Raw genomic sequence first — 55,865 nt, 5'->3', positions numbered from 1 at the left:
CAGGACCAGTACCCCGGGGTGCCCCCCGGGTCGGGGGAGGGGGCAGCGATGAAGTACCTCGTGCTGCTCATGGCCGACGGGGAGCTACCCGCCTGGTCGACGATGAGCCAGGCGGACCAGGAGGCGATGATGGAGCAGTTCGGGGCCTTCGACGCGGCCTGCCGTGACCGCGACGGCGTGGAGATCCTGGCCGGCGAGGCGCTGGGTGAGGCCGACACCGCGACGGTCGTCCGCACCCGCGGCGGCCGGCGCACGGTCACCGACGGCCCCTACGCGGAGGCGGTCGAGCAGCTCGGCGGCTTCTACCTGCTGCAGGCCCCCGACCTCGACGTCGTGCTCGACCTGCTCACCGTCCTGCCGCCCTACGACATCCAGGTCAGCCCGGTGGTCGACCCCTACTGACGTCCATGCCCACCGAGCTCGACCGGGTCGTGCGCGAGGAGTGGGGCCGCCTGGTCGCTCCTCGCGCGCTTCCGGCGCCTCGACCTCGTCGAGGACGCCCTGGGTGACGCCGTAGAGGCCGCGGCCCGGCAGTGGCCGCGGGAGGGTGCCCCGGCGAACCCGGCCGCATGGCTGCGGACGGTGGCCCGGCGCCGCGTCGTCGACCGGCTGCGGGCCGAGGCGATGGCCGGCCGGCGGCACGCGCTGCTGGCGACCGACCTCGACCGCCGCCCCCCGCGGGCCATGGCCGACCCCGGCCACCTCGTCGAGGACGACCTGCTGCGGCTCGTGCTCATGTGCACCCACCCGGCCCTGGCCCCGGAGGCCGCGAGCGCGCTCGCCCTGCGGCTCGTGCTGGGGGTCAGCACCCACGACGTCGCCGCGCTCTTCCTCGTGCCCGAGCCCACCATGGCCGCCCGCCTGACCCGGTCGAAGAAGAAGATCGTCACGGCCGGCATCCCCTTCGCCGTCCCCGACCTCGCCGCCCTGCCCGGGCGTCTCGAGACCGTCGCGCAGACGGCCTACCTCGCGTTCACCGCCGGGTACGCCCCGGCCAGCGGTCCCGACCTGCTGCGCCCCGACCTCGCGGGGGAGGCGGTGCGCCTGGTCCGCACGGTGCGCGACCTGAGACCCGAGGACCCCACGCTGACCGCGCTGCTGGCCCTCGTGCTGCTGCAGCACTCCCGCCGGGACGCCCGGGTGGACGACGAGGGCCGGCTGGTGCTGCTGGGCGACCAGGACCGGGGTCGGTGGCACCGTGACGAGATCGAGGAGGCGCGGCGGCTGCTCGCCTCGCCCGTGCTCGTGGGGACCCCGCTGCCGGAGCTGGCAGGGAGCTACCTGCTGCAGGCGCTCGTCGCCGCCGAGCACGCCGCCGCGCCCAGCAGCGCGCGGACGCGGTGGGACCGCGTCGTCGCGCTCTACGACCAGCTGCTCGCGCTCTCCCCGTCGCCCCCCGCGCGCCTGGCCCGGACGGTCGCGGTCGCGGAGGCGGACGGTCCGCGTGCCGGGCTGGCCGCCCTCGACGGCGTCGAGATCCCCGGCAGCCACCGGGTCGCCGCGGTCCGCGCCGAGCTGCTGGCCCGCGCGGGGGACCGGACCGCGGCGCTCGCGCAGCTCGACGCCGCCCTGGCCGCCTGCGACAACGACAGCGAGCGCGCGCACCTGCAGCGGCGCCGCGCCGAGATCTCCGGCGCCGAGACCGTCCACCCCGGAGGCTGATGCCGGCGCTACCCTCGAGGGGTGCGATCGCGCGCCAGCCTGACGTCATCTCCGGACGGGTCCTCGACGTGGCCCTGAGCGTCCTCGACCTGTTCACCGTGGGGATCGGGCCGTCCTCGTCCCACACCGTCGGCCCGATGCGCGCCGCCCGGATCTTCGCCGAGGGCCTGGACACCGACGGCGTGCTGCCCGGCGTGGCGCGGGTGCGCGCCGAGCTCTTCGGCTCCCTGGGGGCCACCGGCCACGGGCACGGCTCGGACCGCGCCGTCGTCCTGGGGCTCGAGGGCGAGGACCCGGAGACCGTCGACACCGCGACGGTCGCCCAGCGCGTCGCCGACGTCCGGGAGCGCGGCCGGGTCAGCCTGCTGGGGCGGGTCGAGGTGGGCCTCGCCGAGGACGACCTGGTGCTGCACCGCCGGCTCACCCTGCCCGGCCACCCCAACGGTATGACGTTCCGCGCCTGCGCGGCGGACGGCACCGTGCTCCGTGAGCGCACGTACTACAGCGTGGGCGGCGGCTTCGTCGTGGACGAGGCCGCCCTGGGCGCCGACCGGGTCGTCCCGGACGACACCCCGCTGCCGCACCCCTTCGGCACCGGCGCCGAGCTGCTGGCCCGCTGCCGGGAGCAGGGCGTGGACGTCGCCGGACTGGTGCGGCGCAACGAGGAGGCCTTCCGGCCGTGGGAGCAGACCCGCACCCAGCTGCTGCACCTCTGGTCGGTGAAGCAGGAGTGCGTGGCGGCCGGGCTGGCGCACGAGGGGACCCTCCCCGGCGGGCTGAGGGTGCGGCGGCGGGCGCCGCTGCTGCACACCCGGCTGCAGGAGCAGGGGCTGCCCGACGACCCGTGGCGGGCGATGGACTGGATCGACCTGTGGGCCATGGCGGTCAACGAGGAGAACGCCTCCGGCGGACGTGTCGTCACCGCCCCCACCAACGGCGCGGCCGGCAGCATCCCCGCCGTCCTGCACTACTACCGCCGTCTCGTCCCCGGCGCCGACGACGACGGTGTCGTCGACTTCCTGCTGGCGGCCGGGGCGATCGGGATCATCATCAAGGAGAACGCCTCCATCTCCGGGGCCGAGGTCGGCTGCCAGGGGGAGGTCGGCTCCGCGAGCGCGATGGCCGCGGCCGGCCTCACCCAGGTGCTGGGGGGCACGCCGGAGCAGGTGGAGGCCGCCGCCGAGATCGGTGTCGAGCACCACCTGGGTCTCACCTGCGACCCCGTCGGGGGTCTGGTGCAGATCCCCTGCATCGAGCGCAACGCGGTGGGCGCGATGAAGGCGGTGCACGCGGCGCGCCTGGCGCGCCACGGCGACGGCACGCACACGGTCTCCCTCGACCAGGCGGTCCGGACCATGCGGCAGACCGGCCGGGACATGAAACGGAAGTACAAGGAGACCTCGCGCGGCGGGCTGGCCGTCAACGTCGTCGAGTGCTGAGGCCTACGCCACGGCGCCGTCAAGGTCTCACTTCGGCAAAGGTTTGTCACAGGACCTTTCCCCGCGAGCCCGGGGGCCGTACCGTCAGCAGTGTGAGAGCAGTTGTCTCTTCCCCGGCGCACGACGCGGCGACGCGTCGGTGCGCCATCCGGTGACCGACGTGGAGACCACAGCACAGGCGGTCACCGACAGGTCCATGGAGCTGGCGGACACGGAGTCCGGCGGTCCATCCTGCACGCAGGAGTGGTGCCACCCGGACGCGTGAGCTCGTGAACCAGGGACTGAGCCGGTCTGCAGCGCTGCTGCAGGTCGGCTCAGTCGTCGCCGCCAGGACCGGCCGCCGCGTCGTCCCGGAGGACCTCGCCGTGGCGCAGGACGAGACGCACCTCCAGGTCGCGGTCCAGACCCACGACGTCCGCCCGGTGCCCGGGGGCCAGCTGGCCGGCGTCCAGCCCGAGGGTGCGGGCCGGGCCCCAGGTCGCCGACAGCAGGGCCGCGCACCGGGCCACCCCGGCCGCGACGCCGGTGCGCACCGCCCGGTCCAGGGTGAGGGTGCTGCCCGCGATGCTCCCGTTGTCCAGGGTCCGTGCCACCCCGTCGACCACCTCGACGTCCATGGGGCCGAGGCGGTAGCGGCCGTCCGCCGCCGCCGCGCCGGCCATGGCATCGCTGACCAGCACGATCCGCGACAGGGTGCTGCGCACGGTGAGCTCCACGACGTCGGGGTGGACGTGCACGCCGTCGACGATGAGCTCGACCGCGAGCCGGGGGTCGGCGAGGGCGGCGACCACGGGGCCGGGGTCGCGGTGGTGCAGGGGGCGCATGGCGTTGAAGAGGTGGGTGACGACGGTGGCCCCCGCGTCGACCGCCTCGCGCAGCTGGTCGGCGTCGGCGTCGGTGTGCCCCACGGCGACGACCACGCCCGCCGCGACGAACCGGCGGACCGCCTCCATCCCGCCCGGCAGCTCGGGCGCCAGCGTCACCATGCAGATGGTGCCGGCGCCCGCCTCCAGCAGCGCGTCGATCTCCGCCGGGTCCGGGTGGCGCAGGTCCTCCAGCCGGTGCGCACCGCGGTGCAGCGGGCTCAGCCAGGGACCCTCCAGGTGGATGCCGGCGATCATGGTGCCGCGCACCAGCGGCGCCAGCGCGCGGACCTGCTCCAGGAGCGTCTGCGGGTCGGCCGAGACCAGCGAGGCGACGACCGTCGTCGTGCCCGCCGCGTGGTGGGTCGCGGCGGCGGCGTGGACCTCCTCGGGGTCCGTCGTGGCGAAGGTATGCCCTCCGCCGCCGTGGCAGTGCATGTCGACGAAGCCTGGGGCCAGGAACGGGGTGTGCCGGTCGGCGGGGTAGAGGGGGGCGCCCCGCCCGACCTGGGTGATCCGGTCGCCCTCGACGGCGACCCAGCCCCCGGCGAGGGTGCCGTCGGGCCACAGGACCTGCTCGCCGGAGAGCACCATCCGTTCCCTCATCGGGCCCCCCGCAGGACGTCCGCGGCGGCGGCCGCGCTCGCGGCGCCCCCGCCGTGGGTCCGCACCACGCAGGCCGGGGCGACCGCTCCCGGCAGGTCCCGGATCCCCGTGTGCACGAGCACGTCGCACCGGGCTAGCAGGCTGCGGGTGAGGTCGGCGTCGTCGCGGAGGTCGGTGTGGTCGTCGCTCACGAGGACCAGTCCACCACGGTCGGTGGTGTCGGCGACAGCCCTGGACGGCTCGACGACCCGGCCTCCCAGCTCCCGGGCCAGGACCTGGGTGAGGACCTCCTGGCGTGCGCCGCTGGCGATGTTGGCGCCACCCCCCAGGGCGGCCACGTCCGGGCCCTGCAACCGGGGGACCTGCCCGACCACCCGGACGGCATGCGCGGCGGCGGCCCTCCCCGCCCGGGCCGCCGCCGCGTCGTCGGTGTCGTCCCCGCCGGGCGTGCCGGCGCCGGGCTCACCCTCGGCCACCACCGGGGCATTGCCTGCCGGCGCCGCCCGCCGCTGCGCCTGCTGCGACCCCAGCTCGGCCACCCGCCGGGCCGCCTCGAGGAGTCGCTCGCGGGGCAGGTCCCCGCGACGCACGGCGTCGACGACCGCGTCGGCGAGCGCGAGGGTGTCCTCGTGCGCGTCGTAGTCCCCCGGGTGGACGGGGTTGCCGATGCACAGCAGGTCGGCGCCGGCGGCGAGGGCCAGCACGGCCGCCCCCGCCCGGCCCCAGCCCTGGGCCACCGCGGCCATGTCGAGGGCGTCGGTGCAGATGACGCCCGCGAAACCCAGGTCCTCCCGCAGCAGGCGCAGCACGGAGGGGTTGAGCGTGGCCGGCAGGTCGCCGTGCCCGGGCACGACGAGGTGGCCGGTCATGACCAGGGGCACACCCGCGCCGACCGCGGCGGCGAAGGGCACGAGCTCGCGCTGCCTCAGGACGTCGTCGTCGACGTCCAGCACCGGCAGGTCCAGGTGGGAGTCGACGCGCGTGGAGCCGTGGCCGGGGAAGTGCTTGGCGCAGGCGAGGACGCCCGCCTCGCCCAGTCCCTCCACGGCCGCCGCGACGTGCCCGGCGACCCGCTCGGCGTCCGGGCCGAAGGAGCGCACCCCGATGACCGGGTTGGCCGGCTCGGTGTTGACGTCCGCGTCGGGTGCGGCGGTGACGTCGATGCCGACCGCGCGCAGCTGACGGCCCAGACCGGCCATGACGTCCCGGGTGAGCGCGACGTCGTCGGCCACCCCGAGCGCCCAGGCCCCCGGCCACGGTGAGCCCTCGCGGTGGTGCAGCCGGGTGACCGTGCCACCCTCCTCGTCCGCGGCCACCAGGGCCTCCGGACGTCGCGCGTGCACCTGCGCGGTGAGCGCCCGCACCTGCTCGTCGTCCTCGACGTTGTGCCCGAAGAGCCAGACGCCGGCCATACCCTCCTCGAGCAGCTCGCCCAGCCAGCCCGGCAGGGTCGTCCCCACGAAGCCGGGGACGAGCACGCCGAGCGTCGCCCGGCGCAGCAGCTGGTCGTCGGGTGCGTCGGTCCTGGTCATCCCTTGGTCGCTCCTGACATGAGTCCGCTGGAGAGCCGCGACTGGACGGCGACGAAGAAGATCATGACCGGGACGGTGATGATCGAGCTGGCCGCCATGACCGCACCCCAGTCGGTGCCGCCGCGGGTGAAGAAGGTCCGCAGGCCGACGGCGGCGGTGTACATGTCGTCGTCGGCCATGAAGGTGAGCGCGAAGATGAACTCGTTCCACGCCAGGATGAAGCTGAAGACGCTGACCGCGACCAGCCCGGGGGCGACGAGCGGGAAGAGCACCTTCCAGAACATCTGCCACCAGCTCGCCCCGTCCAGGTAGGCCGCCTCCTCCAGCTCGACCGGCACCGCCGCCACGAAGCCGCGCAGCGTCCAGATCGCGAAGGACAGGCTGAAGGCGATGTAGACCACCGACAGCCCCAGCAGGCTGTTGAGCAGACCGAGGGTCTTGGCCTGCAGGAACAGCGGGATGACCAGCGCCTCCATCGGCACCATCTGCACGATGAGGATCATCATGAGGATCTTGGTGCGCCCGGAGAAGCGGAAGCGGGCCACCGCCACGGCGGCGAAGAGCGCCAGCAGGCCGCTGGCCACGACGGTGACGACGGCGACGATGAGCGAGTTGAGCAGGTAGTCCGGGAACCGGGTCTCGGACAGCACCCGCCCGAAGTGCTCGAAGGAGATGCCGGAGGGGATGACGCCCCGCCCGCCCGCGTTGGCGGCGGGGTCGAGCGCGGTGCCGACCATGACGAACACCGGGAAGATGCTGAACACCACGACGACGACGCTGGCCACGACCAGCCCGCCGCGCCCGAGCAGCCGCCTCACAGCTCCTCCTCCTTGAACAACGTCCGCAGGTAGGCCGCGGTGATGACCAGGAGCAGGACCGTGAGCAGCACGGCGATCGCCGCGCCGAGGCCGAACTGGTTCTGCGACATGGCGGTGATGTAGCTCCACGTGCCCAGGTTCAGCACCTCACGGTTGGAGCCGTCGCCGCCGGGCATGAGGTAGATCTGGGTGAACACCTTGAAATCCCAGATGGTGGACAGGATGGTGACGATCGCGAAGACCGGCTTGAGCATGGGCAGGGTGACGTGCCGGAACCGTTGCCAGGCGTTGGCGCCGTCGATCATCGCTGCCTCGGGCAGCTCGGAGGGGATCGTCACGAGCCCGGCGAGCACGGTCACCGCCACGAAGGGGAAGCCGTGGTGGACGACGTTGAGGGTGGCGATCGCGTAGAACCAGCCCCGCTCGGTGAAGAGGTTCTGGGTGGCGACGTCGACGAGGCCCAGCTGGCCGAGGACGCCGGTGAGGAAGCCGGCGCGGGCGTCGAAGAGGTAGACCCAGACGTAGGTGCCGGTCACGGCCGGGACCGCCCAGGCGGCCATGACCGCCATCATCACCACCGTCCGCCAGCCGGGGGAGAGGCGGTGCAGCAGCAGCGCCACGAGGGTGCCGACGACCACGGTCAGGGCCACGCAGACCAGGGCGAAGACGACGGTGTTGGGCAGCGCCACCCGCCAGAGCCGCTCGTCGGTGAGGATGTCGCGGTAGTTCTGCAGGCCGACCAGCTCGGCCCCGCCGCGGACCAGCTCGCGCAGGCCGAAGTCCTGGAAGGACAGGACGACGACCCGCACCATGGGCCACAGCAGCAGGATGCCGATGACGGCCAGGGTCGGCGCGAGCAGCAGCCACGGCCGCCGCGCCGACCCCAGGGCGGGCGAGCTCACGAGCCGAAGATCTCGTTCATCTCGTCCGCGGCGGTGGTGGCGGCCTCCTGCGCGTCGGCCCCACCCCCGAGGATGGACTCCATCATCGCGGGGATGGTCTGGGCGCCCTCGACCTGGCCCCACAGCGGCGTGACCGGCAGCGTGGCGCTGCCGTCCTTCATCTGCAGCGCGAACGGCGCCACCAGCGGGTCCTCGGCCTCCTCGAGCTGGGTCAGCAGGTCGTCCGTCGCGGGGAAGAAGCCGGTCTGCTCGCCCCACATCTCGGCATACTCGCCGGTCGTCATCATCTCGACGAAGGTCCAGGCGAGCTCCTGGTTCTCGGCCGTCTCGAAGACGGACAGGTGCGAGCCGCCGGCGAAGGAGGGCGACATGCCGCCGTCCGGGCCGGGGATCGGCACGACGCCCAGCTTGCCCTCCATGTCGGCGTTGGCCTCGACGATGGACTTCGGGGTCCAGGAGCCGCTGATGATCATGCCGGCCTCGCCACGCGCGAAGGCGTCGCGGGTGTCGGCCTCGTTCCACGTGCTCGCGGCCGGGGTGGACAGCTCGTGCTCCTCGACCAGGGACTCCAGGTAGGCCAGGCCCTCGACCGCCTCGGGGGAGTCCAGGCCGGAGGCCCAGGTGTCGCCCTCCTGCACGGCGATCTCACCGCCGGCACCCCAGATGAACGGGGTGGTGGTGTGCGTCGAGTTGGGGATCGGGAAGGGGATGAGGTCCGGGTCGGCCTCCTTGAGGGCGTCACCGGCCTCCGCCAGCTCATCCCAGGTGGTGGGCGGCTCGATGCCGTTCTCCTCGAAGAGGTCGGCGCGGTAGATGATCGAGCGGACGCCGGCATACCACGGGGCGCCGTAGACGGCGCCGTCGTAGGTGCCGGACTCCAGCACGCTGTCCACGTAGGCGTCGCCCAGGCCGGACTCCTCGATCTGCGGGCCGAGGTCCATCAGCGCGCCGGCGTCCCCGAACTCGGGGGTCCAGGTGGTGCCCACCTCCGCGACGTCCGGGCCGGTGCCGCCGGCGATCGAGTTGACGAACTGGTCGTGCGCCGAGGCCCAGGGGATGAACTGGATGTCGAGGGTGGCGCCGGTCTCCTCCTCGAAGGCCGTGCTCACCTCCTCGAAGAAGGGCGTGGCATCGGGGTTCGTGCCCTCCATGATCCAGACGCTCAGGGTCTCACCTGAGGCATCCATGGCGTCTCCGGATCCGTCGTCGCCGCTGGAACCGGTGTCCTCACCGCCCCCGCCGCAGGCGGTGAGCGTGAGGGTGGTGGCGGTCGCCAGCGCGAGCAGGCGGGTGGTGCGCTTCATGATGGTGTCCTTCCGGTGGTGGTGGCGGGTCTGCCGGTATGCCGTGGTCAGGGTCGTCCGCCGGAGGCGGCGGGGAAGAGGTCGACGAGGATGCGGTAGCGGTCGCCGCGGTAGACCGAGCGGACGAACTCCGCGACCTGACCGTCGGCGACCCGGGAGGTGCGCTCGAAGAGGAAGGCGGGCGAGCCCGCCGTGGTGTGCAGCTGCTCGGCCTCGTCCGCGGTGACGAGGTGCGGCTCGATGGTCTGGGTGCCGGCGCTGATGGTGAGCCCGTAGCGCGCCTCGAGCAGCTGGTAGAACGAGGCGTCCTCGAGGTCGGCGCCGGTCAGCCCGGGGACGAGGTCGGCCGGGACGTGCAGGTCCTCCAGCGCCATCGGCTCGCCGTCGGCGGTGCGGACGCGGCGGACGTGGATGACGGCGGAGGTGGGGTCGACGCCCAGCACCGAGGCGAGCATCATCCCGGCCGGCTGCTGGCGGGCCCAGACCGTGTGGGCGCCCGGGGTCATGCCGCGCGAGCGCATGTCGGTGGAGAACGACGTGGCGGACAGCTGCTGGTCGACCCGCTCGGGGGCGACGAACGTGCCGGCGCCCGGTCGGCGGATGAGCCGGTGGTCGGCCACGAGGGACTCCACTACGCGGCGCAGCGTCATGCGCGCCACCCCGAGGTGGGCCGCGAGGTCGCGCTCGGCGGGCAGCGGCTCGCCGGGGCGCATGGGGGCGATGAGGTCCTCCAGCCGCTGGCGCACCAGCTCGGCCTTGGCGCCCCGGGAGCCGTGCGCGGGCACCGGCTCGCGCGCCGGGTCCCGCCCGGGTCCCCCCGCCGGTTCGGCGGTCATCGTCCGCGGACCGGCCGGGACGCGGTGGACTGGGTGTTGTCGGCCGAGAGCGCGGTGACGACGTAGACGTCGTGCTTGTCGCCCTCGGGGTCGACCCAGTCGGTGTCGCCGGTGCCCAGCACGGCGACGAGGTTGTCCGCGTCCAGGTCGTCGCAGTCGACGCGGCCCGGGCCGCGGGCGTCGTCCACGCGGTAGACGGCGAACCCGGCGTCGTCGCCCGCGTGCCTCCACGACAGCGCGGTGCCCTCGGCCGTGCGCCGGGTACGGACCGTCGTCGGGGCGTCCACCTCGGGCGTGGTGCCGGGGTTGAGCGCGGGCGGCAGGGCCGGGCTGTCGTAGTGCTCGCTCTGCAGGAGCGACCAGTGGTCGAGCCGGTCGGCCCGCACGTCCTTGGCGGAGAAGTAGACGTCGCCGGTGACCTGGGGGTACTGCTCGTTGAGGTCGAGGTGGCGCACCATCTCCGCGGGGTCCGACCACTCCGGCGACTGGGTCGAGGTGCCGACCTTGTAGGTCGCCTGCCCGATCCACAGCGCCACGTCGGTGCCCTCCACCTGCTCGCTCCACCACGGGACGAGCACGTCGTAGGCGGCCGGCTCGAAGCCGATGGCCCAGTAGACCTGGGGCAGGACGTAGTCCATCCACTCCTCGCGCACCCACCGGCGGGTGTCGGCGTAGAGGTCGTCGTAGGTCTGGGCGCCGGCCGTGGTGTCCGAGCCCTCGGGGTCGGTGCCCGCGTTGCGCCACACGGCGAACGGGCTGACCCCGAAGGCGACGTGCGGCTTGGCGGCCTCGATCTGCTCGTGCAGGCCCTCGATGAGCCGGTCGACGTTGTCGCGCCGCCAGTCGCCGCGGTCCTCGAAGCCCGCGCCGTAGGCGGCGTAGCTGGCGTCGTCGGGGAACTCCTCGCCGGCCACCGGGTAGGGGTAGAAGTAGTCGTCGAAGTGGACGCCGTCGATGTCGTAGCGCTCGACCGCCTCCATGATGACGGCGGTGGTGTGCTCACGGACGGCCGGGACGCCCGGGTCGTAGTAGAGCTTGCCGCCGTAGGCGACCGTCCAGTCGGGGTAGACCCGGGCCGGGTGGTCCTCGGCGAGCACGGAGGGGTCGGTGCCGGTGAGGGTGACGCGGTAGGGGTTGAACCAGGCGTGGAAGTCCAGGCCGCGCGCGTGGGCCTCCTCGACGGCGAAGGCCATGGGGTCCCAGCCGCCGAAGTCGGCGCCCTGCTCCCCGGTGAGCCACGCGCTGCTCGGCTCCAGCTCGGAGGGCCAGAAGGTGTCGGCCGTGGGACGGACCTGCACGACGACGCTGTTGAGACCGGAGGCCAGCGCCTCGTCGTACCACGCCTCCAGCTCGGCCTGCGCCTCCTGCGGGCTCAGCCCGGGCCGGGAGGGCCAGTCGATGTTGGCGACGCTGGCGATCCACACCCCGCGCATCTCGTGCAGCGGCGCCTCGGGAGCCGGGCTGCAGGTCGTCCACGGTGCTCCCGCCGGTGCGGGGGTCGCCTGCGAGGTCGCGGCACCCCCGAGGGCGAGCGCGGCCCCGAGGGGGACGACGGCGCCGGCGAGGAGGGCGCGGCGGTGGCGAGGGTGCGGTGCGGGCATCTGCTCTCACGTCCTTGTCAGAGTCATCTAGACCAACGGTGCTAGACCAATGGTCCAGAGATTGGCATACTGCCTCCCGTGATGTCAACGACGAACGAGCACGACGGCGTGGCGGTCGACCTCCTGGCGGTGGACCTCGGCAAGACGGGGGCCCGGGGCCGCCGGCGCCACGGCGAGCAGGTGCGCGAGGCCGACGGCCCGGGGGTCGTGGGCCTGGCCGCCGCCGACGGGGTGGAGCAGGTCGTGGGGGCGGTGCGGTCGCTGACCGGCGCGCTGGGGCTCGCCGGGGCGCGGGTCGACGTCCTGGCCGTCGGGCTCGTCGGCTACCACGCGGCCAGCGCCCGACGGGACGACCTGGCCGCGGCCCTGTTGGACGAGGTCGCCGACACCGTGGTGCTCACCGGGGACGTGACGACCACCTACGTCGGGGCGGTCGGGGACCGGCCCGGGGTCGTGGTCGCGGCCGGCACCGGCGCCGTCGCCCTCGCGGCCGGCGGGGCCGGGCGCACCGCGGTCCGCGACGGGTGGGGCTTCCTCCTCGGTGACGACGGCAGCGGGTATGCCGTGGGTCGCGCCGGCCTGCGCGCCGCCCTCGAGCACCGGGACGGCAGGGGTGGCTCGGCCGCTCTGGAGCAGGCGGCGACGCGGCGCTTCGGCGACCTCACCGGTCTGCCGTCGGCGGTCCACTCGGCCGAGCACCCCTCCCGGCTCGTCGCCTCCTTCGCCCGGGACGTCGCCGAGGCCGCCCGCGCCGGTGACCCCGTCGCCGTCCGGATCTGGGCCGAGGCCGGCGCGGCGCTGGCCCGCACGGCCGTGGCGGCCCGCGACGCGGTCGACCCCGCCCTGCCGGTCTGCCTGGCCGGTGGCCTGGCCGAGGTGGGGCCGCTGCTCACCGAGCCCTTCGCGGCCGCGGTCGAGGGTGAGGCGTTGCCCGCGGCCGGGACGTCGCTGGACGGCGCCGAGACCCTCGCCCGCCAGGCGTGGGCGGGTGACCTGGGCCCGGTCCTCGCCGACCAGGTCACCGTCACCTCCCGCACCGGACGCGTGGCCGGGACACTCCGAACCACCCCGGAGCCCGCGGACGACATCCCTTCCCGCACAGGACGCGCGGTCGGGACACTCCGAACCACCCCGGAGCCCGCGGACGACACCCCCGTCGAGGTCATCGGCGCCCTCGCGACCGAGGGGGTGCGCGACGACCTGCTCGACCTCGACGAGCGCGACACCGGCTCGGTGCTGCGCGAGCTCTGGGAGGCCGAGGCCACGGTCGCGCCCGCCCTACTGCAGGTCGTCCCCACCGTCGCGGCCGCCGTGGACGACATCGCCGACCGGTTGCGCGGCGGCGGCCGGATGTTCTACCTCGGCGCCGGGACGCCGGGACGGCTCGCCTTCGTCGACGCCTCGGAGCTGCCGCCGACCTACGGCACCCCTGCCGACCTCGTGCGGGCGCTGCCCGCCGGGGGCGTCGAGGCGATGGTCGAGGCGCGCGAGGGCGCCGAGGACGACGGCGCGGCCGGGGCGGCCATGGTGCGCGAGGTCGGCGTCGGACCGCAGGACGTCGTGGTGGGCATCAGCGCGTCGGGCCGCACGCCCTACGTCCTCGGGGGTCTGGCGGCGGCCGCCGAGGTCGGCGCGCTCACGGTCGCGGTGTCCAACAACGCGGGCGCCCGGGCCTCGACCGGGGTCGACCACGCGATCGAGATCCCCACCGGGCCGGAGGTCATCAGCGGCTCGACCCGCCTCAAGGCCGGCTCGGCGCAGAAGATGCTGCTGGGCGCCCTGTCGACCGCGGTGATGGTGCGGCTGGGCAAGACCCACGGGCCGTTCATGGTCGACATGCAGGCCTCCAACGTCAAGCTCCGCGACCGCGCCGTCCGGATGGTGCAGCGGGTCGCCGGGTGCGACGCCGGGGCGGCGACGGCCGCCCTGGAGGAGGCCGGCTGGAGCACGAAGGTGGCGGTCGTCCAGCTCCTCGGAGGTATGCCGTCGCACCAGGCCCGCACCGCCCTCGCCGAGGGCGACGGGTCGGTGCGCGGGGCGCTCGCCCGGGCCGGCGGGGAGCACCGGTGATCGTCGTCGGCGTCGGCTCGGGCACGAGCGTGGACGGGATCGACGTGGCCGCCCTCGACCTCGACCTCGACGGCGAGGTCGTGCGCGCCCTGCTGCTCGGCGCGGGGACGGTGCCCTTCGACCCCGACCTGCGGGCCGACGTGCTCGCCGCCTTCCCGCCGGGCCGCCTCGGGATGCAGGACGTCTGCCGCCTGGACACCCGGCTCGGGCAGGCGTTCGCCGACGCGGTGGCCACGCTCGGGGCCGAGCTCGCCGGAGGCACCCCGGACCTGGTCTCCTCGCACGGGCAGACGCTCTTCCACGACGTCGTCGACGGCCAGGTCCGGGGCACCCTCCAGCTGGGCCAGCCCGCCTGGATCGCCGAGCGCACCGGCGCGCCCGTCGTGGCCGACCTGCGCGTCGCCGACGTCGCGGCCGGTGGCCAGGGGGCGCCGCTGGCCAGCACCTGGGACGCGCTCTGGCTGGGCGGACGCGGGCACACCTGCGCCGCGCTCAACCTCGGCGGCATAGCCAACGTCACCGTCGTGCCCGGCGCCGGTGCCCCGACCACAGCGGTGCGGGCCTTCGACACCGGCCCGGCGAACGCCCTGGTCGACGCCGTCGTGGCCCGGGAGTCCGGCGGCCGCCTGACCTACGACCAGGACGGGGCGGGGGCCGCCGCCGGTCGGGTGGACGACGAGCTGCTCGCGCTGCTGCTGGCCGACGACTACTACGCCCAGGCCCCGCCGAAGACGACCGGCAAGGAGCGCTTCCACCTCGGCCACGTCGACGCGGCGCTCACCACGCTGGCCCGCGAGGTGCCCCACGTCGACCTCCTCGCGACCCTCACCGCACTGACCGTCCGCACCGTCGCCGACGCGCTCGCGCCGTTCGCGCCCGGCGAGGTCGTCGTCAGCGGCGGCGGCGCGCGCAACGGCACCCTGCTCCGCGGCCTGACCGGGGCGCTCCCGGACGCGCGCGTGAGCACGAGCGAGGCGCACGGCATACCCGTCGACGCCAAGGAGGCGTGCCTCTTCGCGCTCCTCGGCTTCCTCACCTGGCACGGGCTGCCCGGCACCGTCGCCGGCGTGACCGGCGCCCGGCACGCCCGGCTGGCCGGCCGCATCACCCCGGGTCACGGCGCGCTGCGGCTGCCCGAGCCCGCCCCGACCGCCCCGACCCGCCTGGAGGTGGTGGCCTGATGGAGGTCGTCATCTGCGCCGACGCGCAGCAGCAGGGCCGGCTCGCGGGCGAGGTGGTCGCCCGGCTGGTGGGCTCCCGGCCCGACGCCGTGCTCGGCCTCGCGACCGGCTCCAGCCCCCGCCCGGTGTATGCCGACCTCCTGGCCCGGGTGCGGGCCGGCGCCCTCGACCTGGGCGGGGTGAGCACGTTCTCGCTGGACGAGTACGTCGGCCTGCCCGAGGGCCACCCGGCCGGCTACCGCACCGAGATCCGCGAGCAGCTCACCGACCCTGCCGGCATCCCCGTCGAGCGGGTGCACACCCCGCCCGGCGACGCCGAGGACCTGCCGGCGGCGGCCGCCGACTACGAGCGACGGATGGAGCGGGCCGGCGGCGTCGACGTGCAGCTCCTCGGGCTGGGCACCGACGGGCACATCGCCTTCAACGAGCCGGGCTCCTCGCTGGCCAGCCGCACCCGCGTCAAGACGCTGATGCGACGCACCCGGGAGGACAACGCCCGCTTCTTCGGCGGCGACGTCGACGCGGTGCCCACGCACTGCCTGACCCAGGGCCTGGGCACGATCCTGCAGGCACGCCACGTGGTGCTCCTGGCCACGGGGGAGCACAAGGCCCGCGCGGCCGCCGAGCTCGTCGAGGGGGCGGTGTCGGCGCGCTGGCCGGCGACCGTCCTGCAGTGGCACCCGCACGTCAGCGTGCTGCTGGACGAGGCGGCGGCCAGCCGGCTGGAGCTCGCGGACTACTACCGGGAGACGTGGGCGGCCAAGCCCGCCTGGCAGGGGCTCTAGCCCACCCCGGACCCGAGGACGAGCAGCGCCGCGGCGAAGAGCACGCCCGTCGTGAGCAGGATGACCGTGGTGTAGCCGAGGATGTCGCGGATCTTGAGCCCGGCAATGGCCAGCAGCGGCAGCGCCCAGAACGGCTGGATCATGTTGGTCCACTGGTCGCCGTAGGCGATCGCCATGACGGCCACCTCGGGGTCGACGCCCAGGCTGCTCGCGGCCTCGAGGAGCACCGGGCCCTGCACGGCGATCTGGCCGCCGCCGGAGGGCACGAAGAAGTTGACGATCCCGGCGGACAGGAAGGCCAGCAGGCCGAACGTGGCGGGCGTGGAGACCGAGACGAGCGCCTCCGAGAGCACCGTGATGAGCCCGGTGCCGGCCATGATGCCCATGATCCCGGCATACAGCGGGAACTGCAGGAGGATCTCGCCGACGTTGGACGCGGCGCGCTGGGTGAGCTCGATGATCTCGAAGGGGTTGCGGACCAGGAGCAGGCACAGCGTCAGGAAGCTCCAGTTGACGATGTCGAGGGTGATCGTGCCGCCGCCGCTGAAGTAGATGACGAGGTAGGCCAGCAGCAGCAGACCGGGGACGAGCGTCAGGACGCGGGAGGCGTCGAGGCGGTCCGCGGGGGTGGTGACGTCGTAGGTCACCTCGTCGTCGCTCATCCGGTGCTCGGGCATCTCGATGATCCCGGCGCCGTGGCGCGGGGCCATGAGGGCGACGGTGCCGGCGACCACGGCGACCGCGAGGACGGTCGTGATGATGTTCCACGTCGAGAAGGTCGTCTCGGTGATCGGCAGCGGCTGGCCGAGCTGCTCGCTGACGAAGCTGTCGGGGGTGGCCGCTACCAGCGGCGCCGAGCCCGAGTAGCCCATGTGCCACACGACCATCCCGGTGTAGCCGGCGGCGACCAGCAGCGGGAAGTGCCGGGGCTCACCGCGGCGGCGGCCCTCGGCGGCGACCTCCTTGGCCAGCAGCGCGCCGACGACCAGGCCGAGGCCCCAGGTGAACAGCCCGGCCACGCAGGTCACCAGGGCGACGAAGACGTAGGGCATGACCCGGCCGCGGGGCACCGCCGCGAGCCGGCGCAGCCCGGCCCGGACCGGACCGGTGTTCGCGAGGATGTAGCCGAGCAGCAGGATGAGCGCCATCTGCGTCATGAACGGCAGCAGCCCGGACAGCCCGTCGCCCCAGGCGCGGACCACGTCCACCGGTCCGGCGTCGGTGAGACCGAGGGCGGCGACCATGACGAGGACGGTCAGGACGATCGCGAAGACCAGCGCGGAGGGGATGAAGCGCTCGACGACGGAGTTCAGCGGGCCCATGGCGCGCTGGACCCCGGTGCGGGTCCGGGGCTGGGTCTGGCTCATGCGGGTGACCTCGATGTCTGGGGGGCGGGGCTCCGCAGACGCTAGCGGACGACCGCTGTCACCCAGGAGACCTACGCTGGCGACATGCGGTTGGAGAACATCGTCCTGCAGGCGCGAGACCCGCACGCCACGGGCCGGTTCTGGTCGGCGGCGCTGGGTCTGGTCGATCTGGAGCCGGGCAGTCCGGAGGACTACGAGGGCCGGCTGTGGGTCGACGACGAGCTGTGGCTGGACCTCTGCGTCGAGCCGGCCACCGAGCCCCCGCCGCTGGGGTGGCGGCTGCACCTCGACCTGCGGGGCGGGGAGCAGCAGGCGGAGGTCGTGCAGCGGCTCACCGGCCTCGGCGGCACCCGCGTCGACATCGGCCAGGGGGAGGTGCCGTGGGTCGTGCTGGCCGACCCCGACGGCAACGCCTTCTGCGTGATGGAGGAGCGCGCCGCCTACTCCGACACCGGGCCGATCGCCGCGCTCCCGCTCGACAGCGTCGACCCGCAGCGGGACGCCGAGCTGTATGCCGCGCTCACCGGCTGGGTGCCCGCGCCGGGGGTGGGGCCGGTCACGCTGCGCCACCCGAGCCTGCGCGGCCCGCTGCTCGAGCTCTGCCCGGAGCCCGAGCCCAAGGCCCGGCAGAACCGCACCCACCTCGACGTCCGGCCGACCCCGGACGGGCCGGACCAGCGGGGTCTCGTGGAGCTGGCCCGCTCGCTCGGGGCGACCCTGGCCACCGACGACTGGGCGCACGGTCATCCCTGGGTGGTGATGCGCGACCTGTCCGGCAACGAGTTCTGCGTCCTCGCGGACGCGGAGGACTGAGGGCGGTCCTGGACGGTCACGGCTCCGGCTGCTGCCGCGGAGCCGGCCAGGCCAGCGGCACCGCGGCGGCCGCCGCGATGCCGAGTGCCCCGGCCACCACCACGTCCAGACCGGCCAGCGCGGCCAGCGCGGTGACGGCAGCGGCGAGGAAGACCTGCAGCACCGTGCGCCAGCCCGCCTGCTCGACGCTGACCCGGCCGGGCCCCCGAGCGGGAGGGATGAGGGTCGCGGCGGCGACGACGACGACCGCCACGACCAGCGCCACGGGCCGGTCCTCGGGTTCCACCAGACGGCGCAGCGCCCGCAGGAGGGCGAAGAGTGCGACGAGCGCGGCCACCCACGCCGGGGACGAGCGGGTCCAGAGCATGACCCCACGCTAGGTCGCCCATGTCGTGCCCTGGTGCCCGGCGTGCACCAGCGGCACACTGACCGCATGGACATCAAGGCGCACATCCTCGTGCTCGACGCGGCCGACCCGGAGCCAGAGGCCGCGTTCTGGGCCGGGATGCTGGGCGGCACGGCCCACCAGGAGGACGCCGACTGGTGGTCGGTGCGGGTGGGCGAGAACGAGGCCCTGTGTGTGCAGCTGGCCCCGGGCCAGCGCGCCCCCGAGTGGCCCGACGGGCTGCCGCAGCAGATGCACCTGGACCTGGTGGTGGCCGAGATCGCCGCGGCCCACCAGGAGGCCATGGGGTGGGGCGCCACCCTACTCCAAGAGGCCGAGGACCTCACCGTCGAGCACGGCTTCCAGGTGTATGCCGACCCGGCCGGCCACCCCTTCTGCCTGTGCTGGTGAGGTCGGGACGTCCGCCGGGGCGAGACCGCTCCGGTCATACCTCGCGGGCGAAGACGATGATGTTGTCGTCGTAGTGGCCGGTNNGGCCGGCGGCGCCGCTGACGTGGCCGAGGATGACGGCGGGGCCGGGCTGGCCGGGTCGGGGGGAGTCGTCGTACCAGGCGGCGGAGTCGTAGTCCTCGCCCTCGGGGACCTCGAGCGCGCCCTCGGTGTCGAGACCGAGGTGGAGCAGGTCGGAGGTGACGCCGATGGCGGGGATCGAGACCGAGGCGGGCTCGGCGACTGGGGCCACCTCGGCCGGCCCGGCGGCGTCGGCGTCCGAGACGGGGGAGGACTCCTGGGATACCGAGGATGACGCCGCCGGTACCGGGGCCGGTACCGGCGAGGTGGACACCGACCCACGGTCGGGGTGGTGGGCCAGGGTCGGAGGGGTCGGGGTGGATGTGCCGGAGACGCCGACCGCGACGGCGGTGCCGCCCCCGAGCAGGAGCGCGAGGGCGGCCACCGTCGGGAGGACGCGACGACGTCGGGCAGCGGGCGATGAGCCCACCTGCCCGACGTCCTCGGTCATCCGTGCAGCCTGGTCAGCTCTGGTCGGCGCCGCGGCGACGGGCCAGGATCAACGCGCCGCCGAGGAGGGCGGCGCCACCGGCAGCGGCGAGCGCGATGTTCTGGCCGCCGACGGCGACCTCACCGGTGCCGACGCCGCCATCGGGCATCTCACCCATCTGCGCCGCCTGCACCACGCCGCAGAGGGCGGGGTCGGTGGCCTCACCGGGCAGCGCGGGGTCGAGGTCGGACATGCCGCGGTCACCCTCGTCGTAGGCGCCGCTGCCGTCGTGGTCCACACCGTGGACGACGACGACGGCCTCGCCGTCGGCGAGCGCGTCCGCGGTCTCCTGGTCGACCTCGACCCCACCGCGGGAGTAGCTCACGTTGTCACCGACACCGAAGCGGTCGACGGCCAGGCCCGAGTCCGGGCTGGTGTCACCCTCGGTGGTCAGCGACACCTTGATGCCGCCGTAGGCGGGGGCGCCCTCGGTGGTGGTGAGGAAGCCGTCGCCGTCCGCGTCGTCCTCAGCCGTCGGGCAGGCGTGGCGCGCGTCCGGACCGAAGTGGATGTGCGCGGCGTGCGGCGCCTCCGCCAGCAGGCCCTCGTAGGCGAGGCCGAAGTTGATCGTGGTGCCGTCGATCTCGAACACCGCGGCACCCAGGCCCGGCGCGTCGTTCAGCGGGACGGGCTGCAGCTCGGCGGCAGCCGCCCCGGTCTCGGAGGAGGAGGCCAGGGCCGGGGCCCCGGCCAGGAGCAGCGCGACGCCAGCGACCGGGACGGCCAACAGCTTGCGGGAGAGATTCATGGGGACATCCTTGTTCTCGAGCTCCAGCTTTCTCGTCCGAGAAACCATGGAACGGTGTCGGCCCTACCGATCAGCAGGGCCCCACCCACGGCTGTGCCCCCTTGAATGCCCATTCCTGGGCACGCCTGGAGAAGATCGGCGAATCCCTGTGATGATTCACGCGTCGACACTGACCATGGCCGAGCCCTCAGAACACAGAAATGGTAATCATGCGGTGAATCGCGGACGAATTCGCCGTCGTTATCAGATCGAGACATCACCATCCCTGGGTCTCGCGCAGAATCTCGACCGGAGATTCGGCTGCCGTCCAGCGAGAGACGGCCGCGCGAGACGGCATACCGCCCGCGGATCGGGGTCAGAGCAGCTCGACGCGGTCCGCCTGAGGTCCGCGGTCGCTCTGGCGCACCTGGTAGCGCACCCGGTCACCGGGGTAGAGGATGTCGCCGTCGCGCAGGACCGAGACGTGCACGAAGAGGTCCGCACCTCCCGCGTCCGGGGTGATGAAGCCGAATCCGCGGTCCGCGTCGTAGCGCGCCACCACGCCCTGGCCCCCACGGGCCGGGCCGTCGGACCCCCGCCGCGGTCCGGACCGGGACGGGGTCGACCGCGTGGGGGCGCCCCGCCGTGCCGAGCCGCCGACGAGGCGCACGTCGCGGGCCTGGGGGCCTCGGTCGCCCTCGACGGTGTCGAAGGTCACCCGGTCGCCCTCGTCCAGCGCGGGGAGGCCGTCGGCGAGCGCCCGGGCGTGGACGAAGACGTCGGGACCCCCGGCCTCGGGCGCGATGAACCCGAAGCCCTTGTCCTCGTCGTACCAGGACACGGTGCCGTCCGCCCCGTCGGCGGCCTCGGCCTGCAGGCCGGCCTGATCCGACAGGGGGAGCAGGTGGTCCGCCTGCGGACCCTTCTCCCCGTCGACGACGAGGAAGGCGACCCGCTGGCCCTCGGAGACCACGCCCCCCGGCACGATGGCCGAGCTGTGCAGGAAGATCTCGTCACCGCCGTCGTCGGGGGTGATGAAGCCGTACCCCTTGGCCGGCTCGAACCACGAGACGGTGCCGAGCAGGCCCAGCGGGGCGTCGGCCGGCTGGTCGGCGGTGACCCGGACGCGCCGCGCGAGCGGGCCGCGGTCACCCTCCCCGATCTCGAACTCGACCACCTGCCCCTCCCGGAGCAGCTTGCTCGTGTCGCTGCCGAGGATGTCGGACGCGTGCACGTAGAGGTCCTCGGCGTCCTCTCCGAGGGCGATGAAGCCGAACCCCCGGTCGGCGTCGAACCACCGCACGGTTCCTTCGGTCACGGCTGACTCCTTGTCGACGGGCCGATCGATTCCCCCCAGTGTCCCCGACGACCGGCCCCGTGGCGATGGCACCCCGAGCATCCGCGCCGACACGTCCACCTCTCAGGACTCGGGCGGTGCCTGCGCCACGACGAGCCACCCGCGTCCGGGGGCGTAGGGGAGGTCCCGGACCTCGCTGCCTGCGAAGCCTGCGCGGGCGAGGGAGGAGAGCAGATCGTCCCGGCCGCGGAAGCGCAAGGTGGTGGTGGAGTCGATGCGTTCCCCGTCGGCCCGGAAGATCGTGGGGGAGTCGAACGTCACGAGCTCTCCGTCCACCGCCGTGACCTGCACCCAGTCCTCGACGGCCCCTCGCCCTCGACGTCGACGACCTGATGGCTGGCCTCCTTCGTCCACCGTTCCCAGGCGCGGTCGGCGGGCACCCGCGTCTCGAACGCCAGGCGGCCACTGGGTCGCAGGCAGGTCCGGATCGAGCCCAGGGTGGCCAGCCACTCCTCGTCGCCGAGGAAGACCTGCGCGACGTTCGCGCTCATCGTGGCGAGGTCGTAGCGCCCACGCTGGTCCGGGCGCGCGGCCACGTCCTCCACGGTGCCGACGACCCACTCGACCCGCTCCGCGCCCGTCTTGGCCCGTGCGACCGTCACGGAGGCTCCAGCGGGGTCGACCCCCAGGACCTCGACGCCCTGCGCCGCGAGCCGACAGGCCAAGGTCCCGGTCCCGCAGCCCACGTCCAGGACGGCGTCGACGCCGAACTCCCGGACGAGGTCGACGTAGGTGTCCAGGTCGCTGCGGTCAGGGTCGAGAGGGTCGTAGACCCGGGCCACGCGGGGGTGGGAGAAGAGAGCGTCCGGCACAGGGCGCAGGCTAGACGGCGCGCGACGCGGGAGCGACCGGTTTCCCGGTCGAGCGGTCGGCTGGCTCAGCCGGCCGTCGCCCTGGCGCTCGCGCTGATGAGGCGGTGCAGGACGTCCCGCAGGCCCTCGAGCTCTCCCTGGCTCATGCCGAGCCTGGCGACGACGCCCTCGGGGATCCGCTCGGCGTCGGCGCGGATCTCTCGACCGCGTGCTGTGAGGGAGATGTCCAGCGTCCGCTCGTCGCCGTGGCGCCGCTCGCGGGTGATGAGACCGTGCGCCTCGAGCCGACGGAGCAGGGGGGACAAGGTGGCGGGCTCCAGGCTCAGCCGGCGGCTGAGCTGGACCACGCTGAGCGGTGTCTCCTCCCACAGCGCGAGCATGACGAGGTACTGCGGGTGGGTGATGCCGAGGGGGTCGAGGAAGGGTCGGTAGAGCGCGATGACGTTGCGTGAGGCGACGGCCAGGGCGAAGCAGACCTGCTGGTCCAGGGCGAGCGGGTCCTCGCCCGTCCGCTCGGGTGGCGGCTCGTGAGCTGACGTCATGGATGACACGGTAACCGACCTGAACAGGTACAGTGTGCACGAACTGTTCGCCTACTAATGATACGGGGTCTGCGTGAGCACGAGGTTCGAGACCGAGGGCCTGTCCCTGTGGTACCGCTTCACCTGGCGGGTGAAGTACACGTTGCTCATCTTCTTCGGACCGCCCCGACTGGACCCTCGCCAGGACCCTCAGACCCGGATGGAGCAGGCCCGGGCCGCGAAGGTCGCGGAGGCGCGGGCGGCACGGCGGGCCGAGGGGGACAGCGGCACGGCATAGCGACGGCTCCTGCACCCGTGGGAGCGTGCCCGAGCTGCGGCATCCGGCGGCGGAGATGAGGCCGCCCTGGGTGGTGGCACGATCCTCGTCATGGGGATGACCGAGGTGCTGGACCTGAGCCCGGCCCGCTGGCTGCTGGAGGACCTCGCGCCGTGGGACCGGCTGGTCGGCTTCGGGCCCAGCGGGTTCGAGGCCTACGCGCGGCTTCGTCTGATCCCCGACCCCGAGCACCCGGATCAGTCCGAGAGCGCGCGCGGCGCGTCGAAGGAGGGGTCCGACCTTTCAGCCCTGCGCAAGCTTTTGAACCAGCTGGTGCCTCATACCACCACCCCGGGGCATGGGTACTTCTGCTTCTGGGATGGCTACACGGGGGCTGTCGAGGACATGGACGTCGACTGCCCTCCGGTGCGCAGGAGTGTGATGGTGGGAGCGCCCTTGGTCCGCGTGCCGCACCGGGAGTACTACCTGTTCGAAGGACCGCTGGAGGCGATTCACGAATGGGGAGCGGGAGAGCTGCTGCCTGCTTTCGTCTGGCCCGAAGACCGGGCCTGGTGCACCGCGGCGGACGTCGATCAGCACTGGGTGGGCGTCGGTGCCAGCGAGCCCGCTCTGCAAGGCCTGCTCGCCTCACTCGATCTCGACGTCGTGCGGGCCGACCCGACCGAGCCGCAACCGTTCTACCTGCGGTGAACGTCGGGCGCGGCCGGCGACGCGACCGGCGCGGCGGCTTGGTGAACCCCGGATGGCAGGGGACGGTCTGTCCGGCAGGGAGCGCCGGGTGGGTGGTGTGATCGAGGTATGCGCATCTTCTTCACGGGGGGGTAGCGGCAAGGCCGGCAGGCACGTCGCTCCCTACCTGGCCGAGCAGGGTCATCAGGTCACCAACGCCGACCTCGTCCCCCTGAATCATCCAGCCGTCGCCGACCTGAGGGTCGACCTCACCGACACCGGCGAGACCTACTCGGCGTTGGCGGGACTGGCCGGGATGGAGGAGCTGGAGCTGGCGACGAAGCCTGCCTACGACGCCGTGGTGCACTTCGCGGCGGTGCCGGCGATCCTGATCGCCTCCGACGCACGCACCTACGCGACCAACGTGCTGAGCACGTACAACGTGATCGAGGCCGCGACCCGGTTGGGGATCCGCAAGATCGTGTTCGCCTCCTCGGAGACGACCTACGGCATCTGCTTCGCCCAGGGTGAGCGACGACCGCAGTACGTGCCGGTCGACGAGGACCACCCGACGGTGCCGGAAGACTCCTACGCCATGTCGAAGGTGGCCAACGAGGTGACGGCACGCTCCTTCCAGGCTCGCACCGGTGCGGACGTGTACGGCCTGCGGATCAACAACGTCATCGAGCCGGACGAGTACGCCGACATGTTCCCCGCCTTCCTGGCCGACCCGTCGCTGAGGCGTCGCAACATCTTCGCCTACATCGACACCCGAGACCTCGGCCAGATGGTCCAGCGGTGCCTGGAGGTCGACGGGCTCGGCTACGAGGTCTTCAACGTCGCCAACGCGGACATGTCCGTCGCCCTGACGGCCCAGGAGGTCCAGGAGCGCTTCTACGACGGGGTGACGCTGAACCGTCAGATGGGGCGTGACGAGACGTTCTACTCCATCGACAAGGCCCGCGAGCTCCTCGGATACGCGCCGCAGCACTCGTGGCGCGACGTCCTGCCGGATCCTCGGCCAGAGGCCTGACCTGACACCCCGACCGCGACCCGGCCGGCAGCATACGACCGGGGCTGGACAGCAGCGGTACGGTGAGTGACATGACGGAGCAGGGCCCGGGCACCGGGGACGAGGATGCCACCATCCTGAGCTTCCCGACCGAGCACGAAGGCCCCCGCAGCAGCGAGGTCGACCTCGAGGGGGAACGCGTCACCGTCATCTACCTCCCGTGGCCGCACGTGGTGGACGGTGCCCACCGGCCTGCGGGCCTCTACTACCGGGCCCGGGACACCTCCGGGTTCTACCCCGACCCGGCGGTGCGCGGCCTGGACGCGGCCCTCGAGGAGGCCCGACCCGCGCTGACGCGCCACCTGCGGCTCGTCCGTCAGCCGGGGGAGGGGCCCGCGGACGGGTGACGGTCCGCGGGGGAGCCGGGGATCACTCCCAGGGCATGTCCCGCAGGATGTCCTGGGGCCGCGCCAGCACGGTGTAGAAGAACCACGATGCGGCGGCGCAGACGACCATGATGGCCGCCATCGGCACGGCCGAGTCGACCCCGAACAGCCCCGTGACCGGGGAGATGAGCGCGCCGAAGACGAAGTTCGTGGCCCCGAGCAGGGCGGCAGCCGCTCCGGCCCGCTCGCCGTGGTCGGCCAGCGCGATGCTCGGGCTGTTCGGCATGACGAAGCCCACCGAGCCCATCAGCAGGACGATGCCGCCGACGATGGCCCACACGCTGAGGTCCACCAGCGCGGCGGTGAGCAGGGCCAGGGCGATGGCCAGCATGGAGGGCAGCGCCACCCGCAGCACCGAGGCCGGGTGCACCGTGCGCACGAGGGACCCGTTGATCTGGCTGGTGACGGTGAGCGCCCCCGCGCCCGCGGCGAAGACGAAGGCATACTGCTGGGTGCTCATCCCGTACAGCCCCTGGAAGACGAAGGTCGCGCTGGAGATGTAGGCGAACAGGCATCCCATCGCGGTGCACGCGGTCAGGACGAGGCCGATGTAGCGTCGGTCCGAGAGCAGCACCCGGTAGCTGGCCCACAGGGTCCGAGGGCCGAAGTGGCGCCGCCGCTCCGGGGGCAGGGTCTCCTTGACGAGGACCAGCGCCAGCACCGCCAGCAGCAGCCCGAAGGCTCCCAGCGCCCAGAAGATGGTCCGCCAGCTGCCGAAGATCAGGAACTGGGCGCCCAGCGTCGGCGCCAGGATCGGGGCCACGCCGACCACGAGGAACAGCCGGGAGATGAAGGTGGCCAGCCGGGAGCCGCTGTAGAGGTCGCGGACCATGGCCTGGGACAGCACCATCCCGGCCGCGCCGGTCAGACCCTGCACGAAGCGCAGCACCAGCAGCACCTCGATCGAGGAGGAGACCGCGATCGCCACCGAGACCACGACGTAGAGGGTCAGCGACGCGATCAACGGTCGGCGTCGGCCGAAGGAGTCCGACAACGCCCCGATGAGCAGCTGGCCGGTGGCGAGCCCGACCAGGGTCGCGGTCAGGGTCAGCTGCACCGTGGCCTCGGTCGTGGAGAGGTCTTCCACGACGGCCGGGAAGGCCGCGAGGTACATGTCGATCGTCAGTGGGCCGATCGCGACGAGTGCCCCGAAGAGCAGCAGTCGGCCCACCGAGGAGGGTGGGGTGCTGGGCGGGGACGATGCTGGGGCTGTCGCGACGGGGGCCGATCTCACCACGGGTGAAGAGTGGATGCCCTGGTTGATATTCCCGGCTGCGGTGCGGACGAACCGTGGCGGCCCGGGACACCCTTCCGGGATCAGGTCGGTGGGGAGCCTCGGGGGGTGCCACCACACCCGGGCCGCTGCCCAGGTCTACCAGGGCGTCTCGCTCTACCCGGCGTGCGGGAATGAGGTGCTCGACCTCGATGGCACCACGTGGTACCAGCTGCTCCCGGACGAGCAGCACGTCCTCCTCGAGACGCATGACGATGAGAACTCGGTGGGCACGACGCACCCGGCTCGGCGATGGTCGCTCGTGCTGTGGTGCCGCAGGAGGACGATCGTCTGGATCCCACCTACCCGGCGACTCCGCCGGTGCCACCTTTGCCCCCTGCCGGGTGGTGCCCCGACCCGTTCCATGGCGCTGGGAAGAGGTTCTGGAACGGCGCCGGCTGGACCGAGCTCGCCTGGGGGTAGCGCCAACCTGATGTGTTCACCGCCGACGCGATGACTGCGGCATGTCCGGATGATCGTTTTAAGGCGCGTCGCCAAGCTTGCGGACAACGTACTGGTTGAGGCTGAGGTGCTCTTCAGCTGCCTTGATGGCGAGCTGGCGGTGGAGTCGTTCACCGACACGGAGATTGAACTTGCCCGAATAGGTGCGAGAGGACAGTGGGTCTGGAATCGGCTCACCGTTGCGGTGCAGGTCTTCAACGACCTCATCCACCAGATCGCGAAGGCCTTGCAGGGACTCGTCCTGAGTAGGGGCGAGCCAGGACAGGGAGGGCAGTTCGAGGCAGGTGGCGACGAACTCTTGGTCCTCGGGCGACCAGCTGACGCGGTAGGTGTAGTGGGTGATGTCGGGGATCGTGGTGCTCACTGGGCTGCCTCCTTCTTGTCGATGGCTGCCAGGACCTGGCGGACCTGGTACGGCTTGGCCTTGCCGTGGTCGTTCTGGATATTCACTCGCGGGTCCCCGGGCCACGGGGTCTTGTACACGGCGTGGGAGCCACCGCTTGTCCTGGGCGGTCCGAAGTAGTGCTCGCACACCTTCGCGAGGTCCTCATACCGGATGTTGGCCGGATTGGCTCTTATCTGGGCCAGGATCTTCGCAACTGACGGCACAACTCGATGGTACTGCCCGCAGTACCGCATAACAAGGGGATCCGCGCCCGAGAGCTGGTCTGGTCGAACAAGGACCGGCCGTTGGTCAGGTGCCGGAGGCCATGTAGGCGGCGAGGATGTAGTTGGGGTGACGATCGAGGTTCTTGCGCGCTCGGTCGTAACGCATGGTGGTGCGGGGGTCGGCATGGCGCGCGGCAATCTGGACGTCGCGCAGGTCTACGCCGGCATCGAGCATGGTGGTGACGAACGTGTGCCGCAGCATGTGCGGATGCATCCGCGGCAAGTTGATGCCGGCGCCGTCGGCCAGGTGGTGCAAACGACGGGTGGCGGCGTGACGGTCCATCCGTCCGCCCTGCCTGTTGCGCAGGATCGGCCCATCCTCACGGTGGTCGACGGCGCGTTCGATCGCGCGCTGCACCGCTGGCGGCAGGGGTGTCAGGACGACCTTGCCTCCCTTGCCGCTGACCTTCAGCACGCGGTGGCCGTGCTCCTCCCGCAGATCCCAGATGTCGGCGCCGCACGCTTCGAAGATGCGCAGTCCGAGCAGGCCCAGCATGGCGACCAGGGCGAAGTCGTTGATGTTGCTGCTGACGCGCGCCGCCTGCAGCATCGCTTCGAACTGCAGGTGAGACAGGCCGAGGGTGGGGGATTCGGGCGGTACATGTGGGCGGCGGACATGGTCGGCCGGGGAGGCGGTGAGGACACCGTCGATGACGGCCGTGCGATAGAAACCGATCACCACGGACAGCCGCCGTGAGATCGTGGACGGCTTGTACCGGCGGGTCTCCTGCATCCACCGCACGTACAGCTCGACGTGCACCCGGTGGGCGGTCAAGGGGTCCAGGTGTCGTTCGGCGCACCAGGTAAGGAAGGCGCGCAGGTCCGACTCGGTGTGCGTGCGCGTCTGCCCGCTGTAACGGGCAAGGTGCGCGGCCACCGCCTGGCGCAGCGCGGCAACGGAGGGGTCGTCGGTCAATATTGGAACGAGGGCGGAGGTGATCTGGAAGTTGTTCATGAACCATCGTGACCGCACATGGTCGACGCGAACTCGAGCCGACCGACGTGCGGCAGTTCCGTATGTTCAGTGACGCCGTTCGTTCAGTCGCAGAGCGGTCGTGAGCTGAGACCAGGCCATTGCGCCGAGGACGCGATCAGACTTGGGGTTGCCGCCGCGTGCCATGGCATGTCCGCCGTCCGGTGCCCTTTCTCCGGGGAGGATGGTGCGGTGCCCGCCTTCGGGCAGGTGCACGTGGCGGGTGTCGAGGCGGTGCGCCGCCCGCCGGTTAGCGATGGCGCGGGCGGAGTCGGTAGAAGGCCAGACCTGGTCGTCGCCGCCGCTGACCAGGAGCACTTCCGGGATGTTCTCGACGCGGATGGTGGCCTGCTCCAACGTTGTGGTGCTGGCAGCCTCCAGCGACGCCTGGTACACCGGCAGGTACCTCGACAACCCGTCAATAGATGCGGGGTTGGGTGGTCGCTGGATGGGCACGAAGGGCAACGGTCGTCCCTGCCAGGTCCAGTGTGCGGCCCACCGTCGCTGGTCCGGGTCATATCCCGGCCAGGTCACATGCGAGGGCGCGAAGGCGGCGACAGTTCGCACGCGCGGGTCCAGGGACGCGGTGACCAAGGCGGCCTCGGCCCCGAAAGAGACCCCGACGATCGACAGGAAATTAGCTTCTTTGGCCAGGTGGTCTAAGACTGAGGTGAAGGTCTCGAGAGGGATCTCCCAGGGGCCGGGTGGTTGGCCAGGTCCCCCGAACCACTGAAGAGGTAACGCGTGGGCTCCGTGGGCCGCGAGGAGCCTGGCGCGGTCGGTGTCCACGCGGCCGCTCGAGCCGGCCAGCACGAGCACGCCAGTGCCGGTCGGACGCACCGGACGGAGAGCCTCCACGTCGACACCGTAGCCACATCCCGAACCCGACGACCGCAGCCCTTCTACCCGCACGCGGCAGTAGCGCGCACTGGATGAAGGCCCGCCGCGCCAGACTCGGGCATGCCTGACCAGCGCCTGCACACCCTTGTCGCCGTTAACGAAGCTCTGAAGGACCCCATCCGAGTTCTGCAGACGGTGACGGCATCGGCTGACTTCGAGGACGCCCTGCACGCGCTGCAGGATTCCTTCGGCTGGGATGAAGTTCAGGCGCGGCTGGTGATGCAGTTGCCCATAGGCAATACGCACAAGGACTTCAGGGATCGAGTCGCACAGGACCTGCAGCAGCACGACCACTGACTCCGCGCTCCACGCGGCAGTTGTGTGCGTAGTCGTCTGTAATACACTCGACTTGTGAGCGAACTATTCGACCTGGAAGCGCTCGATGACATCGAGCCCTTCGAGATCGACCAGCAAGCCGCNNTCTCGCCCCGCCTGACCCGTGAGCCCACCGCGCGGCCAGCGGCAGTACAGGGCGCCGCAGGGCGCACCCGGCGCCTCGGCCGGACCGCGTGTTAGCGGTTCGTTCTGGTGCCTCCAGAGGCTTGGTACGAACCCTCGGTTCTGTTATGAGGCGTCCGTGCTCAGTGCTTTTCTGACGCGCACTTGCCGTCGGAAGGAGACTGCAGAAAGAATTAACCAGAGGCTGCCGAGGACGTACCCGAGCCAGGCGAGTGACTCGTCGAGGCCGTGAAGAGCATGGTTGCCTATGCCCATGGCGAGCCACAGCAAGCCCAAGGCTAGGTTTCCCCACGTGGGTAGCCAGGACGCCGGCGCAGCCGGCTCATCTGCGAGCCCCTGTGGGCGCCAGCCCTCATCGTCCCCTGTTGTCATTTCGGAAGACTATCGGGAGCCGGAACGCCCAGAAGCACGCTTCTGATCGGTGCCGGGCACCGGCTAGGGCGGGACTGTCCCTAATGAGGAGCTTCCCGAGCGCTGACAGCGGCATGAGCGGACGTGTCGTGGACATCTGCTAGCGGCCGTGGTTTGCCAGCCATGGGTCGACGATGGCGTGGTACGTGGTCGGGTCGTCTCGACGGATGCAGTGGCTGACACCGTCGAGGTATCGGACGTCAACGCTGGGGTTGCTGGTGGGGACCGAGTGCTTGGCGAACGGACCGTCGGCGTCGTAAAGGACGAGCGTGGGGCACCTCAATTCTGTAAACACGTCGCTGGCATTGACCTGGCCGAGCTCGAGCTGGTCGATCATGTGTCGGTCAACGTGCGGTTTGCACTCGGCCCACCGGTCGATCTCGTCGTCCGTCCAGGTCGTGTTGCGTCGCATGAGCACCTTCTCCCTCCCTGCGTCAGCCGGGTTGTCGAACCGGTCGAGGAAGGTGTGTTGCTCGTCTGCGAAGCCGGGCGGGGTGACGGTGCCCTGCGTGAGGGCGGGATCTTCAAGGACGAGTGCGCGGACGAAGTCCGGCGCTCTGGTCGCCGCGATGGCGGCGACGCGTCCTCCGAGAGAGTGGCCGATCACGGTCGCCGGTCCGAGTGCGCGCAGGGTCTCGACGAGGTCGTTGACGAAGGTGTCGAGCATGCGCGATGCGGCGGCGGTGTCGAAGCGGGGTGATCCTCCGTGGCCTCGCAGGTCGACGGCGTGGACGTGCCAGGTCGGCGACCACCGTTCGACCGCGTGAGGCCAGGCGGTTCCGGCCTCGGTGAGGCCATGGACCAGGAGCAGGGCTGGCCGGTCCGGGTCACCCCAATTATGGGTCCGCAGGGAGGTCACAGTGCTCCTTAGGTTAGATCGATGGCTTCTTGCCTGCAGAAGAGCAGAATTTTGATCGGCCTGTCAACGACTCATGCGGTGAGCTACGTCGAGCGGGCAGGGCTGAGCGAGACCGCCGTCGCCGCCAACCTGCACGGGCGTAGCCGTCCCCTGTCCTCCGCGCGGCATGTCCGGATGCGCCTCGCCTGCCACATTGGGGCCGTGTACGAACTGTCCGATCCGAGTCGCAAACGAGAGTGCTGAGTGGCCTCCGGGCGGAGTTGAACACGGCGAATCTACTGAATTCCCAGCCTCAAACCGACGCCGAATGGCTAGCGGGACATGGATCTGTGGATCGCCGAGGTGATGAGCAACCGCAGCCAACTACCCGCGCGTCCTTCGACTGTCTGGTGATCCAAATCAACGAGCCAGGCTCCTCGGAGGACGCTCAGTCCATCGCGGACCGACTCCTAGCGTTGATCCGTTCCGCCGTCGAGGCCGTCGAGTAACCTCGAGCCCCGAGCGGGCCGTGCGGGCACGACCACAGTGACCGAAACGCACCGCTCAGGTTGCCCTAGGTCGTGGAATCCCAGATATCGGCTTCTCTCGCCAGGCCCTCAACGCCGTCGTCGCCTTCGACGGACGACTCGTCTATAGCTTCGAGATCTTCTAGTGCCTCCATCACACACTCGTGGAAGGCTTCGGGGTCTCCACCCCTCGCCTCGCGCATTGCCTGCCACAACTTTGTTAAGTCGTCATCTACTACGTTAAGCGAGCCAGCCAATGACTCGAAGGGGGACAGTAGAGTGAGCGCCTCCTGCAACCCGTCCTCATCCCTTACGTCTATGCCCTTTATCCGCATAAACGTCAGCACAAACTCCGTATAGAACAGCTCCTCGCCATGACGCTCTCGCCACGACGCAAAGGCCTGCTGTCGCTCTGCCGCCAACTTGTCGGACGTGGTCTTATCACGAACGATCACGAGGGGTCGGAACGAGTTGGCCAGAGATTCTAAAGTGGTCAACTCGTCCGCAACTAGTTTGCCGATATCACCTGTTCCGGAAAAGTATGACATGATAAGCAAATAATCAGAAACGTCTCCTTCAATTGCGGTTGCGACTGCTCGTATCTCAACTTGACTGCTGGTCGACCCCTCGATCTTGACGTTCGCCAAGTGTTGCCGAAACACCGCAGAGTGAAAAGTTCGACCCCCGCCTGTCGTTCCGCTGTTCACGGCCAGAAGTGTGGTAGCGGCCAGGAAGTCCCGCAAGTACAGAAGGAAACGTTGCTCAAGGGGCCAGGCGGTGAATCGGGGTGGGAGGACACGCGGAAGGGGGTGGACGACAAGGCGCACCTTGGCCGTTAAGGGGATTGCTGTAAGGGCAGGGCTGTCGTCCATCAAGGACTTGGCGGGGTCGACCGAGATTTGTACGGATAGCGGAGATTCGAGAATGAGCACTTCAGGATTCGTGCCACTAAGTGCATCGGCGAAGCTACGCGCATCGTGCTCGTCTACGCGATAGGTTTCCGCGAATAGCCCCGCCAGAGTGATTTTTCGCACTGTCCACGAGTTCGGTGGTTTATGAATGACATAGTCCCCTGAAGGGCTAGCTAGGTCGTCACTTCTTGGCTTGTCGACCTCTTGTATCGATGCGTCCGACGAGGCCGGGGAGATCTCACCAGACGGAAGTCTCGGTGCAGGTACGGCCGTGAGTCGTTCGGTGGTGATGACCCCGCGTCGAACCATATACAGTGCGACGAGCAAAAAAATCACGAAGATAATGGTCATGCACAGGCCAACCAAGCTGCGCTCACGAGAATCGTCGGCACGGAAGAGCCAGGCAATTAGAACGCCTTCCGAAACCACGAGGAAGAGCGCCAAAAGGGCAAAAAGTGTTCCGATTTTGGTGGGATCGACATTGGTCGTCCTAGTGATACCTTCGATCGACACTGGACAGGCCCCCTGTCGTGACTGCGCGGCACAGACTGCATGCCTCAAGGACTCTCAAGGTACCAGTGACCAGGTGCAGTGGTAAAGGCTTCATTCGGTCGCTTCGCGGACTAGAACCGAGTTGGCGGTGGGGTCCCGCGCGACGATACGCATCTCAATCCCGGTGCCTCGTTTGGCTCTCGTCGTGCAGTTCCTGAGCAGGTCAACCTCAGTACGTGCGACGCGCTCACCGGTCCAAGGTCAGAACGTCCGCACATCTCGGTGGCTCGGGCGACTAGGGCGCCAGCGTGTCGACATCCGGACATCGGCATGAGGGTGATGTACCGACCTTCCACGCCTGCTTTCTGCGACACCGCCTGACGAGGGTGGGGTCCGTCGAGGACGCCCGTCCGACCGACCGTGAGGACTGACTCAGCCGACCGCCGCGATGGGGGCGGCGGCGGGCACTCCTGAGCCGTCGCGCTTGTCGTTCATCTCCGGCAGCTCCACGGCGACACCGTTGGCGGACGCGGCGCGCGGGGGAGCGGCGCCGGCCCAGCCCAGCACGAGCGCGTCCTCGCCGCGCAGCAGGCGGTGGCAGCGGACGCCCCCGGTGGCGCGCCCCTTGGTGGGGTAGGCCCACAGGTCGGTGACCTTGACGGACCCCGTCTGGGTGCCCGGTGCGGCGTCGGCGGCTCCCGCGACGGTGACGACGACGTTCTCCAGCGTGGCGTCGACCGCGGCGAAGCCGATGACGCTCGCACCGGCGCCGAGCTTGACGCCGGCGATGCCGCCGCCGGAGCGGCCCTGCGCCCTCACCAGCGAGGAGGCGAAGCGCAGCAGCTGGGCCTCCGAGGTGACGAAGACCAGCTCCTCCTCGCCGGTGGCCAGCTCGACCGCGCCGACGACGCTGTCCCCGTCCTTGAGCGAGATGACCTCGAAGGAGTCGCGGTTGCCGGGGTAGTCGGGGTTGACCCGCTTGACCACGCCCTGCTTCGTGCCGAGGGCCAGTCCGGGTCCCTCGCCGGTCAGCGTGCAGAGCCCGAGCACCTGCTCACCCGGCGGCAGGTCCACGAAGGCGGACAGCGGCGCGCCGCCCGAGAGGTTCGGGGCCTCTGCCGACGGCGGCAGCGCCGGCAGCTCGACCACCGACAGCGTCACCACGCGCCCGGCGCTGGTGAGCAGACCCACGGTTCCGCGCGCCGTGGTCCGCACCCGGGACCGGATGACGTCGTGCTTGGCCCGGCGCCCGCTGGTGCTCAGCGGTTCGTCGTCCGAGGCACCGGCCCGCGCCAGCAGGCCGGTGGAGGAGAGCAGCACCCAGCACGGGTCGTCGGCGACCTCGAGGTCCATCCCGGTGGCCTTGCCCCCGGTCGTCGGTCCGCCAGCCGCGGCAGCGGCGCCCGTGCCGTCGCTCTCCAGGAGCACCGTGCGGCGGGGCGTCCCGTGCTGGGCCGCCACCGCGGCGAGCTCGTCGCTGACGACCGTGAGCAGCAGCTGCTGGTCGGCGAGGATCGCCTCCAGGGCCTCGATCTCGCGCTTCAGGTCGTCCCGCTCGCTCTCCAGCTCGATCCGGGAGAACTTCGTCAGCCGACGCAGCTGCAGGTCCAGGATGTGGTTGGCCTGGATCTCGGACAGGTCGAAGACCTGCATGAGCCGGGTCCGCGCCGTGGCGACGTCCTCGGCGGCCCGGATGAGCTGGATGACCTCGTCGATGTCGAGGATGGCGATGAGCAGACCCTCGACCAGGTGCAGGCGGTCCTTCTTCTTGCCCAGCCGGTGCTCGGTCCGGCGCCGGACCACGTCGGTGCGGAAGTCGACATACACCTGCAGCAGGTCCCTGAGGCCCAAGGTGCGGGGCTGTCCCTCGACGAGCGCCACGTTGTTGATCCCGAAGGACTCCTCCATGGGCGTGAGCTTGTAGAGCTGCTCCAGGACGGCGTCGGGGTTGAAGCCGGTCTTGATCTCGATGACCAGGTGCAGCCCCTTGGTGCGGTCGGTGAGGTCGATGATGTCCGAGATGCCCTGCAGCTTCTTGGCCTGCGCCAGCTGCTTGACCTTCTCGATGACCTTCTCCGGCCCCACGAGGTAGGGCAGATCGGTGACGACGATGCCCTTCTTGCGCGGCGTGACGTTCTCGATCCGCGCCGTCGCGCGAGTCTTGAACGACCCGCGCCCGGTCTCGTAGGCCTCGCGGACCCCGTCCAGCCCGACGATGCGCCCGCCCAGCGGCAGGTCCGGCCCGGGCACGAAGCGCATGAGCGCCTCCAGGTCGGCCTCGGGGTTGGCGATGAGGTGCCGGGCGGCGCCGATGACCTCGCCGAGGTTGTGCGGCGGCATGTTGGTCGCCATGCCGACGGCGATGCCGGTGGCGCCGTTGACCAGCAGGTTGGGGTATGCCGCGGGCAGCACCTCGGGCTGGAACAGCTGGTCGTCGTAGTTGGGGACGTAGTCGACGGTGCTCTCGTCGAGGCTGCCGGTCATGAGCAGCGCCGCCGGGGCCATCCGGGCCTCGGTGTAGCGGCTGGCCGCGGGGCCGTCGTCGAGCGAGCCGAAGTTGCCGTGCCCGTCGACGAGCGGCAGCCGCATGGTGAACGGCTGCGCCATCCGCACCATCGCGTCGTAGATCGCGGTGTCCCCGTGCGGGTGGTACTTACCCATGACCTCACCGACGACCCGCGAGCACTTCACGTGCGGCCGGTCCGGCCGCAGGGAGAGCTCGTTCATCGCGTAGAGGATGCGCCGCTGCACCGGCTTCAGGCCGTCCCGGGCGTCCGGCAGCGCCCGGGAGTAGATCACCGAGTAGGCGTACTCCAGGAAGGCCCCCTCCATCTCCTCCTGGACGTCGACCTCGAGGATCTTCTCCTCGACGTCGAAGAGGTCTTCGCTCTGCGGGCGCTTGCGACGAGCCATGAGGGGGTGGGGCGACCTTTCGTGCTCACGGTGGCCCGGACGGGCGTGTCAGGGTCGCCCCAGGGTATGCCGTGCGCCCGGGATCACCGAGGAGGCGCGGCGGTCACGGGGCAGGCGCGGTGGGTCCGGGCCGGCCGAGGCCCAGCCAGTTGGCCCGGGTCGCGTCGGCCGCACGGACCGTGTCGCCCTCGCGCAGCCGACGCACGATGAGGTCGTGCTCGGCGGGGGAGTCGCCGCCGGTGAGCGAGCCGAAGTGCAGGAACTCGGCCCGCCGCAGCATCGCCGTCACCGCGTCCAGCTGCTCGGCCAGGATGGGGTTGCCGGCGACCCTGACGGGCACCGCGTGGAAGTCGTCGTCGGCCTGCAGGGCTGCGGCAGGGTCGGGGACGGCCAGCGCTGCGCGGAGCCGGGCGGTGGCCTCGTCCATGGCCACCAGGTCGTCCGTGCCGAGTCGCGCCGCGGCGCTGCGCACCGCGAGGGCGTGCAGCTCGGCCACCACCTCGCGGGCGTGCGCGAGCACCGCCTCGTCCTCGGGGGCGACCGCCGTCACCCGTCCGGGCCGGGCCAGCACCAGGCCGTCGCGGGCCAGCCGGAGCAGGGCCTCGCGGACCGGGGTCCGTGACACCCCGAGCCAGGCGCCCAGCTCGGCGTCGTTGATCTTCTCGCCGGGGGCCAGGCGGCCGCGCACGATCTCGTCCCGGATCCGGCCGTAGACGTCGTCCCGCAGCAGACGTCGGGCCGTGGAGGCGGGGGTGGTGGGTACCGGCATACCCCCAGCCTAGAGCGGCCCGGACGGCGATATGCAATATATTGCGGGAGGTGGTCCGGCCGGCGGACCGGGAAGCGAGCGCACCGATGGCACTGTCCGACCACCCCCGACACCCCCTTACCTTCGGGCCCAGCCCCGTCCACCCCCTGGAGCGGCTCAGCGCCCACCTGGGGGGACCCCGCATCTGGGCCAAGCGCGAGGACGTCAGCTCCGGGCTGGCCTTCGGCGGCAACAAGACCCGCAAGCTGGAGTACATCGTCCCCGACATCCTCGCCTCGGGCGCGGACACCCTCGTCTCCATCGGCGGCTACCAGTCCAACCACACCAGGCAGGTGGCGGCCGTCGCCGCGCACCTGGGGCTCAGGGCGGTCCTCGTGCAGGAGCGCTGGGTGGACTGGGAGGACCCGGGCAACGACCGGGTCGGCAACATCGAGCTCTCGCGCATCATGGGCGCCGACGTCCGGCTCGACGACGCCGGCTTCGACATCGGCATCCGCCCCAGCTGGGAGGCGGCGCTCGCGGACGTCGAGGCGGCGGGTGGCACGGCATACCCCATCCCGGCGGGTGCCTCCGAGCACCCCCTGGGCGGCCTCGGCTTCGCGAGCTGGGCGCACGAGGTGGTGGCCCAGGAGGCCGAGCTGGGGGTGTTCTTCGACACCGTCGTCGTCTGCACGGTGACCGGGTCCACGCACGCGGGGATGATCGCCGGGTTCGCCGAGATCGAGGACGCGGGCGGGCGCCCGCGCCGGATCATCGGCATCGACGCCTCGGCGACCCTGGACAAGACCCGGGACCAGGTGCGCCGCATCGCCGACCACACCGCCGGTCTGCTGGAGCTCGGGCGCGACCTGCGCGACGACGAGATCACGGTGCTGCCCGGGTGGGAGGGTCCGGCCTACGGCATCCCCGACGCGTCGACGGTCGAGGCGATCCGGACGGTCGGGCGGCTCGAGGGGGTCATCCTGGACCCGGTCTACGAGGGCAAGTCCATGGCCGGGCTCATCGACCTCGTCGGCGACGGCACCATCGGCCCCGACTCGACGGTGCTCTACGCCCACCTCGGCGGGCAGCTCGCGCTCAACGCCTACAGCGCGATCTTCGACTGATCCCCACGGAGGTAGTGCTCGACCACCTCGGCCATGAGCCGCGCCGACCCGGTGAGGAAGGCCGGGAAGTCCTGCGCGGCGCCGTGGTCCGCGGTGTCGGACAGCGCCCGCAGCACGGCGAACGGGAGACCGAGCGAGGTGGCGGCCTGGGCCACCGCCGCCCCCTCCATCTCGACGCAGACCGCGCCGAACTCGGCATGGACGTCCGCGGCCCGCGCCGCGGACGCGACGAACTGGTCACCCGAGGCGACGCGACCCTCGTGGAGCGTCCTGCCGTCACTGGCTGCCCGGGCGCCGGCGGCGGCCGTGAGGCGCCGGCTCATCGCCGGGTCGGCAGCCCAGGAGAGGGGCTCGCCGAGCAGCTGGCCGGGCGGCCGACCCAGCGGCGTCACGTCCACGTCGTGCTGGACCAGGTCGGTCGCCACGACGAGGTCACCCACCCGCTGGCCGGGCGCGACGCCACCCGCGACGCCGGTGAAGAGCAGGGAGGTGGCACCGGCGGAGTGCAGGACGGTGGTCGCCATCGCGGCGTTGACCTTGCCCACGCCGCACCGGGCCAGCAGCACCTCGACCCCGTGCAGGCGGCCCCGGTGGACGGTCAGACGACCCGCTCGCAGCGCGACCGGGTCCTCCAGCAGCCGCCGGTTGTCGGCGACCTCCGTCTCGATGGCCCCGAGGATGGCGAGCATGGCGCCGATCATCGCAGACCGGTCACGGTTAGCCTCGGGAGCATGACGAGCACACTCTTCACCGGCGGCACGGTCGTCGACGGCACCCTCTCCGAGCCCCGCGTCGCGGACGTCCACGTGGTCGACGGCCGCGTCACCGAGGTCGGGCCCGGTCTCGGCGTCGAGGCGGACACCGTGGTCGACTGCACCGGGCAGACCGTCCTGCCAGGGCTCTTCGACTGCCACGTGCACTTCATGTTCGAGCAGCCGAGCATCAGCCGCATCCTGCAGACGCCGTTCAGCCTGGCCTTCTTCCAGGCCGCCCAGCGCATGCGCACGACGCTCGCGACCGGCATCACCTGGGTGCGCGACGCTGGCGGTTCCGACCTCGGGGTCGCCGAGGCGGTGCGCCGCGGTGTCACGCCCGGCCCGCGGATGCAGATCGCGCTGACGATGATCAGCCAGACCGGCGGGCACGGCGACGGGTGGCAGCTGTGCGGCGCCCACGTCGACCTCATGCCCGAGCACCCGGGGTGCCCCTCGGGCGTCGTCGACGGCCCCGTCGAGATGCGTCGCAAGGTGCGGGAGCTGGTCCGCGGCGGCGCCGACGTCATCAAGGTCGCCACCAGCGGCGGCGTGCTGTCGCCGCGCAGCAACCCCCTGCACGGCCACCTGCGCGACGACGAGATCGCCGCCCTGGTGACCGAGGCCAGCGCCGCCGGCCTGCACGTCATGGCGCACGCGCAGGCGACCGACGGGATCAAGACCGCTATCCGCGGGGGGATCCGCTCCATCGAGCACGGGATCTACCTCGACGACGAGGCGATCGAGATGATGCTCGAGCGCGGCACCTGGCTCGTGCCGACCCTGCTGGCGCCGCGCGCCGTCCTCAGCCAGGCCGACGCGGGCGTCCCGCTGCCGGACGCCGTCGTCGCCAAGGCCCGCATGGTCTCCGAGGCGCACGACGAGTCCGTCCGCCGCGCCATCGCCGCCGGCGTCAAGGTGGCCATGGGCACCGACTCCGGGGTGGGCGTGCACGGCACCAACCTCGACGAGCTGGCGATCATGCGCGACCTGGGGATGAGCGAGCTGGGGGCGTGGCACGCCACCACCCAGGTCGCGGCCGAGCTGCTCGGCGTCGAGGAGGACCACGGCACCCTCGAACCGGGCAAGGTCGGCGACGTCGTCGTCCTCGACGGGGCGTGGGACGACCTGGCCGGCCTCGGGGAGCGGGTGTCGTCGGTGTGGCTGGCGGGGGAGCGGGCGCCGGTCTGATGGAGGTCCTGGACGCGGCCGCCGTCCGGGCGGGTCTGGACCCGGCCGCGCTGGTCGAGGCGTTGCGGGAGGTCTTCGCCGGAGCCGGACCGACCGTGCCGGAGCGCACGCTCGAGCCGCTCGGCGGGGATCCGGCCGCCACGCTGCTGCTCAAGCCGGCCTGGGGCCTGCAGGGGTGGCTCGGCGTCAAGGTCGCCACCCACCACCCGGCCAACGGCGACCGGGGTCTGCCCGCGATCCAGGCGACCTACCTGCTCCTCGAGGAGGCCACCGGCTCTCCGGTCGCCGTCCTGGACGGGACCGAGCTGACCCGGTGGCGCACCGCCGCGGCCAGCGCGCTCGCCGCCGACCACCTCGCACCCGAGCGGGTCGAGGAGCACCTCCTCGTCGGGGCCGGCAACGTCGCGGCCGCCGTGCCGCCCTGCTACGCCGCGGTCCGCGACGTCGGGATCACCCGGGTCTGGGCCCGCGACCGCGACCGCGCGGCCGCCCTCGTGGAGCAGCTGCACGCCCAGGGGTATGCCGCGTCCGTCGCCGACGACCTGCGGGCCGCCGTCCGCACCGCGGACGTCGTCACCACGGCCACCTCGGCGACGAGCCCGCTGGTGCTCGGGCGGGACGTGCGGCCCGGCACCCACGTCGACCTCGTGGGCTCCTTCCTGCCGACGATGACCGAGGCCGACGAGGAGCTCATGACGGCCGCCCGGGTGGTCGTCGACGTCGCCGAGGCGGCGCAGACCGCCGGCGAGCTGGTCGGGCCGCTGCAGCGCGGCACGCTGACCGAGCAGGACGTCGCCACCACCCTGGCCGACGTCGTCTCCGGCCGCGCGCCCGGCCGGACGTCACCGGAGCAGGTGACCGCCTTCGTGTCGGTCGGCACGGCGTCCGAAGACCTGACGGCCGCTGCGCTCGTCTGGCGCGCCACGCCCTCGTCCTGAGCGAGCGACCGCCCCGGCCGACGCGGCCGCGGAGCACAGGCCTAGGGTCACGAGATGACTCTTCATCACGTACGGCGCGGCAGCGGTAGCCCCCTGCTGCTGGTCCACGGTCTCGGCGCAGGCTCGCAGTCCTGGGCGCCCATCCTCGACCGGTTGGCCGCCGAGCGGGAGGTCATCGCCGTCGACCTGCCCGGGTTCGGGCAGTCCCCGCCCCTGGCCGGGGAGGTCTCCATCGCGACCCTGACCGATGCCGTCGCCGACTTCATCGACGAGCAGGGGCTGGGGTCCGTGTCCACCGCCGGCCAGTCCATGGGCGCGCGCATCGTGCTCGAGCTCGCGCGCCGCGGGCTCGGCGGCGACACGGTGGCCCTCGACCCGGGCGGCTTCTGGACCGATCGCGAGGTCGCCGTCTTCAGCGGCACGCTGCGCCCGTCCATCCGTCTCGTCGGGGTGCTCGAGGCGGCGCTGCCCGCCCTGGTGGGCAACCCGGTCTCCCGGTCGGCCCTGCTGGCGCAGTTCTCGGCCCGGCCCTGGGCGCTGTCGGCGCAGACCGTGCTGCCGGACCTGCGCGGGCTGGCGACGGCCCCCTCGACCGGCGCAGCCATGGACGCGCTGACCAAGGGGCCCAAGCAGGCGGGGGCCCCCGCCGGCACTCTGCCAGGCCGGGCCACCATCGGCTGGGGCCGCCGGGACCTGGTGACGCTGCCCCGGCAGGCGCAGCGCGCCGTGGCGGCGTTCCCGGACGCGCAGCTGCACTGGTTCGAGCGGTGCGGGCACTTCCCCCAGTGGGACGCCCCGGCGGAGGCGGCGCGGCTCATCCTCGACCGGACCAGCTGAGCAGCCCACCGCAGCCCCAGCTCACCGCAGCCTTAGCTCACCGCAGTCCACAGACGCCGCAGCCCACCGGATCCCCGCTCTTCACGCGCCCGCCCACCTCAGCCGCCGCCCACCTCGCCGCGGCCATCGCCCGGGGCTCGTAGGGCGGCAGCCCGTGCCCCTCAGCGCGAGGAGGCCTGCCGGAAGCGGTTGACCGCGAGCGGCACGAAGACCGCCAGCATGAGCAGCGACATGGCGACGGTGGTGAGGATCGGGTTTTGCATGGGGAAGGTGTCCGGGGTCGCTGCTGCCCCGGTGTTGCCGAAGAGCTCGCGCACCGCCTGGACCAGGGCCGAGATGGGGTTCCAGTTGGCGAACGCCTCCAGCACCGCGGGCAGCCTGTCGGTCTGCACGAAGGCGTTGGAGATGAAGGTGAGCGGGAAGAGGATCATGAACGAGGCGTTGTTGATGACCTCCGGGGTCCGGACCACGATCCCGAGCAGCGCCATGACCCAGCTGAAGGCATAGCTGAACAGCAGCAGGATCCCGACGCCGGCGAGGAAGCTGAGCCAGCCCTCGTGGAAGCGCCAGCCCACGACGGCACCGCTGATCATCATGATGACCACCGACACGGCGTTGAGCACGAGGTCGGCGTTGGTGCGGCCGAAGAGGACGGCCGAGTCGTGCATCGGCAGCGTCCGGAAGCGGTCGATCATGCCCTCCTTGAGGTCCTGCGCCATCTGGTAGCCGGAGAAGGTCGACCCGAAGAGCACGGTCTGGCCGAAGATCCCGGCCATGAGGTAGTCGGTGTAGTTGCCGCCCTCGATCTCGATGGAGCCGCCGTAGACCTGGGAGAACAGCAGGACGAACATGATCGGCTGCAGGACCGCGAAGAGCAGGATCTCGGGGTTGCGGCGGAACTTGATGAGGTTGCGCCACGTCACGGTGGCGACGTCACCGGCCCACAGCGAGAGCGCGCTCGCGGGGACGGGACCGGGGTTGCCGGCGGCCTCGGTCGACCGGGGCGGTGCGGTGTCGGTGCTCATGCGCTCTCCTCGAGCTCGCTCGCGGTGTCGTCGGCCTGCTCCCGGCCGGTGAGCCGGAGGAAGACGTCGTCCAGGGTGGGGCGCCGCATACCGGCGTCGTGCAGCCGGACGTCGGCGGAGGCGAGGTCGGCGAGGACGTGCTGCAGCGCCCCCGGGCCCTCGGTGACCGGCACCGACAGGGTGCGTCCACCGGTGTCCTGCTGGACGTCGTCGGTCCCGTGCCGCTGCAGGACCGCCCGGGCGGCGTCCGCGTCCGCCGAGTCCACGAGCGTGACGACCACCCGGTGCCCGCCGACCTGGGCCTTGAGCTCGTCGGCGGTGCCCTCGGCGATGACCGTGCCGTGGTCGATGACGCTGATGTCGTCGGCGAGGTAGTCGGCCTCCTCGAGGTACTGAGTCGTGAGCAGGACGGTGGTGCCCTGGGCCACGAGGTCCTTGATGACCTCCCACAGGCCGAGCCGGCTGCGCGGGTCGAGCCCGGTGGTGGGCTCGTCGAGGAAGAGGATCTGCGGGTTGTTGACCAGGGCGCAGGCCAGGTCGATGCGCCGCCGCATACCCCCGGAGAAGCCCTTGACCGGCCGGTCGCCCGCGCCGGTGAGGTCGAACTGCTCGAGCAGCTGCTTGGCGCGCTCCCGGGAGCGCGACCCGCCGAGATGGTAGAGGCGGCCCACCATCTCGAGGTTCTCCCGGCCGGTGAGGTGCTCGTCGACCGCGGCGTACTGACCGCTGGCGCCGATCACCCGGCGCACCCCCTCGGGGTCGTGCAGCACGTCGACCCCGGCGACGCTGGCCGTGCCGGAGTCGGGTCGGAGGAGGGTGTTGAGCACCTTGACGGTGGTGGTCTTGCCGGCCCCGTTGGGACCGAGCAGACCCTTGACGGTGCCCTCGGGGACGGTCAGTGACAGCCCGGCCAGGGCGTGCACGTCTCCGGAGCGCGAATGATAGGTCTTGCGCAGGTCGTGCGCCTCGATGATGGCCACGCGGAGATGCTACTGCGGTCCACCGACACACCCCACCCGTTGAGGTGAGGCCGCCGTCCGGGCGAGGGTCATCGGCTCTGCCCGGGCGGGCGGCACGGCGCAACCATGCGCGGCGCTCGGTGGGGGTGGGCGCAACCATTCGCGGCGTTCGGTGGGGGTGGGCGCAACCATTCGCGGCGTTCGGTGGGGGTGAGGGCAACCACTCGCGGCGCTCGGTGGGGGTGAGGGCAACCACTCGCGGCGCTCGGTGGTGGACTCCGCGACGGACCGCTCAGCGCGCCAGCCACTCCATCGCCGCGGCGACCATCGCCCGCACGCCGGTGTCCAGCATCGGCTGCAGCACCGGGGCGAAGTGCGGCGAGTGGTTGTCCGGGAAGTCGGCGCGCTCGCTCCCGCGCTCCTCGGCGGCGGCCCACGCCTGGGCGTCGAAGGCCCCGAACCCCCAGTAGCACCCGGGCACCCCCCACGCGGCCGGCAGCTCGCCGAAGTCCTCCGAGCCCATCTCGGGGGTGAAGTCGCGCACCTGTCCCTCGCCCAGCTCGGCGACCAGGGCGGCGCGCACCCGCTCGGTGGCCCCCGGGTCGTTGTCGGTGACCGGCAGGTGGTCGTAGGTCTCGAAACCCGGCTCCGGCGCGCCCCAGGCCAGCGCCTCGGCGCGGGCGGTGCGCTCGATGACCTCCAGGCAGTGCGCCGCCACCGCGCCGTCGTAGGTGCGCACCGTCCCCTCGAGCACGGCGTGCGCCGGGATGATGTTGGTCTTGGTGCCCGCGGCGATCCGGCCGACGCTCACCACGGCCGTCGCCTGCGGCGACACCTGCCGGGACACCACCGTCTGCAGCCTCATCACCAGCGAGGCGGCCATGACGACCGGGTCGATCGCGGTGTGCGGCGCCGAGCCGTGGCCGCCCTTGCCGTGCAGGGTGATCCGGAAGTCGTCGCAGCTGGCCATGATCGGCCCCGGTGCGACCTGCACCGACCCGGCGGGCCCGGGCAGCACGTGCTGACCGAGCGCGACGTCCGGCCGCGGCAGCAGGTCCACCAGACCGTCGGCGACCATCGCCTCGGCACCGTTGAACTGCTCCTCGGCCGGCTGGAAGACCGCGACGACGGTCCCTGCCCAGTGCTCCCGACCCTCGAGCAGCAGGCGCAGGGACGCCAGCAGCGTCGCCACGTGGGTGTCGTGGCCGCAGGCGTGCATGACCGGCACCTGCTCACCCGCGTCGTTGGTGACGCGCACCGTCGAGGCATAGTCCAGCCCGGTGTCCTCGGCGACCGGGAGGGCGTCCATGTCGGCGCGCAGCAGCACGGTCGGACCCTCGCCGTTGCGGGCGACCACCGCCACCCCGGTGCCGCCGACCCCGGTGTGCACCTCCAGCTCGTCGCCGCCGGGCATGCCCGTCACCTCCTGCACGACCCGGGCGGCCGTCGCGTGCTCGGCCATGGACAGCTCGGGGTGGGCGTGCAGGTGGCGGTAGACGTCCTCCAGCCAGGGTCGGATGCTCGGCAGCGGCTGCAGGACGGCGGCGGTCGCGGTGCTCATGGGGCGAGGGTATGCCGTGGGCCGGCGTGGCAGGGTACGTCCCATGACGTCGCCCGCCCGCAGGGTCATCCACACCGGCCAGGCCATGGTCGACCTCGTGCTCGAGGTCGGCACGCTGCCCGAGCGCGGCGGCAACGTCATGGCCGACAGCGCCACCAGGTATGCCGGTGGTGCCGTCACCATCGTCGTCGCCGCCGCGCGCTCCGGCGGTCAGGCCGTGCTCGCCGGCGCGGTCGGGACCGGGCCGAACGGCGACCTCGTGCGGGACGTGCTCGCCGCCGAGGGGGTCGAGGCCAGCGCGCCGCCGGTGGCCGACCTCGACACGGGGGAGTGCGTCGTGCTCGTCGAGCCCAGCGCCGAGCGGACCTTCGTCACGACCCGGGCGGCCGAGCGCCGCATCACGCGCGACTCGCTCGCCACGAGCGGTCCCGCGGACGGTGACCTCGTCTGCGTGTCCGGCTACACGCTGCTGCCGCCCACCCGCGACCCACTGCTGGGCTGGCTCGAGGACCTGCCCCGGGGCGTGCAGGTCGTGCTGGACCCCGGGGCGCCCTTCACCACCTTCGAGCCGGCCGTCGTGGAGCGGGTGCTCGCCCGGACGACGGTGTGGACCTCCAACGCGGCCGAGGCGCGCGACCTCACGGGCGGGCCCGCGACGGGGCCCGACCGGTCCGGGGCCGCCGAGGGAGACGACGACGGGGCCGACCTCGTGGCGCTCGCCGAGGACGTCGCCGCCCGGCTGGCACCCGGGGCGGTCGTCGTCGTCCGGGACGGGCCCCGGGGCTGCGTCGTCCGGGCCGAGCAGACCTCGACCCTCGTCCCCGGCTTCCCGCAGACCCCGGTGGACACCAACGGCGCGGGTGACACGCATACCGGCGTGCTGTGCGCCGGGGCCGCGGACGGTATGCCGTGGGTCGAGGCAGCCCGGCGGGCCAACGCCGCCGCGGCGGTCAAGGTCACCCGGCGCGGCCCCGCGACCGCGCCCACCGCGGCCGAGGTCGACGCCTTCCTCGCGGCGCGCGACCGGGAGCTCGTGGCAGGCGGCTGACCCCCGCCGCTCACGGGCCGTCCACCCCCTCCTCCCACGGGGTGCCGAACCGCCCGCGGTGCGCCACCTCCGCCACCGGCCGTCGACCGCGGCGCAGCGAGGGCGAGCGGCGGTCGCGGTCCGGGGCGGCATACCCCATCGCCACCACCCCCACGACGCGGCGGTCCGCCGGGGCCCCGAGCGCCGTCAGCGTCTGCGTCACCCGCTCCGCGGGCACCCCGAAGAAGAGCCCACCGAGCCCCTCGTCCACCGCGGTGAGCAGCATGAGCAGGGCCGCCATCCCGGTGTCGACGTCCCAGTAGGGGACCGGCCAGCGGGCCTCGTCCCGGTCCGTGCGGCCCTTGTCCGGCTCGGCGTAGCGCTCGAGGTAGGCCTGCCGGTCGGACAGGCAGACGACGAGGCACGGGGCGCTCATCACCCCGCGCAGCCACGGGTCCATCCGCTCCCGGGCGGCCGGGTCGGTCGCCGCCGACCAGAACCGCCCGCGCTCCTCCTCCGAGGAGAGCACGACGAAGTCCCAGCCCTGGGAGAAGCCGGCGCTGGGGGCGCGGGTCGCGTGCTCCAGCGCGCGGGTGACCACGCGCTGGGGTACCGGACGGTCGGGGTCGTAGGCCCGGACCATCCGCCGCCGTCGCACCACGTCGCCGAGCTCCATCCCTCGATCGTGGCACGGACCGCCGACAGGTCCGGGCCCGGTGCCGCCGCCGATGGGATAGTGGAGCCATGAGCGAGGCCGAGGAGCTGCCCCCGGGCTATCCGCACGAGTGGGAGGCCGACGTCGTCCTGTCCGACGGCCGGGTGGCCCACGTCCGGCCGATCCGGCCGGACGACACCGAGGCCATCCACCGCTTCCACGAGGCGCAGTCCGAGCAGTCCATCTACCTGCGCTTCTTCGCGCCGATCAAGCGGCTCTCCGACAAGGACGTGCACCGGTTCACCCACGTCGACTACGCCGACCGGGTGGCGCTCGTCATGTACGTGCGCGACGACCTGGTGGGCATCGGCCGGTTCGACCGGCTCACCCCCGGTGGCCCGGTGGCCGAGGTCGCCTTCAACGTCTCCGACCACCACCAGGGCCGCGGGATCGGCTCGGTCCTGCTCGAGCACCTCGCCGACATCGGCCGCGAGGGCGGCGTGACCCGGTTCGTCGCCGACGTCCTGCCGCAGAACCGCAAGATGATCGGCGTCTTCCGGGACGCCGGCTTCGAGGTCTCCCACGAGTTCGACGACGGCGTCATCGCCGTGTCCTTCGACATCGAGCCCACCGAGGCGTCCCGGGCCGTCCGCACCTCCCGCGAGCACCGCTCCGAGGTCCGCTCCATGCGGGCGGTGCTGCACCCCGAGTCGGTCGCGGTGGTGGGGGTCAGCCGCAGGCCCTCGACCATCGGGCGCGCCTTCTTCGACGACATCGTCGCCGGGGGCTTCACCGGCCGCGTCTACCCGGTCAACAACGCCGCCGACCCCGGCACCCTCATCAACGGCCACCCCGCCGTCGCGTCGGTCCGCGACATCGAGGGCGGGGTCGACCTGGCCGTGGTCGCGGTGGTCGCCGACGAGGTCCTCGGCATCGTCGACGAGTGCGCCGACGCCGGGGTCAAGGCGCTCGTCGTGGCCTCCGAGGGCTTCGCCGAGACCGGCACCGAGGGTCGGGCCCTGCAGCACGAGCTGCTGGTCCGGGCCCGGCACTACGGCATGCGGGTGCTCGGGCCGACCAGCTTCGGGCTCATCAACAACGACCCGCAGACCCGGCTCAACGCCTCCATCGCCTCCGCGGAGCACCTGCCCGAGTTCGGCAGCCTGGGGCTGTTCAGCCAGTCCGGCGGCCTCGGCATCGCGCTGCTCGCCTCCGCCCGGCGCCGGGGGCTGGGCATCTCGACCTTCGCCTCGGCCGGCAACCGGGTGGACATCTCGGGCAACGACCTCATGCAGTACTGGACCGAGGACGAGAACACCACCGTCGTCGGGCTCTACCTCGAGACCATGGGCAACCCCCGCAAGTTCACCCGGATCGCCCGCAAGCTCGCGCTCAGCAAGCCGGTCATCGTGGTGAAGTCGGGCACCGGCCAACACGCCATCCCGCAGGGGCACCGGGTGCGGCTCACCCACGAGCGTCCCGAGACCTTCGGCCAGATGCTGCGCCAGTCCGGGGTCATCCGGGTCGACAACGCCCATCAGCTCTTCGACGTCGCCCAGCTGCTCGTCTCCCAGCCGCTGCCGCGGGGGGACCGGGTGGCGGTCGTCACCAACAACAACGCGCTCGGGTCGCTGGCGGCGGACGCCGTGACCGCCCGGGGGCTGCGGGTCGTCCACGGGCCGGTGACGGTCTCGGCGGAGGCGCTGACCGAGGAGTTCCGGGAGGTCGTCGAGCACGCGCTCGCGCAGGAGGACGTCGACGCCCTCGTCGCCTGCTTCATCCCCCCGGTCGCCGACATCGACCCCGAGGTGGTGGACGCCGTGGGTGCGGCGGTGGCGGGGCACGAGAAGCCCTGCGTCGCGACCTTCCTCGGTATGCGTGGTGTCACCCCCGGCGCGGGCGTTCCGTCCTACCCCATGCCGGAGGACGCCGTGCGCGCCCTCGCGGCGGCGGTGCGCTACGCCCAGTGGCGCCGCCGGGACCAGGGGGAGCGGGTGCGGCTGGACGGGCTGGACCGCACCCGGGCGGCTGCGGTGGTCGAGGCCGCCCTGGCCCGGGAGCCCCGCGGGGCCGACCTCACCCGGGAGCAGGTGGAGGAGGTGCTCGGCGCCTACGGCATCGAGGTCTGGCCGGTCGTCCCCGTGCACTCCGACGCGGAGGCGGTCAAGGCCTACCAGAAGCTGCGCGGCAGCGTCGTGCTCAAGGCGACCTCGCCGCTCCTGCAGCACCAGCCCGGGCGGGGCTGGGTGCGCACGGGACTGCGCCACCCCAAGGCGGTCGGCGCGGCCTACCGCGACCTCGAGGCGCTCATCGACCCGCTCGGGGCGGACGGGATCGCGCTGCAGCGGATGGCGCCGGACGGCGTGCCGGTCGAGGTCAACTCGGTCGAGGACCCGCTCTTCGGGCCCGTGGTCGGCTTCGGGGTGGCCGGGCTGCCGATCGACCTGCTGGGTGACGAGGCGCACCGCTTCCCGCCGTTGACCGACGTCGACATCGCCGAGCTCACGACCTCCATCAAGGCGGCCCCGCTGCTCGACGGCTACCGCGGCGCCATGCCGGTCAACCAGCGCGCGCTGCACGACCTCGTCGCCCGCGTCTCGATGCTCGCCGACGACCACCCCGAGCTCGCCCACGTGCGGCTCAACCCGGTCATGGCCCACCAGGACGGCATCGAGGTGCTCGGCGCCAGCATCCGGGTCGCGCCCGCACCGACCCGGGCCGACGCCGAGCGGCGGACGCTGCTCGCCGACGTCTGAGACGATGGGCCCATGGTCCGTCGTGTGAGGTCGCCGCTGCCCGATTCGCTCGTCGCCGACATCGACGCGGCGGGATACCTCCCCGCCGTGGTGCACGACGTCGTCGTCACGGCCGTGGGCAAGGACCACGTCGTCACCCACCTCGTGCACGACGAGACGACCTTCGACGAGATGGCGGTCCGCAACCACCTCACGGTCCTCGTGCTGACCGAGCGCCGCCTCGTCATCGCGCACGCCGACGACCACGAGGGCCCGGAGGGGCAGCGGATGGCCACCGCCACCAGCGAGACGGTGCCGCTGCGCTCGGTGCGCGGCGTCATGCTCACGCACACCCTCCCCGACCCGGAGCACTACGACGGCAGCCTCGCCGGCCGGGGCATCACCCTCACCCTGGGCTGGGGCGCCGTCGCCCGCCTCGACCTGCTGCCGGCGGTCTGCGAGGACCCGCAGTGCGAGGGGGACCACGGCTACGAGGGCACCGTCTCCAGCGACGACCTCTCGCTGCGCATCGCCGCCGAGACACACGGCGTCGAGCGGCTCGAGCAGGCACTGATCTTCTCCAGCGAGCTCTCCGGCCGCCTGGGCCGATGAGCGCGGCCGAGGGCCCCGCCGACGACGCGGTCGCCGCCGCGGCCGCGGCATACCGGCCACCCGCACCCGGCACCGGGCTGGCCTCCGTGCTGCCGGCCGCGCTGCACGCCCTGGGGGTGCGCGACCTGCCCGACGGCGTGGAGCCGGCCGGCTGGGCGCTGCCCGAGACCCGGCGCGTCGTCGTCGTGCTCGCCGACGGGCTCGGGTCCCACCAGCTGCGGCGCGGGAGCGGGCACGCGCGCACGCTGAGCGGTCTGCCGACCCCCGACCTGCCCGGGCCGGCGGAGTTCGCCTGCGGCTTCCCGTCGACGACGGCCACCAGCCTGACCTCGCTCGGCACCGGCCGCGCGCCGGGCGGGCACGGCATCGTCGGGTGGCAGACCAACCACCGTGGCCGGCTCTTCAACCACCTGGCGTGGAAGGACGGGCCCGACCCGCACGAGTACCAGCCCTCACCCACCCTGCTGCAGCACGCCGGCCGCCGGGACGTGTCGATGAGCACCGTCTCCCAGCCCGCCTACGCGAGCTCCGGGCTGACGCGCGCGGCGCTGCGTGGAGGTGCCTTCCTCGGGGCCGAGGACCACGCCGGCCGGACGGAGGGCGTCCTGCACGCGATGCTCCAGGCGGGCCGGCGCGGCAGGGCCCTGGTATATGCCTACTGGGACGAGATCGACAAGGCCGGTCACGTCCACGGCCCGGACTCCCTGGAGTGGGGCGAGGCGGTCGAGACCTTCGACGCCTGGGTCGCGGACCTGCTCGGCCGGCTCCCGGCGGACACCGTCGTGGTCGTCACCGCCGACCACGGCATGGTCGAGGCGCCCCACGAGCACCGCCGCGACCTGGCGCTGGAGCCCGAGCTGGCCGACGGGGTGGAGCTGCTGGCCGGTGAGCCGCGGGCGCCGCAGGCCTGGTGCCGCCCGGGTGCGGTCGACGAGGTCGTGGCCACGTGGCGGGAGGAGCTGGGGGAGTCGGCCCTGGTCCTCACGCGGGAGGAGGCGATCGCGGCGGGATGGTTCGGCACGGTCCGGGAGGGCTACGACACCCGCATCGGCGAGGTGGTCGCGGCCATGCTCGGGCCGGCCACGATGCTGGACTCCCGCGCGCTGCGCCCCGAGGTCCTGCGGCTGCGCGGCCACCACGGCTCCATCACGCCGGCGGAGACCGGCATCCCCCTGCTCGTCGCCACGACCTGAGCACGCCGGCCGCCGCGGCCACCGGCATACCTCTGCTCGTCGCCACGACCTGAGCACGCCGGCGGGCGCGGCCACCGGCATACCTCTGCTCGTCGGGGCCGTCTCGCGGGCACCGGAAGGGAGCAGCCGCGGCGTTCCGTAGACTGCCGGGGTGGCCGAGCTCGTCTTCTTCACCGGAACGATGGACTGCGGCAAGTCGACCCTGGCGCTGCAGATGGACCACACGCACCACCAGCGGGGCCGCGGCGGGCTGCTCTTCACCCAGCACGACCGGTCGGGGGCGGCGGTGCTCTCCTCACGGCTCGGGCTGACGAAGGATGCGCTGGAGGTCAACGACGACCTGGACTTCTGGGAGCTCGTCGTCCAGCAGCGCACCAACGGGCGGGCCGTCGACTACCTCGTCTGCGACGAGGCCCAGTTCTACCGTCCCGTGCAGATCGAGCAGCTGGCGCGGCTGGTCGACGAGATGGGCATCGACGTGTATGCCTTCGGCATCACCGCGGACTTCCGCACCGAGCTGTTCCCGGGCTCCCGCCGGCTCATCGAGCTGGCCGACCGCACCGAGCAGCTGCAGGTGCGCGCGCTGTGCTGGTGCGGCAAGCCGGCGACCGTCAACGCGCGGGTCGTCGACGGGCACATGGTGGTCGAGGGCGAGCAGGTGGTCGTCGGCGACGTCGGCGGGGGAGAGGACGGGGCGGTGGCCAGCGTCGTCGAGTACGAGGTGCTCTGCCGGCGCCACTACATGCGCCGCATGAACTCCGCGGCAGCGCGCTCGGCCTCGCTGTCCCCCGAGCTGCTGCCCTTCGACCTCGACCTGTGCCCGCTTCCGGTGAACGAGGCGGCCCGGCCGCCGTCCTGACCGTGGTTGTGTGGCCGGGGCGGTGATTCCCCAGTCGGGGGTATGCGGGTGGCTGGGTGACCGTGGTTGTGCGGCCGGGGCGGTGTTTCCCCGGTCGGGGTCAGCTGCGGGGCGGGCGGGAGCCGAACATGATGTCGTCCCAGCTCGGCACGCTCGTGCGGCCCTTGCGGCCGGACGTCTTCTGCGGCTGCTCCTCCGTGGCCGCGGACGGGGTGTCGCCGTCCGTCCCGTCGGCCTGGGAGGCGTCTGTCTCGGCCGAGGTGTCAGGCTCTGCGGCATCTGACTCGGCCGCGGTGTCCGTGTCGTCCGCCGTGTCGGCATCGGTGGCGTCGGCCTCGCGCATGGGGTCGGACCCATCGGAGCGGTCGGCTTCGTCAGAGGGGTCCGATTCCGGTGGGCCGGGCGCCTCGGTGTCGCCCTCGGGTGAGCCAGGCTCCTCGGTGTCGCCCTCGGGTGAGCCGGGCTCCTCGGTGACGGGCTCGGGGGCCAGGGCGTCCTCGGACCGTGCGGGCGCCGCGTCGTCCTCGTCATCCGCCTCCTGGAGGTCGACGTCCTCGGTGCTGACGTCCTCGACGACCGGTGCCTCGGCCGGCGCCGCGGGCCGCGTGTAGGTGGGCCCGGCGTCGTCCTCCTCGTCCTCCATCCCGAAGAACTCGTCGAAGGTGACCTCGCGCGGGTCGTGCCGGGTCCGGGCATAGGTGACCTCGGGCTCGTGCTGCTGCTCCTCCTGCTGCTCGGCGCTCAACGAGGGCAGCCGCAGCCGCCGGCGCCGTCGACCGGGAGAACGTCCGACCGCCCGCTGCGCTTCCTCCGGCGACACCGGCTCCGGCGCCACCTCGGGCTCGGTCGGTGCCGCAGCGGCCGCAGGCTCGTGCGTCTCCTCGGTCGCCCCCTCCGCACCGACGTCCAGGAGCACCTCGTCCTGCGCGTCCGCGTCCTGCGCGTCCTCGGGCGCACCGTCCAGGAGCAGCTCGTCCTCGTCCGGCCCGACGGGCGCCGCGGCCTCGGGCGCCGACCCGCGGGGGTGCGCGGCCGGGGGGTCGCCCATGGTGTCCGGGTCGTAGGGGAGGTCCTCCAGCGGCAGCACCTCGTCGGGCATCTCCTGCTGACCGGGCACGTGGCTCGGGTCCTCCGCGGTCTGCCGGGACGCTCCCCGCCGCCCCTTGGCCCGCCGCTGGCGGCGCTCGCGCATCGTCGCCATGAGGTCGGCGGCCGCCTCGTCCTCGCCGTGGTGGCCCGCGAGGAGGGGGTGACCGGCCAGCCCACCGGGCAGCGACTGCTCGTCCTCACTCAGCCAGCGGGCCTCGTCGTCCAGCGCCTCGACCCAGCGCGAGCGCACGTCGTAGTGCCAGGCGCCCCGACGCTCGCGACCCCCCGCCATGAAGGCGACGATGACGGTCCACGGCTCGTGCGCCTCGCCCCGTGCGGCGTCCCAGCTGACGGCGGTGAGGTCCACGCCGCGGCTCTGCAGGCGCTCGCGCACCCGGCGCTCCAGGGTATGCGACCCGTCGGTGCGGCCGCTGGCCCGCACGGGGGCGCGCTGGGCCAGGCCCACCACGTGCTCGCGCTCGGCCACGACCGGACCCTCGAAGCGGCGCACCCGCTCCAGCTCCCACCCGGTGGAGGCGGCGACGTCCTCGGCCGGCTGGCCGGCGCGGATCATCGCCTGGACGTCGCGCGGGGTGACCGAGCGGGACGCGCCGGAGCCCTCCGGCTGCCGCGGGCGCGGACGCAGGGCGGCGCGCAGGCGGTCGTCGACCCGGACGGCATACTGCCTCCCGTCGTCGTCGGTGAGGACCAGACGACCACCCTCGTCGAGCTCGACGAACTGGAGCTGCTGCATGGTCGACCACTCTGCCACCCCGCCAGGACCGCACGAGGGAGGGCACGCCGCGCGGGATACCCTGGGCAGGTCATGATCGCCGCCTCCGCCGATGTGCGTCTCGCCCTCGACCTCGTCGGCATCTTCGTGTTCGCGCTGTCCGGCGGGCTGGTGGCCGTGCGCGCCCGCCTCGACCTCTTCGGCGTCGCGGTCCTCGCGTGGGTGAGTGGCCTGGGCGGCGGCATCATCCGCGACGTCTTCCTCGGCGACGTGCCGCCGGACGGCATCAGCAACCCCTGGTACGTCGTCACCGTCCTCGCGGCCGGACTGGTCGTCTTCGCCTTCCACGGCGCCTTCGTCGACCTCTCCCGCCACCGCCCCAAGCTGCGGCTGCACCGCATCAGCCAGTCGGTGAAGTACCTCGACGCCGTCGGCCTGGCCACTTTCGCCGTCGCCGGCGCGCTCAAGGCCGTCATGCTCGGCGCACCCCCGCTCGCGGCGGTCTTCGTCGGCGGCATCACCGCCGTCGGCGGCGGCATGATCCGCGACGTCCTCGTCGGCCAGGTGCCCGAGGTCCTGCGCCGCGACCTGTATGCCGTGCCCGCCCTGCTCGGTGCCGCCGTGGTCGTGGTGGCGGCCGAGCTCGGCGGGTTGTCCTACCTCGTCATCTGGGCCACGGTGCTGCTGGTGCTCGGCATCCGCGTGGCCGCGATCGTCTTCGACCTGCAGGCCCCGACCCCTGTCCCCTCCCGAGGAGAAGCCGCATGAGCAACCCGCTCGCCGACCCCACCGACCCCACCGACCCGGCCGCCGCGCCGCCCCCCGGCACCGCCGACGCCGGCCCGGACCAGGACGCCACCGACGAGGTCGTGGCCGAGCTCGAGGAGACGCTGGAGGAGACCGAGGAGCACGACCTCTTCCCCTACCAGGCCATCGTCCTCACCTCCTTCGGCGGACCCGAGGCCCCCGAGGAGGTCATGCCCTTCCTGCGCCGGGTGACCGGAGGCCGCGGCATCCCCGACGAGCGGCTGGAGGAGGTGGCCGAGCACTACCTGCACTTCGGCGGCCGCAGCCCTATCAACGACCAGAACCGCGCCCTCATCGAGGCGATCCGCGCCGAGCTGGCCCGACGCGAGCTGACGATCCCCGTGCTCTTCGGCAACCGCAACTCACGGCCGTTCCTGGCCGACGCCTTCCGGGAGGCCCACGCCGAGGGCATGACGCGGCTGCTGTCGGTGACGACCAGCGCCTACTCGTGCTACTCCTCGTGCCGGCAGTACCGCGAGGACATCGCGAGCGCCCAGATCGAGCTGCGCGAGGAGGGCAAGGAGGTGCACGTCGACAAGATCCGGCAGTACTGGAACCACCCGGGCTTCTCCCGGGCCAACGCCCGGATCGTCGGCGAGGCCGCCCGGCAGCGCTACGAGGCCACCGGCGTCGTGCCGCACCTCGTCTTCGTCACGCACTCGCTGCCGAACTCCATGGACGACACGTCCGGCCCCGGGGACGACGAGGGCAACCTCTACTCCCGCCAGCACCTCGAGCTGTCCGCCGCCATCGCCGCGGAGACCGCCGCCACCCTCGGCACCGAGGTCGAGCACGACCTCACCTACTGCTCGCGCTCCGGCCCGCCCAGCCAGCCCTGGCTCGAGCCGGACGTCAACGACCATCTCCGGGTCCTCAAGGAACGCGGCGTCGAGAGCGTCGTCCTGGCACCGATCGGCTTCGTCTCCGACCACATGGAGGTCGTCTTCGACCTCGACACCGAGGCGGCCGAGACCGCCGAGGAGCTGGGGATGGACCTGCTGCGGGTGCCCACGGTCGGCACCGACACCGAGTTCGTCATGGGGCTGGTCGACCTCGCCCTGGAGCGCGCCGCGCAGGCGCGCGGCGAGGACGTCGCCACCCCGACGTGGCCCGGTGGCGAGGTGCGCCCCGCCATCTGCCGGCCGGGCTGCTGCCCCAACCT

At 72.5% G+C, this 55,865-nt stretch carries 52 protein-coding genes (1 of these 52 only partly in view); 24 read left to right on the top strand and 28 right to left on the bottom strand.

Annotated elements, in window-relative coordinates; genetic code table 11:
- Window positions 1-48 precede the first annotated feature (48 nt).
- From AVL62_RS09390 to AVL62_RS09380, 3 genes are all read left to right on the top strand, one after another.
- A complete protein-coding gene (locus tag AVL62_RS09390; RefSeq protein WP_058891379.1) occupies window positions 49-402 on the top strand; it encodes a YciI family protein in 354 nt (117 codons plus the stop codon).
- A 180-nt stretch (window positions 403-582) separates the two neighbouring features.
- Complete coding sequence (locus AVL62_RS09385) at window positions 583-1,662, top strand: RNA polymerase sigma factor (RefSeq protein WP_235585643.1); 1,080 nt, start codon at window positions 583-585, stop codon at window positions 1,660-1,662.
- A 68-nt stretch (window positions 1,663-1,730) separates the two neighbouring features.
- Window positions 1,731-3,101 (top strand): L-serine ammonia-lyase, encoded by a 1,371-nt coding sequence (locus AVL62_RS09380; RefSeq protein WP_058891784.1) that lies wholly within the window; start codon window positions 1,731-1,733, stop codon window positions 3,099-3,101.
- A 314-nt stretch (window positions 3,102-3,415) separates the two neighbouring features.
- On the opposite strand, the gene nagA is transcribed toward AVL62_RS09380, so the two are convergent.
- Genes nagA through AVL62_RS09345 form a run of 7 tightly spaced genes read right to left on the bottom strand, consistent with a single transcriptional unit; the run spans window position 3,416 to window position 11,563 of the window.
- Window positions 3,416-4,570, bottom strand: coding sequence for an N-acetylglucosamine-6-phosphate deacetylase (gene nagA, locus AVL62_RS09375; RefSeq protein ID WP_058891378.1), 1,155 nt, complete (start codon window positions 4,568-4,570; stop codon window positions 3,416-3,418).
- Window positions 4,567-6,102 (bottom strand): glycoside hydrolase family 3 N-terminal domain-containing protein, encoded by a 1,536-nt coding sequence (locus tag AVL62_RS09370; RefSeq protein WP_058891377.1) that lies wholly within the window; start codon window positions 6,100-6,102, stop codon window positions 4,567-4,569. Before AVL62_RS09370 ends, nagA begins: the two co-directional genes overlap by 4 nt.
- A complete protein-coding gene (locus tag AVL62_RS09365) occupies window positions 6,099-6,920 on the bottom strand; it encodes a carbohydrate ABC transporter permease (RefSeq protein WP_058891376.1) in 822 nt (273 codons plus the stop codon). The genes AVL62_RS09370 and AVL62_RS09365 overlap by 4 nt, the downstream gene beginning before the upstream one ends.
- Window positions 6,917-7,822 carry a carbohydrate ABC transporter permease gene (locus AVL62_RS09360; RefSeq protein ID WP_058891375.1) on the bottom strand — a complete coding sequence of 302 codons (906 nt, stop codon included), beginning with the start codon at window positions 7,820-7,822 and terminating at the stop codon, window positions 6,917-6,919. Before AVL62_RS09360 ends, AVL62_RS09365 begins: the two co-directional genes overlap by 4 nt.
- Window positions 7,819-9,126: a sugar ABC transporter substrate-binding protein gene (locus AVL62_RS09355; RefSeq protein ID WP_058891374.1), complete on the bottom strand. Its 1,308-nt coding sequence runs from the start codon at window positions 9,124-9,126 to the stop codon at window positions 7,819-7,821. The genes AVL62_RS09360 and AVL62_RS09355 overlap by 4 nt, the downstream gene beginning before the upstream one ends.
- A 47-nt stretch (window positions 9,127-9,173) precedes the next feature.
- Window positions 9,174-9,962 (bottom strand): GntR family transcriptional regulator, encoded by a 789-nt coding sequence (locus AVL62_RS09350; RefSeq protein ID WP_083518842.1) that lies wholly within the window; start codon window positions 9,960-9,962, stop codon window positions 9,174-9,176.
- The gene (locus AVL62_RS09345; protein ID WP_058891373.1) at window positions 9,959-11,563 is read right to left on the bottom strand and encodes a glycoside hydrolase family 10 protein; all 1,605 of its coding nucleotides are present in this window, start codon (window positions 11,561-11,563) and stop codon (window positions 9,959-9,961) included. Before AVL62_RS09345 ends, AVL62_RS09350 begins: the two co-directional genes overlap by 4 nt.
- A gap of 81 nt (window positions 11,564-11,644) precedes the next feature.
- Here AVL62_RS09345 and AVL62_RS16615 point away from each other — a divergent pair, with 81 nt between their 5' ends.
- Genes AVL62_RS16615 through nagB form a run of 3 tightly spaced genes read left to right on the top strand, consistent with a single transcriptional unit; the run spans window position 11,645 to window position 15,599 of the window.
- Entirely contained in the window at window positions 11,645-13,633 is a 1,989-nt protein-coding gene (locus AVL62_RS16615; RefSeq protein ID WP_083518841.1) for an N-acetylmuramic acid 6-phosphate etherase, read from the top strand.
- The gene (locus AVL62_RS09335; RefSeq protein WP_058891372.1) at window positions 13,630-14,814 is read left to right on the top strand and encodes an anhydro-N-acetylmuramic acid kinase; all 1,185 of its coding nucleotides are present in this window, start codon (window positions 13,630-13,632) and stop codon (window positions 14,812-14,814) included. The genes AVL62_RS16615 and AVL62_RS09335 overlap by 4 nt, the downstream gene beginning before the upstream one ends.
- Window positions 14,814-15,599: a glucosamine-6-phosphate deaminase gene (gene nagB / locus AVL62_RS09330; RefSeq protein ID WP_058891371.1), complete on the top strand. Its 786-nt coding sequence runs from the start codon at window positions 14,814-14,816 to the stop codon at window positions 15,597-15,599. Before AVL62_RS09335 ends, nagB begins: the two co-directional genes overlap by 1 nt.
- Here nagB and AVL62_RS09325 read toward each other — a convergent pair.
- Window positions 15,596-16,966 (bottom strand): short-chain fatty acid transporter, encoded by a 1,371-nt coding sequence (locus AVL62_RS09325; RefSeq protein WP_058891370.1) that lies wholly within the window; start codon window positions 16,964-16,966, stop codon window positions 15,596-15,598. The two genes, nagB and AVL62_RS09325, sit on opposite strands and share 4 nt — an antisense overlap.
- A gap of 84 nt (window positions 16,967-17,050) precedes the next feature.
- On the opposite strand from AVL62_RS09325, the gene AVL62_RS09320 reads away from it, so the two are divergent.
- On the top strand, window positions 17,051-17,779 hold the full coding sequence (locus AVL62_RS09320; protein WP_058891369.1) for a VOC family protein: 729 nt from the start codon (window positions 17,051-17,053) through the stop codon (window positions 17,777-17,779).
- Between the two features lie 16 nt (window positions 17,780-17,795).
- Here AVL62_RS09320 and AVL62_RS09315 read toward each other — a convergent pair whose 3' ends face one another.
- Window positions 17,796-18,146, bottom strand: a complete 351-nt coding sequence (locus AVL62_RS09315; protein WP_058891368.1) for a hypothetical protein — start codon at window positions 18,144-18,146, stop codon at window positions 17,796-17,798.
- A 66-nt stretch (window positions 18,147-18,212) separates the two neighbouring features.
- On the opposite strand from AVL62_RS09315, the gene AVL62_RS09310 reads away from it, so the two are divergent.
- Window positions 18,213-18,575, top strand: coding sequence for a VOC family protein (locus tag AVL62_RS09310; protein ID WP_058891781.1), 363 nt, complete (start codon window positions 18,213-18,215; stop codon window positions 18,573-18,575).
- Between the two features lie 584 nt (window positions 18,576-19,159).
- Here the strand turns inward: AVL62_RS09310 and AVL62_RS09300 are convergent.
- The 5 genes from AVL62_RS09300 to AVL62_RS09285 form a co-directional block, all read right to left on the bottom strand.
- Window positions 19,160-19,933 (bottom strand): CHRD domain-containing protein, encoded by a 774-nt coding sequence (locus tag AVL62_RS09300; protein ID WP_153011737.1) that lies wholly within the window; start codon window positions 19,931-19,933, stop codon window positions 19,160-19,162.
- A gap of 355 nt (window positions 19,934-20,288) precedes the next feature.
- Complete coding sequence (locus AVL62_RS18120) at window positions 20,289-21,230, bottom strand: cold-shock protein (protein ID WP_058891366.1); 942 nt, start codon at window positions 21,228-21,230, stop codon at window positions 20,289-20,291.
- Between the two features lie 102 nt (window positions 21,231-21,332).
- On the bottom strand, window positions 21,333-21,530 hold the full coding sequence (locus tag AVL62_RS17830) for a hypothetical protein (RefSeq protein ID WP_235585642.1): 198 nt from the start codon (window positions 21,528-21,530) through the stop codon (window positions 21,333-21,335).
- Complete coding sequence (locus AVL62_RS09290) at window positions 21,527-22,081, bottom strand: class I SAM-dependent methyltransferase (RefSeq protein WP_235585641.1); 555 nt, start codon at window positions 22,079-22,081, stop codon at window positions 21,527-21,529. The genes AVL62_RS17830 and AVL62_RS09290 overlap by 4 nt, the downstream gene beginning before the upstream one ends.
- Window positions 22,082-22,146: 65 nt before the next feature.
- Window positions 22,147-22,623 (bottom strand): MarR family winged helix-turn-helix transcriptional regulator, encoded by a 477-nt coding sequence (locus tag AVL62_RS09285; RefSeq protein WP_058891365.1) that lies wholly within the window; start codon window positions 22,621-22,623, stop codon window positions 22,147-22,149.
- Window positions 22,624-22,696: 73 nt separating this feature from the next.
- On the opposite strand from AVL62_RS09285, the gene AVL62_RS09280 reads away from it, so the two are divergent.
- The 4 genes from AVL62_RS09280 (at window position 22,697) to AVL62_RS09265 (ending at window position 24,988) form a co-directional block, all read left to right on the top strand.
- Complete coding sequence (locus AVL62_RS09280; protein ID WP_058891364.1) at window positions 22,697-22,900, top strand: hypothetical protein; 204 nt, start codon at window positions 22,697-22,699, stop codon at window positions 22,898-22,900.
- 90 nt (window positions 22,901-22,990) lie between these two features.
- Entirely contained in the window at window positions 22,991-23,590 is a 600-nt protein-coding gene (locus AVL62_RS17535) for a hypothetical protein (protein ID WP_201023239.1), read from the top strand.
- A 52-nt stretch (window positions 23,591-23,642) separates the two neighbouring features.
- Window positions 23,643-24,602: an NAD-dependent epimerase/dehydratase family protein gene (locus AVL62_RS09270; RefSeq protein ID WP_235585640.1), complete on the top strand. Its 960-nt coding sequence runs from the start codon at window positions 23,643-23,645 to the stop codon at window positions 24,600-24,602.
- Between the two features lie 71 nt (window positions 24,603-24,673).
- Window positions 24,674-24,988, top strand: coding sequence for a hypothetical protein (locus AVL62_RS09265; RefSeq protein ID WP_058891363.1), 315 nt, complete (start codon window positions 24,674-24,676; stop codon window positions 24,986-24,988).
- Window positions 24,989-25,010: 22 nt separating this feature from the next.
- Here AVL62_RS09265 and AVL62_RS09260 read toward each other — a convergent pair whose 3' ends face one another.
- The gene (locus AVL62_RS09260) at window positions 25,011-26,198 is read right to left on the bottom strand and encodes a multidrug effflux MFS transporter (protein ID WP_058891362.1); all 1,188 of its coding nucleotides are present in this window, start codon (window positions 26,196-26,198) and stop codon (window positions 25,011-25,013) included.
- Between the two features lie 354 nt (window positions 26,199-26,552).
- Here AVL62_RS09260 and AVL62_RS18215 point away from each other — a divergent pair, with 354 nt between their 5' ends.
- Window positions 26,553-26,723 (top strand): DUF2510 domain-containing protein, encoded by a 171-nt coding sequence (locus AVL62_RS18215; RefSeq protein ID WP_083518839.1) that lies wholly within the window; start codon window positions 26,553-26,555, stop codon window positions 26,721-26,723.
- A gap of 58 nt (window positions 26,724-26,781) precedes the next feature.
- Here AVL62_RS18215 and AVL62_RS09255 read toward each other — a convergent pair whose 3' ends face one another.
- From AVL62_RS09255 to AVL62_RS09215, 7 genes are all read right to left on the bottom strand, one after another.
- On the bottom strand, window positions 26,782-27,126 hold the full coding sequence (locus AVL62_RS09255) for a type II toxin-antitoxin system HicB family antitoxin (RefSeq protein ID WP_058891361.1): 345 nt from the start codon (window positions 27,124-27,126) through the stop codon (window positions 26,782-26,784).
- Window positions 27,127-27,456: 330 nt separating this feature from the next.
- On the bottom strand, window positions 27,457-28,386 hold the full coding sequence (locus AVL62_RS09245; protein ID WP_058891360.1) for a tyrosine-type recombinase/integrase: 930 nt from the start codon (window positions 28,384-28,386) through the stop codon (window positions 27,457-27,459).
- Between the two features lie 66 nt (window positions 28,387-28,452).
- The gene (locus AVL62_RS09240) at window positions 28,453-29,592 is read right to left on the bottom strand and encodes an acyl-CoA thioester hydrolase/BAAT C-terminal domain-containing protein (RefSeq protein ID WP_201023237.1); all 1,140 of its coding nucleotides are present in this window, start codon (window positions 29,590-29,592) and stop codon (window positions 28,453-28,455) included.
- A 682-nt stretch (window positions 29,593-30,274) separates the two neighbouring features.
- Window positions 30,275-31,033, bottom strand: coding sequence for an alpha/beta fold hydrolase (locus AVL62_RS09230; protein WP_161937868.1), 759 nt, complete (start codon window positions 31,031-31,033; stop codon window positions 30,275-30,277).
- A 553-nt stretch (window positions 31,034-31,586) separates the two neighbouring features.
- The gene (locus tag AVL62_RS17080) at window positions 31,587-32,963 is read right to left on the bottom strand and encodes a hypothetical protein (RefSeq protein WP_153011736.1); all 1,377 of its coding nucleotides are present in this window, start codon (window positions 32,961-32,963) and stop codon (window positions 31,587-31,589) included.
- Between the two features lie 411 nt (window positions 32,964-33,374).
- Window positions 33,375-35,855 carry a DNA gyrase/topoisomerase IV subunit A gene (locus tag AVL62_RS09220; protein WP_058891355.1) on the bottom strand — a complete coding sequence of 827 codons (2,481 nt, stop codon included), beginning with the start codon at window positions 35,853-35,855 and terminating at the stop codon, window positions 33,375-33,377.
- A 103-nt stretch (window positions 35,856-35,958) separates the two neighbouring features.
- A complete protein-coding gene (locus AVL62_RS09215) occupies window positions 35,959-36,624 on the bottom strand; it encodes a GntR family transcriptional regulator (protein WP_058891354.1) in 666 nt (221 codons plus the stop codon).
- Window positions 36,625-36,710: 86 nt separating this feature from the next.
- Between AVL62_RS09215 and AVL62_RS09210 the strand changes: the two genes are divergently transcribed.
- Window positions 36,711-37,730: a 1-aminocyclopropane-1-carboxylate deaminase gene (locus tag AVL62_RS09210; RefSeq protein ID WP_058891353.1), complete on the top strand. Its 1,020-nt coding sequence runs from the start codon at window positions 36,711-36,713 to the stop codon at window positions 37,728-37,730.
- On the opposite strand, the gene AVL62_RS09205 is transcribed toward AVL62_RS09210, so the two are convergent.
- A complete protein-coding gene (locus AVL62_RS09205) occupies window positions 37,709-38,419 on the bottom strand; it encodes a 5'-methylthioadenosine/adenosylhomocysteine nucleosidase (protein WP_062946262.1) in 711 nt (236 codons plus the stop codon). The genes AVL62_RS09210 and AVL62_RS09205 overlap by 22 nt on opposite strands.
- 42 nt (window positions 38,420-38,461) lie before the next feature.
- On the opposite strand from AVL62_RS09205, the gene AVL62_RS09200 reads away from it, so the two are divergent.
- The 3 genes from AVL62_RS09200 to AVL62_RS09190 are packed head-to-tail and all read left to right on the top strand — an operon-like array spanning window position 38,462 to window position 41,448.
- Window positions 38,462-39,673, top strand: a complete 1,212-nt coding sequence (locus tag AVL62_RS09200; RefSeq protein ID WP_058891351.1) for a metal-dependent hydrolase family protein — start codon at window positions 38,462-38,464, stop codon at window positions 39,671-39,673.
- Complete coding sequence (locus tag AVL62_RS09195; protein ID WP_153011735.1) at window positions 39,673-40,611, top strand: ornithine cyclodeaminase family protein; 939 nt, start codon at window positions 39,673-39,675, stop codon at window positions 40,609-40,611. Before AVL62_RS09200 ends, AVL62_RS09195 begins: the two co-directional genes overlap by 1 nt.
- Window positions 40,612-40,665: 54 nt before the next feature.
- Window positions 40,666-41,448 carry an alpha/beta fold hydrolase gene (locus AVL62_RS09190; RefSeq protein WP_058891349.1) on the top strand — a complete coding sequence of 261 codons (783 nt, stop codon included), beginning with the start codon at window positions 40,666-40,668 and terminating at the stop codon, window positions 41,446-41,448.
- A gap of 161 nt (window positions 41,449-41,609) precedes the next feature.
- Here the strand turns inward: AVL62_RS09190 and AVL62_RS09185 are convergent, their stop codons facing one another.
- From AVL62_RS09185 to AVL62_RS09175, 3 genes are all read right to left on the bottom strand, one after another.
- Window positions 41,610-42,473, bottom strand: coding sequence for an ABC transporter permease (locus AVL62_RS09185; RefSeq protein ID WP_083518835.1), 864 nt, complete (start codon window positions 42,471-42,473; stop codon window positions 41,610-41,612).
- Window positions 42,470-43,453: an ATP-binding cassette domain-containing protein gene (locus tag AVL62_RS09180; protein ID WP_058891348.1), complete on the bottom strand. Its 984-nt coding sequence runs from the start codon at window positions 43,451-43,453 to the stop codon at window positions 42,470-42,472. The genes AVL62_RS09185 and AVL62_RS09180 overlap by 4 nt, the downstream gene beginning before the upstream one ends.
- Before the next feature lie 271 nt (window positions 43,454-43,724).
- Window positions 43,725-44,993, bottom strand: a complete 1,269-nt coding sequence (locus tag AVL62_RS09175; protein ID WP_058891776.1) for an amidohydrolase — start codon at window positions 44,991-44,993, stop codon at window positions 43,725-43,727.
- A 43-nt stretch (window positions 44,994-45,036) separates the two neighbouring features.
- On the opposite strand from AVL62_RS09175, the gene AVL62_RS09170 reads away from it, so the two are divergent.
- Entirely contained in the window at window positions 45,037-46,041 is a 1,005-nt protein-coding gene (locus tag AVL62_RS09170; protein WP_058891347.1) for a PfkB family carbohydrate kinase, read from the top strand.
- Between the two features lie 10 nt (window positions 46,042-46,051).
- On the opposite strand, the gene AVL62_RS09165 is transcribed toward AVL62_RS09170, so the two are convergent.
- The gene (locus AVL62_RS09165) at window positions 46,052-46,696 is read right to left on the bottom strand and encodes a nitroreductase family protein (protein WP_058891346.1); all 645 of its coding nucleotides are present in this window, start codon (window positions 46,694-46,696) and stop codon (window positions 46,052-46,054) included.
- A 68-nt stretch (window positions 46,697-46,764) separates the two neighbouring features.
- Between AVL62_RS09165 and AVL62_RS09160 the strand changes: the two genes are divergently transcribed.
- The 4 genes from AVL62_RS09160 to AVL62_RS09145 all read left to right on the top strand — a co-directional run bounded on the left by AVL62_RS09160 (window position 46,765) and on the right by AVL62_RS09145 (window position 52,074).
- Entirely contained in the window at window positions 46,765-49,431 is a 2,667-nt protein-coding gene (locus tag AVL62_RS09160) for a GNAT family N-acetyltransferase (protein ID WP_058891345.1), read from the top strand.
- A 12-nt stretch (window positions 49,432-49,443) separates the two neighbouring features.
- A complete protein-coding gene (locus AVL62_RS09155; RefSeq protein ID WP_058891344.1) occupies window positions 49,444-50,022 on the top strand; it encodes a DUF5998 family protein in 579 nt (192 codons plus the stop codon).
- A complete protein-coding gene (locus AVL62_RS09150) occupies window positions 50,019-51,215 on the top strand; it encodes an alkaline phosphatase family protein (RefSeq protein WP_058891343.1) in 1,197 nt (398 codons plus the stop codon). The genes AVL62_RS09155 and AVL62_RS09150 overlap by 4 nt, the downstream gene beginning before the upstream one ends.
- 151 nt (window positions 51,216-51,366) lie before the next feature.
- Window positions 51,367-52,074, top strand: a complete 708-nt coding sequence (locus tag AVL62_RS09145) for a thymidine kinase (RefSeq protein ID WP_058891342.1) — start codon at window positions 51,367-51,369, stop codon at window positions 52,072-52,074.
- 100 nt (window positions 52,075-52,174) lie between these two features.
- On the opposite strand, the gene sepH is transcribed toward AVL62_RS09145, so the two are convergent.
- Window positions 52,175-53,917: a septation protein SepH gene (gene sepH / locus AVL62_RS09140; RefSeq protein ID WP_058891341.1), complete on the bottom strand. Its 1,743-nt coding sequence runs from the start codon at window positions 53,915-53,917 to the stop codon at window positions 52,175-52,177.
- Window positions 53,918-53,989: 72 nt separating this feature from the next.
- Here sepH and AVL62_RS09135 point away from each other — a divergent pair, with 72 nt between their 5' ends.
- Together AVL62_RS09135 and AVL62_RS09130 are read left to right on the top strand one after the other, a co-directional pair.
- Complete coding sequence (locus tag AVL62_RS09135; protein ID WP_058891340.1) at window positions 53,990-54,664, top strand: trimeric intracellular cation channel family protein; 675 nt, start codon at window positions 53,990-53,992, stop codon at window positions 54,662-54,664.
- Window positions 54,661-55,865, top strand: partial view of a ferrochelatase gene (locus AVL62_RS09130; protein WP_083518834.1) — the 5' portion only. 37 nt of this gene lie beyond the right edge of the window; 1,205 of the gene's 1,242 nt are visible here — the first part of the coding sequence; it begins with the start codon at window positions 54,661-54,663; its stop codon lies beyond the right edge, outside the window. The genes AVL62_RS09135 and AVL62_RS09130 overlap by 4 nt, the downstream gene beginning before the upstream one ends.

The sequence above is a fragment of the Serinicoccus chungangensis genome, assembly GCF_001483745.1.
In the GTDB taxonomy this organism is placed as follows: domain Bacteria; phylum Actinomycetota; class Actinomycetes; order Actinomycetales; family Dermatophilaceae; genus Ornithinicoccus; species Ornithinicoccus chungangensis_A.
Note: the sequence above shows the minus strand (reverse complement) of the source record. Positions and strands in the feature narration are given on the sequence as shown.

Coding starts and splice junctions, on each gene's coding strand:
- AVL62_RS09390 (WP_058891379.1), top strand. CDS start 49: ATGAAGTACCTCGTGCTGCTCATGGCCGACGGGGAGCTACCCGCCTGG.
- nagA (WP_058891378.1), bottom strand. CDS start 4,570: ATGAGGGAACGGATGGTGCTCTCCGGCGAGCAGGTCCTGTGGCCCGAC.
- AVL62_RS09370 (WP_058891377.1), bottom strand. CDS start 6,102: ATGACCAGGACCGACGCACCCGACGACCAGCTGCTGCGCCGGGCGACG.
- AVL62_RS09355 (WP_058891374.1), bottom strand. CDS start 9,126: ATGAAGCGCACCACCCGCCTGCTCGCGCTGGCGACCGCCACCACCCTC.
- AVL62_RS09350 (WP_083518842.1), bottom strand. CDS start 9,962: ATGACCGCCGAACCGGCGGGGGGACCCGGGCGGGACCCGGCGCGCGAG.
- AVL62_RS09345 (WP_058891373.1), bottom strand. CDS start 11,563: ATGCCCGCACCGCACCCTCGCCACCGCCGCGCCCTCCTCGCCGGCGCC.
- AVL62_RS16615 (WP_083518841.1), top strand. CDS start 11,645: ATGTCAACGACGAACGAGCACGACGGCGTGGCGGTCGACCTCCTGGCG.
- nagB (WP_058891371.1), top strand. CDS start 14,814: ATGGAGGTCGTCATCTGCGCCGACGCGCAGCAGCAGGGCCGGCTCGCG.
- AVL62_RS09325 (WP_058891370.1), bottom strand. CDS start 16,966: ATGAGCCAGACCCAGCCCCGGACCCGCACCGGGGTCCAGCGCGCCATG.
- AVL62_RS09320 (WP_058891369.1), top strand. CDS start 17,051: ATGCGGTTGGAGAACATCGTCCTGCAGGCGCGAGACCCGCACGCCACG.
- AVL62_RS09315 (WP_058891368.1), bottom strand. CDS start 18,146: ATGCTCTGGACCCGCTCGTCCCCGGCGTGGGTGGCCGCGCTCGTCGCA.
- AVL62_RS09310 (WP_058891781.1), top strand. CDS start 18,213: ATGGACATCAAGGCGCACATCCTCGTGCTCGACGCGGCCGACCCGGAG.
- AVL62_RS09300 (WP_153011737.1), bottom strand. CDS start 19,933: ATGAATCTCTCCCGCAAGCTGTTGGCCGTCCCGGTCGCTGGCGTCGCG.
- AVL62_RS09285 (WP_058891365.1), bottom strand. CDS start 22,623: ATGACGTCAGCTCACGAGCCGCCACCCGAGCGGACGGGCGAGGACCCG.
- AVL62_RS17535 (WP_201023239.1), top strand. CDS start 22,991: ATGGGGATGACCGAGGTGCTGGACCTGAGCCCGGCCCGCTGGCTGCTG.
- AVL62_RS09270 (WP_235585640.1), top strand. CDS start 23,643: ATGGCAGGGGACGGTCTGTCCGGCAGGGAGCGCCGGGTGGGTGGTGTG.
- AVL62_RS09265 (WP_058891363.1), top strand. CDS start 24,674: ATGACGGAGCAGGGCCCGGGCACCGGGGACGAGGATGCCACCATCCTG.
- AVL62_RS18215 (WP_083518839.1), top strand. CDS start 26,553: ATGGTCGCTCGTGCTGTGGTGCCGCAGGAGGACGATCGTCTGGATCCC.
- AVL62_RS09245 (WP_058891360.1), bottom strand. CDS start 28,386: ATGAACAACTTCCAGATCACCTCCGCCCTCGTTCCAATATTGACCGAC.
- AVL62_RS09220 (WP_058891355.1), bottom strand. CDS start 35,855: ATGGCTCGTCGCAAGCGCCCGCAGAGCGAAGACCTCTTCGACGTCGAG.
- AVL62_RS09215 (WP_058891354.1), bottom strand. CDS start 36,624: ATGCCGGTACCCACCACCCCCGCCTCCACGGCCCGACGTCTGCTGCGG.
- AVL62_RS09210 (WP_058891353.1), top strand. CDS start 36,711: ATGGCACTGTCCGACCACCCCCGACACCCCCTTACCTTCGGGCCCAGC.
- AVL62_RS09205 (WP_062946262.1), bottom strand. CDS start 38,419: ATGCTCGCCATCCTCGGGGCCATCGAGACGGAGGTCGCCGACAACCGG.
- AVL62_RS09200 (WP_058891351.1), top strand. CDS start 38,462: ATGACGAGCACACTCTTCACCGGCGGCACGGTCGTCGACGGCACCCTC.
- AVL62_RS09195 (WP_153011735.1), top strand. CDS start 39,673: ATGGAGGTCCTGGACGCGGCCGCCGTCCGGGCGGGTCTGGACCCGGCC.
- AVL62_RS09190 (WP_058891349.1), top strand. CDS start 40,666: ATGACTCTTCATCACGTACGGCGCGGCAGCGGTAGCCCCCTGCTGCTG.
- AVL62_RS09185 (WP_083518835.1), bottom strand. CDS start 42,473: ATGAGCACCGACACCGCACCGCCCCGGTCGACCGAGGCCGCCGGCAAC.
- AVL62_RS09175 (WP_058891776.1), bottom strand. CDS start 44,993: ATGAGCACCGCGACCGCCGCCGTCCTGCAGCCGCTGCCGAGCATCCGA.
- AVL62_RS09170 (WP_058891347.1), top strand. CDS start 45,037: ATGACGTCGCCCGCCCGCAGGGTCATCCACACCGGCCAGGCCATGGTC.
- AVL62_RS09165 (WP_058891346.1), bottom strand. CDS start 46,696: ATGGAGCTCGGCGACGTGGTGCGACGGCGGCGGATGGTCCGGGCCTAC.
- AVL62_RS09160 (WP_058891345.1), top strand. CDS start 46,765: ATGAGCGAGGCCGAGGAGCTGCCCCCGGGCTATCCGCACGAGTGGGAG.
- AVL62_RS09155 (WP_058891344.1), top strand. CDS start 49,444: ATGGTCCGTCGTGTGAGGTCGCCGCTGCCCGATTCGCTCGTCGCCGAC.
- AVL62_RS09150 (WP_058891343.1), top strand. CDS start 50,019: ATGAGCGCGGCCGAGGGCCCCGCCGACGACGCGGTCGCCGCCGCGGCC.
- sepH (WP_058891341.1), bottom strand. CDS start 53,917: ATGCAGCAGCTCCAGTTCGTCGAGCTCGACGAGGGTGGTCGTCTGGTC.
- AVL62_RS09135 (WP_058891340.1), top strand. CDS start 53,990: ATGATCGCCGCCTCCGCCGATGTGCGTCTCGCCCTCGACCTCGTCGGC.